Origin of the sequence: Paenibacillus sp. MER 180, from assembly GCF_023713665.1 — a bacterium.
Lineage (GTDB): Bacteria > Bacillota > Bacilli > Paenibacillales > Paenibacillaceae > Paenibacillus_B > Paenibacillus_B suaedae.
This window is the reverse complement of sequence record NZ_JAMAVT010000017.1, coordinates 57,672-115,342: the sequence shown is the minus strand read 5'-3', so window position 1 is coordinate 115,342 and position 57,671 is coordinate 57,672. Positions and strand designations below refer to the sequence as shown.

The following is a 57,671-nucleotide window of genomic DNA, read 5'->3' as shown; positions in this document are numbered from 1 at the left end:
GGAGAAAGCGGAATGCCGTTATAAAGACAGCCGATCTCTTTTATCATAATTTGAATGGATATGCCATCCGCAATGATATGGTGAATATCAAAAAATAAATAATAGACTGTGGGAGAAGTGCGGATCAACTTAAGCCTGAATAATGGAGCCTGATCCAGGGCAAATGGCTGTGCCAGCGATTTCAATACTTCCTCGAGCTGCTCTTCCTCCACCTCAAGCGTTTCCAGCGAAAACGGAACCGTAGCCAGTACGGTTTGCGAAATATCGTTATTGTCTAGATCTGTCTCAAATATCGTCCGCATAGATTCATGCCGCTGGATAAGCTGCTGTACTGCCTGCTCAAATTTTTGGAGATCCAGTGTCCCCAATATTTTGAAAACAGAAGATAGGTTATAGGCTACACTGTGCGGATTGAACTGCTGAACGACAAACAATCTCCTTTGAGCTGATGATGTTTCATAACAACCTATCGTTTCCATTGAATGAAACCCTCCTGATCATGAATTGCGGCAGGGATGGTCTGATTGATAACGCTTACCACTTCCTCCATATGGCTGTGTAGAAAAAAGTGATCCCCTTTAATCCATACGATTTCGCAGTTGTGAACGGTGTGCCGGTTCCATAACTGGATTTCTTCCCTGTTGATCTTATCGTTCAACCCGGCGAATACGGTTACCGGGCAATTTATCAAGGGCCGTGCCGGATCAAGACGATATGTCTCCAGTATACGGACATCGGCATTTAATATTTTTTTGAACTTTGCGGCCAACTCCGGACGGCGTTTAATCTCCGCTGGGATACGGCCATCCGGAAAAGACAATGGGGCCAGGAGCCTTTGCTTGAGACTGGACCAAGAAAATGTACGCTTCCGATCAGACAAAGGTGCAGGCCGACCGGATAGCAACAAATGGACAGGCGGCGGATACCCTTCCCGGAGCAGCAAATAATATAATTCATACGCTAACACTGCCCCCATGCTGTGCCCGTAAATGGCATAGGGTACTTCCTGTACTTGTGGTACTATCTGTGTCACCGCATCCTTTAACATATCGGCAATGCTGGCCGCATAAGGCTCATCATAACGAGCGCCTCTGCCGGCAAGTTCAACCGGTCGGAGCTCGATATGTGGACTTAGCTGACCTTTCCACTGCCAGTATATTGTAGCCGAGGCGCCTGCATATGGGAGGCAAAATAATATGGTTTTAACGGTCATCACCCCTTCTCGAATAACGGAATGCTTGGCTTGATTAAGGGAACTACCGTTTGTGTAGTCTGCTGCATAGCCACAATGCGCCCCCCATCCATTTTGATAATACGATCCGCTAGATGGAAATAATGATCATCATGCGTAATTGCTATAATACATTTGCCCCGGTCCTTCATGTCCGGCAGCAGGGTATAATAAAAGAAACGGCGGTATTCCGGATCTTGATCCGCAGCCCATTCATCAAATAGACAGATTGGACGATCCTCCAAATACGCAATCAGCAAGGCCAGTCTTTTTTTCTGTCCGGTTGACAGTTTGGTTGTACTGAATGTGCCGTTATGAATAACGATCTTGTCCTGCAAATCCAGCAAGCGGAGATAGTGTTGCATTTCTGCTTCTTTAGCCTGCCAGTCGATGCCATACAAACGGTCGAATAGATGGAAATCGCCGAAGATCGCCGAGTAGTACTCACCTAGCCCACATGAGGAAATCACGCCATCATTCAGTGTCACCTTGCCTGTATCTGGTGTGTACAATCCAGTAAGTAGCTTAGCCAAGGTTGACTTCCCACTGCCGTTACCTCCAGTAATAAAGGTGATGCTGCCACTGTCAAATGGGCAGTTGATGGGTCCGACCGCAAACCCGGTTGGCCCCGATGTGTTATTGCCCGTATAGCTATAGGTCACATCTTCCAGTTGCAATCGAATCGGAACCGTCTGGACGGAAACGTCAGCAGAAGGATGTTGAATTCTCTGTTCCACCTCCCGGATCATTTGTTTAATGCGATCCCAACTGACCTTGCTCTGCGCATACTGGGGAACGCTGTCCAGCAGTTGATTGACGGGACCGGTCATATACAAGAACACAAACACATAATTTCGTAGCATCGACGTATCCATCTGCTTAAAAAGCTCTGGAAATACAAATACTACACACCCGATCACCAGTATGAACAGCAGTTCTCCCAACACAAAAATGTCCGAATAACGCAGTTGATACACATTGCGCTTCTCTTTGTACGTTTCGCAACTGATCTGCATCTCTTCTCTGAATTCCCGGCGTTTGTCAGAATGAAGCGAAAGCTCCTTGAAGCCTTTCAGCAGATCATTGATAAACTTAAAAAAAACATTCTGGAGATCACGCGTTTCCTCCATTAAATGGTTCGCCCGGCTTCCTACATACATATACAATACAGCTAGCACAGCAATGATCACTATGGATAGCAGCAAGGCATACATGTTCATAATCCCAAGATATAGAAAACAGCATAACAAGGTAATCAGATTGGTCGCGCCCGATATCAGGATTCCCATGGAGCGACTGATGGCTTCGGTATCATTATTAAGCGTCGCTTCTACACGTCCTCGTTCAAAGCTGTCCATTTTGGAGAAGCTCGTTTGTAAAAACTTATCAACCAACTCCATCCGCTTGGCATAAATAATTTGATTGGTCAGCTTAATCAACATAGCTCGGATGATTCGCTGTCCGAACACATACATCGCAATCGCCATCGCAAAATAAAACAGGAGCCCATTCATCAGATTATCCGTTCGGTTGAACGATTCATTGATAATAAAAATGACAAACGCATTCCCTAAACCACTGACCAAACCCAGAACAATTGGCGTCAGAAATGACTTCTCCGTGTTTTTTGGAAAAAACAGAGTCAGCAGCGAGTAAGCCATATACAAGGCTCCAGTAATCAGTAGCAGCCACACGGCGGTCATTACCGTCGATGGTAGCCATATTTCAATAAATCCCCAGGTCAGTTTGTACATTAGAATATCAGGAGCCTTGTATATCATCCATGCGAACAGGCAGGCAGCAATTAGATGATATCCTAGCAACCTGTAGGGCTTGGCCCGTTGAAAAGATGGTTTGCGTTTGCCGTTGCCAATGTCACGGAAGACCAGCACCAGATACACAAGTACCGCAGCTCCAATAATAGACAAGGCGATAATTAGGCCGACCGCCACAGAATCCGCTTTTTTGTAGGTATCGGAATGAATTAACGGAGGCTCTTCACCATGCAACTGGCTCAGGATGCCTTGTCCGATCCCTTGCGTATAATCGCTGTTCATATTAGCCATAATGACAACGCCAATGCCTTCTGCCGGACGCATGCCCACAAAGGAAGAAAATGTAGGGTTGTTACCCGAATGCGAAATCTCACCTTCTCCGCTTTGGAAGATATCCCAGCCTACCGCATAGGATGCACCGTTGCTCTCAGGCGGAACCGTGCGATTCGGTAGATGAGATTGATCAATCAGTGAATATTCAAAAGATCCTGAATGTTCGATTCCCATCTGAATTTTAAGCCACAGAGCCATATCCTCGGCATTGCTGACTATATATCCGGCAGGAGCATTGCCCACGAATGGCGGCGGGCTGTATAATTGCGGCCTTGTATAGGCCATTTTATAACCGGAAGCCAATTCCGCGGAGGCTATCGGTTCCTGCACCACAAAAGTATGCTTCATCCCCAGCGGCTCAAAGATATTATCTTTCATATACTCGGCATAGCTTTGCTCACTAACCTGTTCAATGATTAATCCAAGCACATCGTAATTAATGGTCGCATACTCATACGTTTTGCCAGGCGCACGATTCAAGGGCTGGTTCTGCAATAAGCGAACCGTCCTCTCCAATTCACCCGCTCCATAACCCTCCGGCAGATGGCCAATCGTATCAAACGGTATGCCGCTCGTATGATGCAGCAGTTGCTCTATCGTTATTACGGCCGGTTGATTATGATACACAGGTTGAAACCAGGGCAGATACTTGCTCACCGGATCATCCAGATGCAAGCGATTTTCCTTCGCCAGTTTTAACACTGCCAGGCCAGTAAACGCCTTGCTGTTTGAACCAATTTCAAACAGGGTGGACGGACTGATGGCAGTGCCGTCAGACACGTCCTTGAACCCGTAACCCCGCTGCAATATGATCTGATCTCCACTGACTATCGTGACAGACATGCCCGGAATTTCCGCATGTTCCATTTGCTCCTGTACCCATGATTCAATTTGCTCCAGATAGCGGGGCGTCATGTCCTTTCCTGCATTCGCATAGGACATGACCGGTGCAGACAGCGCCAGCCAGCACGCCAATATACATATCCACAGTACTCTCCAGCATTTATACGGGGAATTCAAGCTTAATCCCGCCCCCTCTAATCCATAAGTAGAGCATTTCTCTGTTTACGAGCGCTCAGTACGTAGCACTTCGGAAGCTTCACTTCCTGATCCTTTAAATGATCATACAGCGCTGAAATATCGTGATCGTACTCGTCAAAAGACTGAATCATCAGTCCATTGCTCAGTGTACAGCTCATAATGTGCGACAGAGTAGGATCGAATACATAATATGGCGCGCCTTCATAGGTCTCTTTGTTGATATAATCCAAGCCTTCGTTATATACGCGCGGTTCATCAATGAAATACGAGAACTTCATTTCCAGAGGATGTTCCTTATCATTCTCATCTAACATGAACAGCACCGGATGAATATCGTAGATCAGTACATTTCCACCGTCTTTTAAAAGCCGCTGCACCATCTGGAAAAACAGCGATAAATCAGGAAACCAAATCAATGAGCCGGCTGAAATATAAATAAGATCAAATGTTCCGCTATACTGTTCCGGGATTTCGTACACATCGGTCTGCATAAATTCACATTCAATCCCAGCATCTATTGCCAGCTTACGAGCTTCATCGATCGCTAGATCACTAATATCAAATCCTATACAGAAGGCCGCCCCCAGATTTTTAAGGGATAACGTTTCCGTGCCGTCATTGCAGCAGAGATGAGCAACAGACTTGCCTTCAAGACCGTACGCCTTCAACTTGGCGGTTATCGTCTCATCCAGCACCGAATATCCTTTCTGGCGGAATAGCTTCTTTCGCTCCTCCTTTCCCTTATGATGGCGGGCAGCCACCTGATTCCATGAGCGCCGGTTGGCTTCGGTATAATCCTTGATTTCCACAGTGTCTAACTCCTTATTATTTGAATTTTTAGCGTTTGGTTCTTTCACGCCTCTCCACCTTTTTGAAGCTTACAGATGCCGGATTTTCAAGGGTGGGCATGGTCTGCTTTTTCTGCAGAATCCATTGTGCCAGACTGCGGACAGTAGCCATTTCAAACAACTCGCGCAAGGTTGGAACATAACCGCAAGCAGCGCCTATTCTAGCGACAACTGCGGTCGCCTTGAGAGAATGACCGCCCAATTCAAAGAAATTATCATTGACGCTGATTTCATCCAGTTGCAGAACATCTTGCCAGATGGCCAGAACAAGTGCTTCTTCTTCATTTTGAGGCGGTATGATTTCCCGGATGCGTTCATCTGTATTTTGAATTTCAGATAAGCGTGCCTTGTCTATTTTACCGGTAGAGGTCAACGGCATGTTGGCCACAAAAATAATCTCCTGCGGAACCATATAACCAGGGAGTCTGCTCCGAAGCCAAGCGGACAACTCCTGCCGGTTCGTCAAGGAAATTCCCGTCTGGAACTTCTCCTCACCGGATTCCGGATGTGGAAAATGCTGCACCCATACACTCGGATCATAATAGATTCCATTTTTCTGTTCCAAGTCAATCATGACAGGCTGTAACGTGATTGGCGTGATATAACTGCCGCTTTTCGGAAACTCGATGCCGGTCCATAGCTGCCAATCTCTAATACTGCCTGTGATCGTCTGTGATTGTTCTGCAATGCTTAGAACTTGTCCGCCTGCCCGGATATGGGTTCGCAGCCAAGGATCTAACGGCAGGCCATCTGATCTGGTCAACGCACAGTACTCTGTAAATGACTGTTCGGGATAGTTCGTTTTGCCTGTTGGTCGAACAGGTACGATAATATGCTCCAACTGGTGAGCGTCAGCCACATATTTGAAAGCTTCCAGCAGCAGCCCGGCTAGTCCATTGCCCCGTTGCTGTTCATTTACCACCCCGGCCAATATCAGTAGCGTATTGGGAGAGGGATAGGAACCGGCGGTTTCCACACTTTTCAGCAGACCCTCATCCCAGCCTTGCGGAAGATGCTCCGGTGAGCCGTCCCAATACATTGGAACGGTATTGCCGACAGCGGCAATCTCTCCATCTTCTTGTAGCAAGGCAAATTGATAATCGATGAAATTGGCAAACAGTTTAGGCCAGTGTTCCAGCATTACACTATCCCCGATAAAATAATCAGGCCATGACTGCCGATGCAGTGCATTCATCCCCGCGGCCAACTGCGGCATTTGCGCCAAATTAAACCATTTTAAACGTCGTGTATTGCTAAAGGGCTGATACTTGTTTGTAATTTCCACATAGGCGACCAAACCATCCATTCCTTTGTCATGGCGGTGGATAACGGCTGCGCTGGCGATATCACGGTGCTGCATAAGTACCGTTTCAACTTCCTCCAGCTCCACCCGGTTTCCTCTCACCTTCACCTGCTGATCCAGCCGGCCGATGTAGCGAATGATGCCTTCTTCTGTATATTTGACGAGGTCGCCTGACTTGTATAGCTTCGAGTCAGACGTATCAGAGAACGGATCGTTCACAAAACTGTCTGCCGTGCGTTCAGGATCATGTAAATAACCACGTGCCAGTCCTGGTGAGCTGATGTATAGTTCACCAGGCACGCCTGCTGGCACAATATTCATCATTCGATCAAGCACATATACCATTACATTGCCCAGCGGCGAGCCAATCGGCACAATCTCTCCTTCAAATTCCAGCCTGCAATCAAATGTTGTTGCATCTACCGTGACTTCTGTCGGTCCATAATGGTTGTACAATCCGCAATCGAATTCCTCCCGGAACAAATCGCGAAGCTTGCGTGTAAGCGGCGCTCCGCCACTAATCACAAACCGGAGTTCAGGCCATTGTGTAAATACCCCGTTTCTGCGGGCGTTGATGAATTCCTCCAGCATCAGCGGTACAAACTGCAAGAATGCAACTCCCTGCTCCTCCGCAAGCTTCCCTAGCGCAGCCGGATCTTTGGCTTCATCAGGATGTGGGATGAAAATGCGCGCTCCGCAGGTGAGCGGCCAAAATATCTCCAGCAACGAAGCATCAAATGAATACGAGGTGTGGAACAGCGCCGTATCATTAACCTGCAACGAATAATGCTGCGCCAGCCCGGCAAACAAATGCACGATGCCCTGATGCTCGATCTCAATTCCTTTGGGCTTCCCGGTTGTACCCGAGGTAAATAATACATAGGCCAGTGTGGAACGGTCCGCCTCTACACCCGGATTAATGGTCGACTGTGCATGCAACTGCGCCTCCAACTTGTTGAGATCAAGCAAGGTTACCGGGTGTACAGATTGCACCAACCATGAACCGGTTCCCGTGATCAGTACAGAAATATCTGCGGCCTGTATGATCTCCAATTGCCGTGCTTCCGGGAGTTCCGGATGGATAGGCACATAAGCGGCGCCTGCTTTCCAAACGGCAAGCAGCGAAACAATCAAATCAGCCGAACGTTCAAACCTAACTCCGATTTTTTGCTCCCGCCGCACACCGGCAGTCAGCAGCAAATGCGCCAACTGATTCGCTTTTTCATTCATTTGTTTATACGTCATTGTCTGATTATGATCGAAGATGGCGATCTCGTTCGGTGTCAATTCCACCTGACGTTCAATCACTTGATGCACACAGGATTGGGCTTCATAGCTGTGTGGCTTGCGATTACGTAGGTTGGCGATAATCGTTTCGGACTGTTTGTCCAGCCACTCATAGGCATAAAGCGAGCCGTCAGGGGAATCAATCACCTGTTGCGTTAGCAAGATAAACTGCTCGGCAATCCGCTCTGCCGTCGTTCTTTTAAACAGATCCGTATTATAGTTCAAATTAAGTTCAATCCCGTGACCCAGTTCATCAAAAGCAAAGGTCAGATCAAAACGAGAACTGGTTTCCATGAAATCATACACTCGCGGATTGTAGTCGAGCCCAACAAATTTCAGGTTTTTCAGTAAATTTTGTTTATTGTTTTGCAAGCCGTACATAACCGAAAACAGCTTAGAACGCGAAAGATCATTTTCCGTCTGGATTTGCTCAATGACGAAGTTACTCGGATATAGATGATTATCATAGGCCTCGATTGCCGTCTGCCTGCTCTGGGAAACCAATTCAGTAAACGTCATATTCGGTTCTATTCGGCATTCCAACAGAATCGCCGTGGCAAACAGCCCTAGCATTCGTTCTAGCTTCACATCGTCACGGTTCACAATAGGAGAACCGACTGCGAAATGATCCTGATTGCTCAAACGGTGCATTTGTAAATTCAATACCGACAATAGGAACATATATAATGTAATCCCTTGCTGCTGACAGTAAGTGGCGATCCGCTTTTGCAAGTCCGGTTGAATCGTCTTCAGCACAGTGCCACCGTTGAACGTCACTATCGAAGGGCGCGGATAATCAGTCGGCAGGTCTAATGCTGGCGGCACGACAGCGAATTTATCCAGCCAATACTGCCGTTTGGCTTCCAGGTATCCAGATTGAATTGAAGTGTTCATCCATTCGGCATAATCCGTATATTCAATCTCCAGCTCAGGCAACTGCGCAGTACGATGTTCTAATTGCGAATTATACAGTTCACTGAATTCGTCAATCAGATTCATGGACGATGTCTCATCCCAGATAATATGATGCGCTACGAACATCATCAGAAACTCTTTGTCCGCATATTCGATCAACTTGACCGAAAACAGCGGCCCTTGGGCAAAATCAAAACTTTGATTGTTATGCTGTTCCGCCATCCGGTAGACATCTTGCATAATTTCATCCGGCTCTATATGTGTTCGATTCTCATATACGCTGTCCAGTCGGAAGTCCTGCTCCGATTTCACAACTTGAACCGTTGCGCCTTCATGATTGGCAAAATGAGTACGAAGCACGGAATGCCGTTCAATCAGTCTCTGCCATGCCCACTCAAAAGCTGGAAGATTCATATCACCATAAAACATCAAATCAAAGCTTACATTATAAAACGGGTTGTCCGGCTCCAGTTCATGCAAATACCACTCCGGCAGTTGAACAGGAGCAAGCGCGTATGCGCTTTTGGCCGGAAAACGGCGCAACGGATTATTGTCCGCAGCCTCTCTCGTTGGAGAATGGCCAGTTGTTTTGGCCGCTTTTTCCTGATCAATGACTGCCGCCAGTTCATGCAATACCGGGGTCGTGAAAATTTGCTGGAGTGCCATACTGATACCAAACTGCTTCCGAATCCGGTTTACCAGTTTGACTGCACTGATGGAATGCCCCCCCAGATGAAAGAAATGATCCTGTGCATCCACTTGCTTTAATTCCAGGATCTCTGCCCATAAGAGGGAGAGTTCCCGCTCTGTCGGGGTAGACCATGTTGCCGGTTTGGATGGTGCGGATGCGATATACTCGTTCGCCCATGACTGCAATGTTTTGCGGTCAATTTTCTCGCTGGTCAGTAGCGGCATTTGCTCAATGCTGATTAACTGCGCTGGAACCATATAATAGGGCAGCTTCTCCTGCAAATAAGTCCGCAATTGTTCCGGCTCCAAACGCTCCTTGCTTGTATAAAAGGTAACCAGCATCGAGTCTCCATTTCCTTGCTTTCTCGCAATCACCGCCGCTTCGTCTATCCCTGGATGACGGTTGATTACCGCCTCTACCTCACCAAGCTCAATACGGAAACCGCGTACCTTGACCTGATGATCGATCCGGCTGGAAAATTCCAGATTGCCATTCGGCAACCAACATCCCAAATCACCTGTCCGATAAACAATGCGCTCATGTTCGTGGTTGGCAAACGGATTGGCAATGAACTTGCTGCGGGTCAGCTCGGCATTATGCCAGTAACCGGCTCCAACGCCAATTCCGGAAATCCATATTTCACCCTTTACCCCTACCGGGACTGGCTTATGAAATTGGTCCACCACATACAGACGCATGTTAGGAAGTGGTTTGCCTACAGGAATGCGCTTATGTGTCAAGTCAGATTCATCCTGAACATCACTGCGCATCGTATACTGGGTTACATCATCCGAACATTCCGTAGGTCCATAGGCATTAATCAACGGTATATCCGGGAGCATGGTAAACCAGCTTTTGACCAGTTTGCCAGGCAGCTCTTCCCCGTTGGCAATCATCCAGCGCAAGGAGGGCAAGGAACGTTCGGAAGCAGGCATACTTTCCATCGTATCCAAGAAAGCAAACAGCAATGAAGGAACGGTCTCGATAACTGTAATCTGATGATTCTTTATATGCTGCAACAATAACGCTTGATCCCGACCCGCCTCAAAGGAAACAATGGATGTCTGTCCGCCGACCAGCAGCGCAACAAGCGATTGCCAGATAGAGACATCGAAACTGATCGAAGCATTTTGTGCTACAATATCGCGTTCACTCAGTTGCAGGCTATAAATTTTGGCGTACAGATGATTGATCATGCCATTATGGCGTACGAGTGCACCTTTGGGCGTACCGGTTGAACCGGAAGTGTAGATCATATAAGCAAGCCGTTCGGCTGAAGGATCGTCCTCCCCGTCAGTTACCGGGAATTCAGCCAGACACTCGCTGGTGATCAGCTTATGTTGCTGCGGCCATAATGGCCCTTCCCCTATCGGCATATCCACACACAGCACAGAAAGGCTTGCAACCGTATCCAGTCTGCTCACGCGTTCCAGCAGTTGATTCTGAGTAATCAGAAGCTGTGCAGCGCAGTCCTGTAAGATATAAGTTGCGCGTTCATCCGGCACATTCGGATCAATCGGCACATAGGCTGCACCACTCTTGAGAATTGCCAGCAGCGAGGTCAGCCAGTCAAGATTGCGCTCACACATAACAGCAACAAATTGCCCTGACTTTATACCGCGGCTGCGTAAAAAATGCGCCAAACGGTTCGCACGCTCATTTAATTCTCTATACGATAATTGCTCTCCGTCGTAAGAGGCCGCAATATGATTCGGCGTACGTACAACCTGCTGTTCAAACAGTATAGGAAATGGCGTATGTACCGGGAAATCAACAGACACCTGATTGAAATCTTCCATCACCTGTGTGCGCTCAGCCTCCGACAGCATATCCATTTCGCTAACAAGTATCGTTGGATTTTGGATGGCCTGCTGGACCAGTTGTAAAAAATTACAGCTTAACCGTTCCATTGAAGACGATTCAAACAGGTGGGTGGCATATTGAATATAGCCTTCGATCTGCCCTTCCTTTTGATAAAGCTCAAATATAAAATCAAATACGGAATAACGGATAGGTTGAAGCGAATGTTCAAATGACAAAAACAATCCTGGCGATATTTCGCGTACAGCTTTGCTGTCTGCATGCAGTGTATGCATTTCAAACACAACATCATATACGGGATGATGGCTATTATTGCGATCCGCCCCCAGATCATGGACGATCATATCGAACGGATATGCCTGATTTTCCTGAATATTTAGCACATTTTCTTTGATTCGTTTGACAAATACGCTGAAAGGCTCTTCTCCGTTTATCTGATTACGCACCGGTAGTGTATTGATGAAGCTGCCGATCATTCCGTTCAAATCGGGATGAAATCGGCCTGATAAAGAAGTCCCGACAATGATGTCCTGATTCCGTGTATATTTGGCGAGCAACACATTCATAATTCCTAATAAAAACATGTACAGACTCACATCCAACTGCTCACATGTTTTTTTGAGCGGCACAAACAATTCCTCGCCAATAACCAGCGGTACGGCCGCTCCGGTATAGGTTCGTTCCGCTGGACGTTGATAGTCCAGCGGGAAGTTCAGATCGAGCAGTTCCCCAGCCAAATAGTCAGCCCAGAATTGACGCTGGTCCGCCAATTCACCGCCCGTCAGCATACCGTTATGCCAATGAGCATAGTCGCTGTACTGAATATCAAGCTCTGGTAGTACAGGCGGAACCTGGGTAACATGCGCCTTGTAAATCACCATCAGTTCGGACAGTATAATGTCGATCGATAGCCCATCGACGATGCTGTGATGAGCGACGATCATGCAGATATGTTTGTCCGCGGATAACTTATACAAGGTGAACCGAATCAACGGGGCCTGCTGCAAATCGAACGGTGTATTCAATTCCTCCTGTATTCTATGCTCCAGCCGCTCACGCGAATCATCAGCCGAAATATCATAGATCGCAACCGGAATTTGAATATCGTGAAAAACGAGCTGCAGCGGCGAGCCGTCCTGGTCCCGATAACTGGTACGAAGGGCAGCATGCCGTTTCGCCAGATCCTGTACTGTCTGTTTAAACAGCCCCACCTCCAGTGGGCCGACCAGTGTAAATACAGTAGACACATGGGACATTGCGCGAGCTGATGGATCATCGGAAAAATCAAGCTTGTCCAGGAACCAAAATCGTTTTTGCGTATGTGATAATTCATATTGATTAGTTGTCGATTGAGTAGAAATATTCATCGCAAAACTTCCTTTCATGCAGTTTCTTATTCCTGATTCATCGGAACAGCTTTCGGAATGGAAGACCGAATTTTGGATGCCGGCTTAGCATCTTGGAGTTGTTCATGGATAAATCTACTTAATGACCGAATCGTATCATAGCGGAATAGCGTGTTCGCATCTAGCTGCAGCTGATAGATTTGCGACAACTGCACAGTAATATCAATTCCAAGAATCGAATCGCCACCGATGGAGAAATAATTCTCGTTCACATCTGGAGCCTGCTCCATCTCCAACATCTCGGTCCAGACACGCGCAACCGTAGACTCAATACTCTCTAGGCTGATATCCGCTATGGATGGTTTGGCAGATGAGGCATTCACCCTTTTCCTAAGATCGGGCTCCAGTTTGAAATACGCCTGCTTGTCCAGCGCCTGCAAATCCTGCTCATCCAATCCAGTCACCATTAAATGACTGGACCGCGCACCGGTAATCGTCCAAAATGCCCCAATCCCCTGCTTGCGGTCATAACCCAGAATAAGTGGAGATAAACGGGCAATTTCATGAATATGGGAGGACTGCAGCTCTTCGTTCTTGCTTCCCATCCCGGTAAATTGCCATCCTCCCCACTGAATAGAAATAAACTGCCGGCCAAGCTGTCTTTGTTGCAACGCATATTGATCCATAAAATGATTAGCACTAGTATAGGGTCCCAGATTTTTCTCTGACAATATAGCGTCTACAGAGGAGAAGGTCATAAAAAAATCAACCATATGTTCACGCAGCAGCATATCCAGAAGTACCGTCCCATAGACTTTAGCTTCATATACATCCTGATAATCTTCCATACTTGCCTCTTGCAGCGAAACCCGCTTCCCTAGTATACCTGCTGCATGAATAACCCCGTCGACGTTGCCGTATTGGGTGGAGATTCGCTCAACGGTTGACTCCAACTCACTGCGTTCTGCAATATTAACCGCAAAATACTGTACATCAGCGCCTAGCTCCGCCAGGGCACGAATATCGGCAAGCTGACGCTGGCTCATATTCTCTTCGCGGGTACGTCCCAGCAGCACGAAAGTGGCACGATATTTGCTTGCGATCGCACGGCATATTTCTGTCGCTATGCCTCCGGTTCCGCCTGTAACCAAGTAGACACCATCATTGCGAAACAACTCCCGCTTTGTCTTGGAAGGAACAGATTCGTTCAAATACCGAACATAACGAGTGGCATGCCGGTAGGCCACTTCTTTCGTTTCATCATGCCAGCATACTTCGTTATAAATATGCTGTAATGAGACATCCTTCGCCCACTCCGACGCTTCCAGGTCAATGCAACGCGACTCCAGTAACGGATATTCATGATTGGCGCTGCGATTTAGAGATACGATAAAACTTTGCAGCGGGTCAACAATGGCGTCTTCAGATGCAACCTTGTCCGCATTTCTAGTAATATGGAACAACCGCGCCGGTGTGGCAGCCGTATGCAGCGCAAGCTGCCTCGTCAAATACCATGCAGGTGCGAGAATCCCGTCAACCACCGCAGACAACTGCTTCCTGTCGGTAACCATTCGATCCTGCAACGGTTGACTGGATGAGATATGAATGCATGTATTTACAATTTGGCCGTTGTCTCTTAATTGCTTCAATACGTCGGCGATTTGATCTTCTTCATTTATATTCACTTCATAGACCTGCCGCTCTAACTGACGATATTGAGGGCCGTAATACATTTGTACAACATCCATGCCCTCACCGCGGAATTTATTCGCCAGTTGTTCCTGCCAGTCAGAGTGTTCGCCAACTATCAGCAAGACGCCCTGTAATAAATGCTTGCGCTCACGCTGAAGCTGAGTCGGTTTCCAATACAGCCGATGCAGCAGTTCACTGGTTACGGCACCTGTTTCCTGTTGTTCTTGATGACGAACTTCAAGCGCTTTGCGCTTTGTCGTGTTCATATCGAACCAGTATGATTTGCGTTCGAATGGATAGACAGGCAAGGAAACAACATTGCCCGTCTGAATTGGTGTCAAATCAAGGTTCCAGCCTGCTTTGTACAGATGTGACAGTACCGTCAGCAACTGGTGATCCCCCTGTGTGAAACCGAACACATCTGCTTCCCATTGCTGGGGAGGGATGGATGAACCCTCGGCGGATTGGGATGCTGTGTCAAGAAGCTGATGAATGGGTATTGCGCCTGCAGTCAGCAGGATGCCTCTATGTGCAAACCATTGCTGTTCATTTATATTCGTATTGTATTGTGCTAAGCTCGTTTGCAACGCGGCATCTGTAACATTTGCCAGTGTCCCTTTATTCTGCATAACATTAGAGACCGCTGCTCCAATGCCGATTCCACTCAGCTCATAGTTCAGTCCTGTTGCCTGCAATAGACTGACGATAGCGTACAGAAACGAAGCATAGATCGCTCTGGCCCGAAGCTGCGGGTCATCACTTGAAGCAGCAATATACTCATCGTATTGCGCTCGTTGCTCACGGTTTATCCAGCCTGTCAGGACTAATTGATCGTAAAGCCGCTCCGCACCCGGAATATAATCTTGCAGCCACAGACTGGCCCTTGCCTCTGTTTGTCCATGGCGGGCGTGAATTTCAGCAGCCTGTTCCAGCCGTTCGATGAGTTCCTTTCGAGTATGAGCGACCACAGCGAACCGATAATTATCCTGACTGCGCCGGCAGTTCAACGTATAGCTTATATCCGCAAGGGCAGCTTGATGATTATGCATAAGATGCTGCCGCAGTCCGTCTATCTTTCGTTGTACAATTGCAGGAGTTGAACCTGATAAGGTGAACAGATATGGGATCTGCTGCACTTGATCCGGATCAGGCCCATTCTGTGAACCGTCCAACACCGATTGAGGTTCGAATTTCTCCAGAATTATATGCACATTCGTACCACTCAGCCCAAATGAACTCACACCGGCACGAAGCGGCTCTCCAGCGACTGGCTGCCAAGAACTTAATGTACCGTTTACAAGGACAGGTGTCTGTTCAAATGGAATTAACGAATTTAGCGGTGTGGCATGGAGTGAAGCTGGCAACTCATTATGCTGCAAACTCAGCGCCGTCTTGACTAGTCCAGCCAATCCCGCCGCGCTGTCAAGGTGGCCTACATTGGACTTGAGCGAACCGAGTCGGATGAACTGCTTACGATCCGTATACTGCATAAATGCTTTTTGAATTCCTTTGATTTCAATCGGATCGCCCAACCGGGTTCCTGTTCCGTGCGCTTCGATATAAGAGATCGTTGTTGGATCAATATTAGCGTTGCTCCAAGCTTTTAATAAGGTTTCAGCCTGGGCATCAGGACTTGGGGCAGTGATGCCGTTCGATCTTGCACCGTCTTGAGTAATAGCGCTGCCTTTAATAACTGCATATACACGATCGTTATGACGTACCGCTTGCTCCAATGGCTTCAGAAGAATACATACGCTGCCCTCTCCACCGATTGTTCCGTCCGCCTGTTCGCTGAATGCCCGACAGCACTCGCTAGGTGAAACAATATTAGATTCCATAGCAAGTTCACGCTCAATCGGCTCAATATCCAGATGGATGCCGCCGGCAAGTGCCAGCTCACACTCTCCGTTTCGTAAAGCCTGTACTGCTGTATGCACCGCTGTCAACGAAGACGAACAAGCCGTTTCAATCACCATGGAAGGGCCATTGAAACCGAAATGGTACGATAATCTTCCCGCCAGATTAGCAGGCAAATTGCTTGACATTAACTCATCTATTTTTAGATCCAGGTGTTGATAATACGTCGGAATTATTCCTGCCATAAAAACACCAACCGGACGATTATGCAGTTCTTCACGTGTATAACCGGCATCTTCTAGCGTATGGTAGGCCGTTTCCAACATGATACGTTGGTTAGGGTCCATTGATTTGGCCAGTTTTGGTGAAATACCGAAAAACTGCGGGTCAAATTCATCGATCCCTTCAAGATAACCGTAGCGCAAATAATTTTTATCCCTATAACCGGTAGGGTCCAGCAATTTTCTGGATGAGGGAATTTCCCTGATGGTCGTTTGACCGTTCACTAGCATATCCCAGAATTGGTCCGGACCATCTATTTCAGGCAGGTGGATTCCGATACCAATGATGGCAATATCCTGCCCGGCCTTCGAAGTTTCCTTACCCTCGCCCGGTTGCACAGATTGTTCCAAACGATCTTTATTCTCGGGTACCGAAAGAATGTCATCAGCTGGCTGCATAATATAATCTGCCAGTTGGGCAACAGTGTTGTAGGAAAACAGATCACTGATTTCTAGTTTTATTTCAGGCTGTTCTTTTTTTAGCAGGTTGTACAGCCGCATAATCTGAATTGAATTTCCGCCAAGTTCAAAAAAGTTGGACTGAATCCCAACATGGGAGAGGTTCAGCACATTCTTCCAGATGTCAACCAGCTTCTGATCCAATTCATGACGCGGTTCGCTGTAGTCTTCACCCGTGCGAACAATTTCAGTGTTTTCCAATGCTTTGCGATTAATTTTACCGTTCGGTGATAACGGATAGGCTTCACTGTATTGGTAAAAGGAGGGGATCATATAACTCGGCAGCTTATCCGCTAAGAACTGCCGCAATTCCGCTGTTGATGGCTCTGTTCGAGATTTAAGAAAAGCGCATAATACAGGGTTATTCAGAGCTTTTCCCTGCAGCACGACTACTGCATCCTGAATTTGCGGGTGCTGTAGCAATGCTTCTTCAATTTCCCCGATCTCTACCCGATAACCGCGGATTTTAACCTGATTATCCACACGACCGAGGTACTGTAAATTGCCGTCTTTTTGCCACTGGCCCACATCACCGGTTTTGTACATTTTATCTCCAGGAATATCGCTGAACGGATTCGGAATGAAGCGCTCAGCTGTGAGTTCCGGCTGGCCCAAATATCCGCGCGACAGCCCTGTGCCGCTAACACAAATTTCACCGGGAATGCCGATCGGGCACAGGCGGTTGTTCCGGTCCACTATATATATTTTTAGATTAGAACGCGGTTTGCCTATCAATGAAATCTCATGCTCAGAATTACCGTCAAAATGATAGGTGCTTGTTTCTACCGTTGTCTCCGCAGGGCCGTAACCGTTAATAATTTTCCCGGTAGGATTCAATATCTCGCGACATTTGCGAACCAGACTGATCGGCACATATTCGCTGCCCAGAGACAATGAGGTCAGATCAGGCAATACAGGGCGCTCGCTCCGTTCTTCTGCTTGCTCCACCAACATATTCATCAGCACTGGTATTTCATCAATACTGTTAATCCGGTGTTTCTGCAAATAGTCCAAATACTGGTCGGCATTCTTGCGTACGTCCGGATGAAGCAAGTGCAGTGTTCCACCTGAAACAAGCGGCGAGAAAATCTGCTGAATGGAACTGTCAAATGCGTAGGAATTGGACAACAGCACCTGATAGCCTGGGGTATGATCATATTCTTCTAGCGTCCATAATATAAATTCAGTGAAAGAACGCTGATCAATCATTACACCTTTAGGCGTACCAGTTGAACCAGATGTATAAATGACATACGCCAGTGGAAAATCAACGCCCCCATGATCTGCTGCAACTGATTGACCGGCGGCAGTATTCTCAACTAGCCGGCAGTCGCCCTGCTCCAGCACTACTGTAGTCCTAACCATCGCAGCAGCAACCCCCTGGTACTGCTCCATGGTTACAATAATGCTAACCTTGCTACTTTCGACAATATAACGAATACGTTCCTCCGGATAACTTGGATCAATCGGCAAATAAGCACTCCCCGAACCAAGCACTCCCATAATGGCGGTAATCAAATCAGTCGACCAGTCCATCAGCAAAGCGATAATCCTGCCCTCGCCTGCTCCCCGATCACGCAAAAAACCAGCCAGCCGCTCTGCCTGTTGGGCCAGCTCACAATAAGTCAGCCTGCTTTCTTGAAAGACCACAGCTGTATATTCGGGCGTGGCTTGAGACTGCTCAACAAAAAATTGATATACGGTTTTGTCCTGCTTCAGGTCCATTCGGTCCGTCTGGTTGAACTCCACCAGCAGTTGTTGTTTCTCAACTTCCGTCAATAGCTCCACTCCAGCAACCGGCAGTTCAGCCTGATTCATGAATTGTTGCAATATCGAAATAAAATGCTCTCCCATCTTGTGTACGATCCATTGTTCGAACAGATCAGAATGATATTCCAGCTTCAGCATCGGCCTTCCAGCCAGCAGGAAGGATACGGTCAAATCGTAATGATTAACCTCGTATTCTTCATATCCGATAATGTTGAAGCTGCTAAAAGAGCCCTGCAGCAATTGCATATCCAGAGGGTAGTTTTCAAATACCAGAATATGGTTAAACAACGTCTCCGTGCCTTTCATCCGGGAAATACTTTGAATATCGCTTAGAGGTAGATTTTCGGACTTTTTATAGTGAATTAGCTTATTATGTATGTGTCGAATATAATCAATTATCGACAAATCACCAGCTTCACTTACAATGACAGGAATGGTATTGATGAACAAACCTATCATCCGCTCCACCTGAGGAAGTACATCCGGGCGGCCTGAAACGGTCAGGCCATACACGACCTCATTACTGTCGTTGTACCGTTGCAAGAGAAGTGCCCAAGCAGCATTCATTATAGAACTGGCCGATACGCTATACGCTCTCGAGAATTCCTCTACTTGAGGAAAAATGCTATGAAGATCGATTTCTACCTTATGAATGTCGCCACCCTGTGTTCTCGTCTGCTGCGCATACGGCAGTTTCGTATACGAGCTTAAAGATTCCAATTCGGTCTGCCAAAATTGGCGAGCCTGCTCATGATCATATTGTTGCAGCCATTTGATGTACGCCATATAGGCAGGCTTACTGCTGCGGCTTACATGTTGATCATGTAGTAGCAATTCATAGGTTTGCAGCCATTCACTCAAAAACAGTCCCAATGACCAGCCATCCAGTATAATGTGATGAAATTGCAATAGAATGGTATAGCTATTCGCATCTTTCTTGCACAATACAGTCCTCAGCAGCGGACCTTTTGTGAGATCGAAGCCGTTATTCTGCTCACGACGTCCAATTTCACTCAACCTGGTTTCTGTATCGGCCGGAGACAAGGTGGACAGATCCTCTTGGCTCAGGATCAACTTTTGCTGCTTTAATACGATTTGAACAGGCTGACTTAGATTCTCCCAGCGAATGACAGAGCGAAGACAGTCATTATCCACTGCCATCCAATTCAGCGCCTTCTGCAATATTTCTGCATCCAGTTCACCGGTAATATGCAATGCCACTTGACTCAAATAGAGCGGCGCCTCTGGTTCTTTTAAACAATGAAACAAAATGCCTTCCTGTGTAGGCGACAGCGCAATAATATCTTCAATGTTCTGATTGTTTACCTTTTGGGCCATACTGACCTCCCGTATGTTTGCGTGATTAAATAATTGCTGAATGGGCAAAAACGTCTTCGATCTTGCTTAGATAGCGAATAATATTGTCCACACGGTCATGAATCAGTGTAATACGGAACCAAATTTCATCAGGCCGTTGCAAAATACCAAATACATTGCCGGGAAGAATGCCACAGTTCGCTTCATAAAACAGCTTCTTGAAGAATTCATCATCATTGTCAAACCGATAGTCGGGATTCACTTTAATGAAGAATACATTGCCAATCTGTTGATTGGTATAATCCACAAATACTTTCGATCCTTTCACATATTCGGTCACACGTCGAAGCGCATCGGCCTGTATATTATCCGAAAGCTGAATGCGGGATTGATATTTCGCAAACAGCTTAAGCTCCTGCATTTTTTTAAACAATAGATGTTCATCCACATTCTGACTCCAGCCGAATAATCCCTGGTCAAATAATTTCATATCCTCCAGCGCCGGTTCTTCTCCGGTAATCAGCTTATATTTGAAATACAGATTGAGCGCAAAATAGACCAACGAGTGGGTATTCATGCTATTTTCCATCGATGAAATAAAATATTTGTATTTCTCGTCAATCCGCGGATCACCAAACCAGTATCCCGTACGGAAACCGGAATAAAACGGTGTATCTTTGGAACAACCATATACTTTAATCACGTAATCAAGCTTATCCGTCAGATTAAAAATTTCTGTAAAGCCTCGGCTTTTAGGGAAGATCAAGTCCTGGTAGATATTATCTACCACCAAGAAAATCTCATTGGCCTGGCATAATTCTACGATCTGCTGCAACTCCCTTACATTCTCGCCCTCATAGGTAGATTGGGCAGGATTGTTAGGGTAGGTGATGATTACCGCGACTGTAGAAGGTGTAATCGCATTACGAATCTCGCAACTGGTGGGCAGATAATTATTCTCTCGTTGTGTATATACGTATTTAGAGGTTGCCTTGTCGTTCAGATTCGACAGTTGGGCTGCATAGACCGTATAGTTGGGCAAAATCAGAATCACTTCCGGATGCTCCAGCCCTTTTTCAACCTGTTTCAATTTCAAAATTGAATTAATAACACCGTTCATCACATTGGTGCAGCCGTTCCCGCAGCCTATACCGGCTTGCTCTACCAGCCTGTGGCTAATATCCGCCCGCTGGGGGGCATTCTGTAACAGTCTTGCCAGCTCCAGTCTACGGATCAACGCATTCATCTCGGTATAACCGTCAGGAGATGTGTATCCCGGCTCTATCTGATGCAAAGCAGAAATTTCGTCCATGGTGAAGATTTCTGGAAAGAGATGAACATTAAAGTTCATATTATCCAATATGTTCATTGATTCACGTCTATCAAACAAAATACTCCAATACTGAATCAAGCGTTGGTACATTTCCAGATTCTCAAATTTTTCCTTGTAGTACGAATTGTTTGACATGGAAGTATTCCTTTCTATTTACAAATTTAATCAGTCTATAAACAAAGAATCCAGCTCTGCTTGGTCCAGCCCGATCGTCTCAAAATCAGAGGGCGTATATGTTGCGGACTGCCGGGCTGTGCAGTGTGTGATAATGGCAATCAACTGGTCATGCCAGGCATGAATTAGCTGGTTCATCGCTTCCGTAGTAAAGTGTTCTTTTGCGTAAGTCACCGAAAGGCGAAGCTGGCCTCCAATCGTCATCGCATTAACATCCAGTCGGACCGAAAAGGCATTGAACAGCCCATTATTAGGACCGGTTTGTTCTTCCGCCAGTGCAAACAGACCAGGAGCGGACAAGGCAACAAAATCACCAAGATAATTAAATCGGATCATCTGCCCGATTGGTGATTCGAACATTGAAAGAATGGATGAAGGCTGTAAATGCCGACTTATCAAATAATCGAAACCTTTATTCGGCACATTGCGTAGCTGTTCCTTGACTAGTTTGATCTGCTGCTCTAGATCAGCGGCAGGCAGTTCAATCCGAACTGGGAAAATGCTTGTGAACCAGCCTACCGTTCGAGATACATCCACAGCCTCGCTAAACCTCTCTCTTCCATGTCCCTCCAGCTCCAGCAGTATGCAAGAACCAGTATCCAGTTGTTGCACTGCCTGTGCTAGTGCGATAATTAGCAGATCAACTGGTTCCGTGTGATACGCGGAATTGGCGCGAAGCAGCCATTGACTCGTCCAATCTGCGCTTAACTGTTTGGTCACGGTAGCTGTGTGGCGATTTTCCACCGCTCGGACGTTCGGTGCGTTTCCTCCACTCCAGTCATCAAATATTTCGGCCCAGTAAGATATGCTTGTGGAAGTCAACGAAGCAGCATAGTGTTCCAATTCCTCTGTCCATTGCTGGTAGGATGATGTTTTAGCTGGCAGTACAGCTTCACGACCGTCTTTCTTTGCCGTTAAGATGGTAATCAAGTCCTCCAGTAAGATACGCCAAGAAACACCATCAACTACTAGGTGATGTGCTGTTAGCAGCAACCTTGCGCCTTGACTCCCGAGTTCAAAAAAAATCGCCTTGAACAGCAGATCAGACTGCAAGTCAAATGACGATTTTAATGTACTGCCCGCCGCCTCGATCCTTTCCAGCTGCTGATCATACGACAAGGACGACAAATCCAGTTGTTGCACCTGAAAAGGAAGATCCAGATGAACAGGATTATAAAAAAGAACACGATCATCATTCAGATTTAATCTCAAACTGTCATGCTGAACAATTAGCGCTTGCAGGCCCGATTCTATCATTTCCAATGTAACCGTGGCATCCAGCGACAATAGTACCGATTGATGATAATAATCCTGCTGAGTCAATTGCTGATCAAAAAACCATTCGTGTATGGGAGAACGCTTCAAGACCCCCTCCGCTATTCGATGACGATCTTCCTGGTCTGCGCCTCTATCTTTGACAAGGTAAGCCACCATATCGCCGATTCGCGAATATGTCAGAATATCGTTGACCTTTAGGACATATCCTGCTGTTTTCATTCTGGAAGATAGCTGAATCGCCTTAATGGAATCGCCACCTAATTGAAAAAACTCGTGCTCCAATCGTACAACCGGAATATTCAAAAGCTGTTGCAGCGTGACGGTTAACAACTGTTGTTCCACTGAATACAGATGCTCGTCCTTGTTTGACTCCACAGATACTTCTTGCTCCATTATCGGCACTGGTAATTTGGAAAAATCGATTTTACCATTAATCGTTAACGGGATTTCGTTCACTTCAATTAGCTGTGGAATCATATACAACGGCAACTTGGCGGCAAGTTTTGTTTTGATCATTGCCAGTTCTACAGGCGTTTTCATTACCAGATAGGCGCAAAGCTTACTTCGTTGGTCACTCTTACCTGCATTTACAGTCTGTTGATCCGTATACTCCGCATCGTTCATCCGGTATCCCAGCACGGCTGCATTGGAAATTTCATCAATTTCCAATAATGCCGTTTCGATTTCACCTATTTCAATACGGTACCCATTCAATTTGACCTGACGGTCTTTGCGGCCCATGTATTCCAGATGATTGCGCTCCGTAAAACGAACCAAATCGCCTGTCCGATACATCTTTTGCTGCGAATGAAACGGATTTGGTACAAAGGCTGCTTCCGACAATCGCTCCCGGTTCCAGTAACCTCTTGCCACTCCTTCACCTGATATGAACAATTCTCCAATGCAGCCTGTCGGTACAGGCTGCAAATGCTCATCCAGCACATACAACTGCACATTAGCCGCCGGCTTGCCGATCGGTACAGAAACATCAGTATCCTCTAGGGGGTCATATTTATGAATCATACAGCCTACCGTAGCTTCCGTCGGACCGTATTCATTATAAATATGAATATTTGCACCGAAGCAATCATTTATTTCCTTGGCGATTGAGGTGTTCAGATTCTCACCGCCTACGATCAGGGTGCGTATAGAGCTCTGTGTATACGATTGCTCACGTAGTAAGGACAAATGCGCAGGCGTCAGTTTCAGTACAGTAACCTTGTTATCTCGCAAGATATCATACAATACAAAACCATGGTCTGATTCACTATAAATTCTCAGCTCATGCCCACCTATTAACGGTGTAAAGATAGACGTAACCGTCAAATCAAATGACAATGAAGAATATAAAGCGAAGACTTCCGGTGTTTGCCGCACGTAAACCTTATGAGCCCACCAGATGTAATTCGTCAGATTGCTGTGTTCGATCATAACGCCCTTCGGCTTGCCGGTTGAACCGGAAGTATAAATCATATAAGCAAGTTCACTCGGACCTGCCGACGGTCCGGTAATTGTCCAAACTGCTGCGTCATCTTCATCCTGTTGCTCCGGCCAAAGAATAGTCCCGCTGTAATCCACATCTGCTGGCAGTTCCCGATTCAGTACCAAACAGTTTATGGTGCTATCTTGCAAAATATCATTAATTCGACGGCTTGGATATGCATGATCGATAGGCACATAGGCAGCTCCGACTTTCAAAATAGCCAGCACTCCGGCCACCAGCTCCATCGAATGCGTTCCGTACACACCCACCTTGTGCCCGGAACCTATGCCGAGCTGCCGCAAGCGAACACTTAGTCGCAGAACCTGCCGATGCAGTTCCTGATAGTTCCATGTCTTGGTATACATACTGATAGCTATGCGTTCCGGCGTTAATTGCACTTGTTGTTCAAACAGCTCCACAACATTGTGGTTTGCGGGATACGATTGCGTTGTATCGTTAAATTCAACCAACAACCTATACCGCTCGTCTTCCGATAAAAGAGAAATTTGCTGAATCATCAGTTGCGGATGATTCATGATTTGCGTAGCGATCCTCATTATTCTATCAAACATTAGATCTATATCCTGTTTGCTGAATATGGCGCATCGATAATCAAATTCCAGCATCAACTCTCCTTCTGCCCATTCCTTTATCACCAACTGCAATGGAAGCTGTTGATAGCCCGAATGCAATTGTATGACCTCGAATGGCTGATCAAGTAATTGATTGCTCGGTACAAATGGATAATAATTGACCGACAGTTGGAACAAGGATTCGTAGCCTCTTTTCTTCAACTGTAAATCCTGCATCAACAAGTCGAACGGATACTTCTGGTGAACATAACCGGTGCGAATTTCGCGCTTGACAGCGGATAACAGCTCCAACACCGCAGCCTCCGGTTGAATATGGAACGGTACGGGCATTGTGCTTGTATACATGCCAATAGTTTGTTTATCTGCTGGACCGGAACGGTTGTATACAGGCAAACCTATCGTTACATCTGTCTGACCATACATTTTGAATATGTAGAGGTTCATTAATAGAACAAAATAATCGTTCAGTGAACAGTTATATTTTTGTGTCCAATCATGTATGGACGAAGTGATTTCCCTGTCCAGCGCATAGGATGCCCGCTGCGCTTCAAGTCGGTCGGAGCCCATATGAAAAACAGGCTCAGGAATCGTCTGAAACTTTTCGTACCAATAAGCACGGTCCTTCGCAAAACGAGGAGATTGTGCATATTTCTGTTCTTGATTTATCAACTGTAAATACGTTTGATCTTCCTGTATCGCATCATCCTCGCCGCGAAATAACCGCTCATAATGGTTGCAAATCTCTGCCGTCAGGAGTGGAAGCGACCAGCCGTCAAAAATCAAATGATGTATCTTGGCAAAAATACCGTAATGTTTCTCATCTAGCCGGTACACTTCAAATCGATAAAGGGGTTGTTGTCCATCTAGCGAAAGCGGCAGACGAAGTTGATTTTGCAACCATTGATCCAACACTTGTTGTGGGTTGGCTTTTGTGCTAAAATCCGTAAACTGCAGCCTGTGCTTACCATCCTTGGATACGGTCTGCATGGGGTCGTCATCTTCCTCTGAGATGACTAACCGAAATACCTGATTGCCAGCGATGACCGACCGAATCGACTGCATCAACATATCCGCGTCTATCTGTCCATAGATATTTGCGATACCACAAATATGATGAATATTAGTATTGGGATATAGTTTTTCGGTATACCAGATTCTCTTCTGAGGATGACTTAGCGGATAATGATAATCAGCATAATGAGGTATGATCACGAATTTTCAAACCTTTCCTTATCAGAATAGGCGCGAGTTCCTGCCGGTTAACTTCTAGAATATAACGTCTGGAATGTTTTTTTGGTCAGTATCTCTCATCAAGATTTTCTCTTCTCCCCTTCGCACCTCGTACCCCCAAAAATTTCTTGTCGGTTGTTTGAAAGATATGGTCCCACAAGGTAATGAAAAAAGAGTAGTTGCACTTATATAGATCATGATGCTTTAAATGGTAGGCGCCGATCGACAGCCATCGGGTGATGATACCCCTTATCCTTGGATTGTGATCGACTACCTTGCCAGCCAAAAACACTTCATAAACATAATGAAATCCTAACAATATGCCCCCTGGAACCGGGTCGATGAAGACGAGGACAATTAAGGGTAACGTCAGAGTAAGCCAAATATCCAGCGAAGCCTTAAAACTTCCGAACCAGAAGAAATAATTTGAAAACTCGGGCCAATTCGAATCCCCATATTTGACACGATGATGTACGATATGAATTTTATATAAGAAATTTTTCTTATGGGGAATATGTGCTAGCCGATGTACGCTGTACGAGTACAGCGTCCAAAGGAAGAAGTATGCAATAACTTTTACAATCACTAACACCATTGTCATCATCCTCCATTTTTTATGGATAGCTTCAAAAGACAAAATCATCGAGAAGCCCTGGGAATAATACACAAATCTCGCTTGAGAATTTCGATGCTTGATGGAAAAACTGGAAGCTGCAGATAGGGGACTTGGTTCAGAGCAGAACCCTTTTCCTGGTTAACAATATTTATCTTCTTTGACAATGCTACTTGTGCATGATGATGGACGAAGTATATGCTCCTGTATTGATAGTCCTACGCATTGACTCTTTCAACTGCAGATCGTTCTTTTACAATCTAATCTCCCGGCATAAGCCATTTTTTGTGATAGAGGAAGTATGCAGTCTGCTGCTAAACTTTTGCCATCGTGCCTGTCCCAATAGTTCCGATTGATTGAGAAGTTATATGGCTCACCCTCCATTCCTATGCTTATAATATCCTTCTCATTTAGATATAACGTGTTCAATCTCCTTCTCACTAGTCAATTTCCAATCCGGGTTGTAGATAGTGCTTGTATATCGATCTCCACGATCCGGGAAAACTGTAACTACATTGATTTCGCGGTCGGGTAAATTTTGTGTGAAGTACTTTAAGATAGCTGACATTACAGACCCCGAAGACCCCCCTGCCAAAATAAAATATTCCTTTAGCAAACGCTGGCACATATTAACCGTCTCCAACTCACTAACCATTACATGATCATCAATTTTTGCCTTATTAAGTATCAATGGGTACTTGCTAGATCCAATTCCCGGAATACTCCTTTTTTTAGGTTGTGACCCGAAAATTACCGAACCATAAATATCAACAGCTATAATTCGCGATTCAGGGAAATACTCTTTAATACGGTTAGAAACCCCAGTTATCGTCCCCCCTGAACTCACCCCCATGAATACATAATCAATCTTTTTTACAGACTCTATTAGTTCACTAGCCAGTGTATGATAATAAGCCTCGGCATTTAGCGGGTTCTCATACTGGTTGATCCAATAAGAGTTGGGGATATTTTCTACCAACTCTTTTACTTTTTTGATCCGATTTAGAAGATATCCCCCATACTCATCTGGTTCCGTGATTTTGAATACTTTATCGCTTAACGCAGAGATCAACATCTCATTGTCAGGCATTGTATTTTTATCAATCACACAATAAAACTTTAATCCTAACCAACGACAAGCCGCCGAAAGAGCAAGTCCAAAATTACCAGAAGAAGACTCAATGATAACTGTGTCTTTGTTTATAGTTCCACATTCTATCAATTTTTCAAGGATATAGGAAGCCGCTCGATCTTTCACACTTCCCGTTGGATTAAACATCTCCAGCTTTGCGAATATATTGAGTTGCTTAAGTTCTGACATCGTAAGTTTTAATAAGGGTGTATTTCCTACAAGATTTAAAATATTATTTTGAATCAAGGCTAGTTCCCCTTTCTAGAGATACTTGAACTGATCACAAATAAACTTGGATATATGTTAACAGTTTGAGTCATAAACATACCCAACATTTTGTATGGATAATTCCAACGAATTATCCAAAACACGGTGATTCCCCACCTTTCATTAGCCTGAAGCTGCTTTATTTCAGCAGAAAGCACCTTTATACAGTTCCATAAAATGCGACACCGCAACAATGTCGGATATGCGTTCAAAATCCCATTGACCGGCCCCGTCATGTACAGAAATACAAAGACATATGTTTAAATCGTGGAAGAAAGTAAGTTTGGAAACATATCCGGAAATAAAAAGGCTACAGCCCCTATGACGACGGTGAATAGCAACTCGCCTACCACATTAACATCGGCAAACCGTGACTGAAATGGAAATAAGTAGCGCATAAAGATTAAGCATCCCAAGATAAACAAAACAACATATCAATGTCACCAAAGAAATAATGCCTGAAATGATTACATTGATCGATCCGCTAACTACTTCAGTATCATTATTCAAGACGGCATGTAGTCCGCCTTCCTCCATGTTCTCCAACTTTTGATGGGCAAATTCAATATTTCCCCTATCAGATCCGCTCTTTTTTCATAGACCATATTGCTAGTTAATGTAACAAGCTTGGTAGTTGTATAACGTTGACCATAGCATACATCAAAATTCCGAGCCCAAAATAAAAAAAGAAGACCGTTCGTCAGATTGTCTTCTCTACCAAATGCCTCCCTCGTAATATCTGAAGATCTGTGAAAATAGTCCATTAACGCAAAAAAACCAGGATTAAACTGTTAGTTCATGACCAACAATCGATGCCTAGTTCTACTTCTAAATGAATTATTAAGTTTCAACTCTTTTCTCTTATACATTAAGCATCAAAGCTCAAAAATCGCCAACGAGCATAGCTTCGCCCGTTCGCGCGAATTCACTCGCACTACATATTACATAGTTTGCAATTAAACACTTAACGTGCCTTAACAACGATTAAGTATTTTACTTCAAAAGTTAAGTCCTATCTCTGACATGGTCTATCTAATCTAATTAAAAATACATAACAAAAAATAACATAATATCCCTCATAAGTCAACTACCAATAAAAATGGGATATTCAATAATATCATGAACGAATAGTGTCTTTGTCTTTCACGATCACTATTAGAAAATCTCGAGTTAATAGATGAGAAACATGATGCCAGCCACTTCTCAGAGTTAGCTCAATAAATCTTAGCCATTGTAGTACTCGTCTACAAATCTATCATCAATTATTACCGAATTTTTCTTTACCCCTTCTACTTCAAATCCCATCTTCTTATATAATTTTATTCCATTATCATTATGCGTCATAACTGTTAGTTCCACTCGCGTAATATTGGTTGCTAATCTCCACTTCTCCATAGCTTTAAATAAATCAGTTCCAATTCCTTTACCAGTAAAATCATTTGATATTCCAATAACGATATACGCTCTATGTTTTATTCTCTTTGCGTGTCCTCCAATTACCGTTAAATGTCCGACTATTCTATCGTTGTACTCTGCAACAAAGATATTTGAATTATCAGATTCAAGAAACGACGTAATCACCTTTAATTGTTGATTTTCATCCACTTCTCTTTCGTTAGGCTCAAATAACATATATTTCGTTTCTTTATCTAATTGTTTATGCAAAACAACTAATTGACTTGCATCTTTTTGAGTTACTTCCCTTATGATCATCTTTTTATTACTCCTTTTCTCAAATGTCTTTCGACTGGTTTCATATAACGCTCTTGTATTCACGACGTCGAGAGGCTTAAGGTATGAAAAGATAGGTGAGGCCATCCGATCGAACCGGCTGCGCGAAGCGCAGTTGCCTCGCAGATGTGTCCACCTGATCCCGAGTGCCGAGTGGCCCGAAGCGTGAATATATGTTGTTGTACGCAGTTCCTAACTTTCCTGATAAGCTTTCAACTGTTCTTTGCCTTTATCGTCTTTAGTTAATATGTTATATATTTTTTCTTGATCCCATGTTGATATTGCATAGTCCTTACCACTCTTCAAATATATCTTTAGTTTGTTTCGCATTATGTACATCGTTTTTTTCTTCTCAACTTTTTTGATATCTGTTCTTCTTATTTCAAAGGATTCTTGGATCATAGTCACTTTGTATGAATTAAATTTGATACTTTCTTCCGTTATCTGTAACTTCCCTACGGCTTGTTCCATACTGCTAATAATGTAGTTGACCTGCCCTTCGTATACTGTAAATTGAGCGTTATGCTTCAAAATAATCATTCCTTACTATTTTTTGTCGTTTTTTATAGTCTTTCATTAGGAATTGCGTATAGCGTCGCCCTTATTCAAGTCCTTATTTGGAATTGTAACCCATTGCCTTTCTTATTTCATTACTTCTTATAAATAGACTTTGTTAAACTGTGTTGTTAATTTTTTTATTGAAGTAACGGACAGCATAGTTGCATGGAATGCATGATTACCGCGTGCAAAAAGATAGTAAAAAACAATTGACATTGGAGTCTACTCCAATGTTATTTTGAATGTATGGAAAAACAATATTCTATAAAAGAGGTTTCACGGATACTTGGTATCCCGAAGGATACGCTCCGGTATTATGACGGTATTGGAATCGTATCGCCGTCTCGGGGAAACAATTCTTATCGCAGGTATTCTAGGGACGACATCGTCGATTTGATGAATATTCAAATCATGCAGTATGCGGACTTTTCTCTAGAAGAAATCAAGGGGAAGTTTCAGTTCCACAGAATGCAGAGTGTAGATCCTGCTTATTGCCAGGATGTCGCTGAATTCCTTGATGCCAAGAAAGCAGAAACACGCAATAAAATCGCACATCTTGAAAAGGTCAGTCAGTTGCTCGACGTAGCAGTTAACACGCTAAGGGACTTTAATCATGAAAGTGACGAGCGGCTGGCAATGTTCGTTCGGGAGATTTACAGGGATCTTCACAAGAAAGAACCTGAAATAACTAAGGAGGATTGTGATGGGCATCAGAATTAAGAATTATTATTGTTTGATTGCCGGCGTTCTTGCAATACTTTTTGCTGTTACGCACGCATGGAACGGGCAATCCGCTGTACTGCTGACGCTCTTAGTGAATAATATAGCCTTGGATACACGGATAATATTTACGTATGTCTGGCACATTATCACCGCTGAGAATCTGGTTTTCGGCATCGTATTCATTATCCTGTCTTTTCAAAGCGAGAAATCTAAGATCCGGTTTGCTGCGTGGATGATCGTGTCACTTCTGCTCATCCGGCTGATGGTCATTCTCGGAGTAACCGCATCTTATGATGTTTCGGCACTTACGAATACGTTAATCGATTCGATTGCTATCTTAATCTACGCCGCTTTCATTATACTGGGCACAAGAATAAAGAAAAAGAGTAAGGAGGTCAATCAACACAAACCAGTAAAAGTTTGAAGCACTAAACTATGTTTCACTGCCAGTGATTTGCAATATGCTAACGGGAAACTAGTTCAGAATAAACCGCCTAATGTGGCGGTTTATCTTTTAGTCGCAAATCAACAATCAAGGATAACAGAGCCTATAAATAAAAAATTCTAGACATCGCAAAATCCAAATAAACTAAGATAATTTAAGTAAAGCTGCTCGAGTCGTACGATTAGCACGATCTCGGCCGGACGCGACTGCGGTTGGGTGAATGGATGTTTCGCCTGGATCCGCCTCTCTGACTTATCACCTGGCGACCAAGGGGCAAAAGCCCCGAAGCGTGAACACATTGCTATAGGATGTCAGCGCTTTCTCTGAATAATCATTCAATTAAATGTGAAGTGCAATTACTTATATCAATAAGGAATCTTTTTTTAGTTACAGGCAGCTCTTCAGTTGTTATTAATTCATATTGATTCGGACTATCCGTCGAGTTCATCAATGTCCATGCCCAGTCATCATCAGTGCTAATTCCGATTCCGTGTATTTTTATATCGATTAATTTTACGGGAATATATAATTCTTCACCGGTTTCAATATTTCGTATGTATATTCTTTCATGAGAATTCTTTTGAAATAAATTAACTAAGTCAGTATTATATTCATACTTGCCGTCTGATGTAATCCTTTTAGGATCACTAAAAATTCTGTCGTGTAACCATCCTGACGTATGAACTACTCTAATTACTAACAGCGATAGCGTAATGATAACTAGCAATAATATCCAAAGTGGCATGATGTTATTTTTGTTAGAAGGTGACCAGCCCACCAAAAGTAATGTTGTAGATAGAATAAACAACAATAACAAAGGAACCCATAGGGATACTAAATAGGTTGTTGCGATCAGATCTAATGATCGGTTAAAGAAAGCAGTTGATCCTAGAATAAACCAAATAATTGGAACTATACTTAGGATGGTAATACTAATCCATGCTATTTTACTGATCTTACCCAAGAATGATTCCCCTCCTGAAGCATTATTCTGTTCCTTATTATTGCGCTAGTTTCATCTAACGACTCGTGGATTAACGACGGATACCCACCTTAGATTACAAAATCGATCTTGAAATTGAATATAATCCTACATTCTTTGAATTAAAATCTACTTCTCTTTCAAATGTCATTCCATTCTTTTGGGCTACTTGTATAGAAGGTATATTCCCTAATTGAATAATTGAAACTAATCGTTTCTTATAAAGTTTATTAAATCCATATTCCTTCCATGCCATTGCTGCCTCAGTTGCAAAACCCTGTCCCCAATATTCTTGATCTATCCAGTAACCTATCTCTATTTCTTGTTTTCCTTCTATTGTTTGTGGTACTAAACCAGCATGACCAACTGGTTCTCCACTATTCTTATTGACAGCAACCATTAACCCTATATCATCAACAGAATCATACCAACTCATAAATCTGTTTAATCGTTCTTTAGTTTCATTTGCATTCCATGTAATTCCAGTACCTATGTATTTCATAATCTCTTTATTACTTGTCATCTTTAGTAAAAATTCCAAATCATCAATCGTATACTTACGGAACCATAATCTTTGAGTCTCTACCATAAATAATCACCTCAATATAAAGAATGGATTTTCTGGTTTATGTAAAATCCTTCAGCTATTTCGACTAACGTCTCTTGTATTCACGACCCGAGAACCTTAAGGCTCCGGATGAGTCGGCCGAGACGCGGTTAGGTTCGCAGGGTTGTCCTCCTGAATCAGCTCCTTAGAAATTCCTCAGGCGGACCCGCAGCGTGAATACTGTGTTATCGGAAGTTACCTGCTTCGTTGAATTACTTTCAAGTCAGGTCAATTATTTTTTCTTACAAACTATATTACCGCCTTCTTGTAAAAGTATTAAGAAACCATTGTTCACTAGTTCTACCCTGAGTTGTTCTTCTGTCAAGTGTCTTCTCTTAGGTTTCCACCATTCATTATTAATCATAATAGTTTCATTGTATTGATCATGCGATAGAACCCGGTCATATACAATTCCAGTTTCTTTACAATAGTAACTTGTTTCACTGTAGGAGCGTGATTCATTAAATATGGCCGTTGAGATTATATAAAATCCAGATTTCCTCAATCCCGACTTAATTATTGAATAAAGCTTTAATCTATCACCATCGGTAACAATACTTTGTAAACAATAGTTATCTAAAATAAGATCGTATTCCATTTCGAGTCGTTCCATCTCTAGTAAATCTTCATTCTTGTAGTTAATCTTTAAGTTGCGTTTTAGAGCTATAGACTTAGCAAGTTCAATTGCCGTTGGTGAAATATCAATAGCATCTACAATAAATCCTTTATCAGCCAAAAAACAGGCTCCCGCGCCAGTCCCGCAACCATATTCAAACACTTTTGACTCCGTAGAAGTAACTTTGATAAAATCTAATGCTCTTTCTAAGAATGGTTTCATCATAAAATTATCAAAATTATATTGAACAGGATCATGATATTGATCCCATGCAAGTAAGTTGTCTCTCTTTATTTCCTGATAAGTTTCTTCATGCTCTTCAAAATAGTATTTCTTCATAGTTATTTCCCCTTATCAAATATTTTCAGGTAATTTCCGATAACGTCTTTTTTGCGAAATTCGCAAATACCTCATATTCAATGATATCCACGAACTTCGCGAACACATACAAAGATGTAGATATCCGCGAACCCCCAAGCAACTTGGTTCGAGAACACTTAATCACTTACCTCTTGCCCCCCTCATTTCACTCATAATCCGATCCAGTGGGCTCATAATGCGTCTAACTCGACCTTTACTAACATGTGTATAATGCTCCGTGGTTCGCGGACTGTGATGGCCAAGAAGGCTCTTGAATGTATCGTAGATCCGTACCGGCTTCCAGTAAGTACGTTGCAAAAGAATGGAGAATCGTATGGACGGTAACTGGTTTTCGAATCACAGCCCTGGCCTTCCCCCTCCTCAAAAACCTTCTGTACCGTTTGCCCCGTCAAATGCCTCTTCTTTTCCTGACCAGGAAACAACCAATTCTCCTGCTTTTCATGGTGGATATATTTCCGAGTAATTTTCCACGCCGACTCTGATAACACACTAATCTCGTTGTCTTTGTGCTTTTCCATATTTATACTCATCTTACTCGCTCTCCCCTAGTATACCGACGTTGTGTAATATTGGAAATATCAACTTGCATAGAAAAAGACACCCCCTCCACCATTTAGGTAGACAGAAGTGTCTCCGATACTTTCAGTAAACAGAACGATAACCTATTCTCATCAAAATGTGTAAATGTGTCCTTATTAGGTGGACTGATAGACTTTATTTGTCTTGAAGAGAACCGTATCATCATGCAGATGGTTACCTGTTCATCACTCGGTATGCAGCGGTCATCAAGACAATAAGTCGTAGATTTCTCTTACATAAGTCGTAATCGCTCTATCATAATCCGGATACGGGTATCCGTGATGTTCAGCCACAGCCTTCGAGTATTTTCGGAATAGCTCGCAGCACGTAAATAAAGATTTCCACATGCTTGGGTAGCTGCTCTCAGCATAAGATGCGAGTAACGTATCCCAATCTTCAGGTGGCAAGTAACGATCTATAAACTTATAGTTTTTCCCCACGCTAAAGGTATAACCTCGTTCTGCGCCAATGAGCCAAGCCATCATTCTCAGCAAATTAGGCCGGGCGACTTCGTGCAGATGATCAATGGCGAACAGGATTTCTTTGCGCGCCAACCCCTTTACGACGTAGGTCGATACCATCCAGAATTCATTGCAGCAATCATCGAATTCTCTTGCGCTCGGCTTCTTAATCCAGTATTGGCGGTCGTCTGGCACAACTCCGTCAGGAACAAGAGTATCCTTATCAAGCAGCACCTCAACCAAGCCGTCACTATCGGCAAAATAAGCCTCGACCTCGTTCATCGGGATCAATGTCAGGTCTAATTTGTTGCCGTCCTCGAACAAGATGAGATAGGAGAACCAATTACCAAGTTCGGGCGGAAACAACTCCATGTCCTCTGGCTTTTGCATCATTAAGCGAGCCCCGAAGACGTCCAACCACTGATCGTCTGCTTTGAAGGAATCGAGATTGGTCACAAAATAAGAAATATCGTAATCCTGGTATGTATCAGGGATTATATTTTTGTTCGTGCGCGAGCCCTCCAAGGTCACTAATCGGATACGATCATCCTGCTTGGCAAACTCAATAAACAAGTCCATCATTTCTCGTTCGGTTCTCAATAGGTTCGATTCTCCCTTCTCATGCAGCCTTAATAGCGTTTTAACCCATTACTTCTCATTTGGCCATCTATCCTTTACTATAAAAATAGAAAGTTGTAACCAGAAAACTTGAATAAACAGAAGTAGCATGAGAGTTGACACAATTGGAGGAGATAGCGATGACGTGTGAAAACAGGCAATTTCCAAACAGCATCTTTAATATTGATCGTACTTATACCGCACATCTGATGAAGGCGATCGAAGCGGCTCAGGCGAAGGCGGATGAGTTGGGTCTGGATCTCAGCAATTGTTCCATAGACTGTCGGGAGGAGCGTCTGGCACAACAGTCCGATTCCCGCATCCTCTCGTTCTGGTTCTATTCGGAGGATCTAGTAGACTGGATGGAAGGGTTCAGCGATCACTTTTATGATTTTTCAGTTGCGATTGACCCCGATACAGGACAAGTCATCCAGAGCCTTGGACCGAGCCGCCGATCTGCTTACAAGAAGGTTAGCTCCCAGGATTTTTCGAATAATCGTACTCGCGCTCCAAAATAGAGAATAAATAGGAATCATGATGCATCCCTTTGCTCCATAAATGCTCCCTCAAATGCCCCTCCTGCTTCATGCCGATTCTTCTCATGACATTTGCGGAGGCAATGTTAGCAGGACGGCAAGTGGCATAAATGCGATGCATATGTAATGTTTCAAATCCTAACCTGAGCAAAGCATACGCAGCTTCTGTCGCATATCCATTCCCATGAAAATCAGGATTGAAGCAATACCCGATTTCGGCATTACTTCCCTGCGGGTATATACTACAGCCGCCAATGAATGTATTCGTATCCTTCAATATAACGCCGAACTCATAATGGCTTCGCTCGGCAGCTTGCTGCTGCTCGAGCTGTTCCTCCATATATGCTTTCGTATCCGCTTCAGAATTCGGGCCCCAGAGCATATATTTCGTTACTTCTGGATTGGAGGCATAGGCGTGTACGTCCATCCAATCGTCTCTCTGCAGATCACGGATAAGCAATCGTGGCGATTCCAACTTCATGAGGCATCTTCCTTTATGATTATTTAGTGGGCAGCTCTAAGTTAACTTACCGTGTCATCTGAATGTCCTCATATTTCTGAAATGTCTTATTCTGATCGTCCCGCGCATACAGCCGGATCTCATGAACGTCAAAGGTTTGTCTATCCTGAAAATGTGGAAATAGTGTTCGCTCCATTTCTTCGAGAATCTCTTCCGACAAACTTTCTTTTTTGGCAACCGTTAAATGAGGGATATACAAATTCAATTCGAAGCAACGCTTCGTTTGTTCTTCAGTCGGCTCAAAAACGGCGACAAGCTTTCGATGTAATTCAGTTAATTCGGGAGAGTCAGCCCCTATATATAACACGTCCTTGTCACCGAAATAGCGGAGCTCGCCAACGTATACGGAAAACGAACGAAATCCTTCTATTATTCTCTTACATTCGGACATCCAATTCACAGGCATTATCGTTCCTGTCCCGTACGAAAGTTTAACTGTAATATGCGGTTCGACCCCAGAGTAATGGTATTGATTGCGCACCGACATCAATTTTTCATAAATGCTCAAAGGTGGAACAATTCCGAAAAAATACTTCATAGCATTCTCTCCATTCATCCTGATAACTAGCACGCAAAATAGCTGTCACCCGCTACTAATTGACTCTCCCATCGATCCCGACGCCATCCATTCGCTGACATTGCGGTTAGGAGGTATCGTCAATCTGCCATCCAGCGAAAAAAAAGATGTAACACGATCTGAGGTCTCATGCGTTACGATCCTTCAAGAACCAGTTGGTAAATGACTTCGTCGTCTTGATTATGCTCCTGTTGGTTCACAAAGCCAATGCTTTCATAAAGCCAATGCTTTCATAAAGCCGCTGAGCCAGCTTGTTGTCCTGCTCAACCGTTAGGGAAATAAGCTTACACGAAGGATGAGTCTCACAAATGAATTCAATGATCCTTCTCATTGCCTGCTTGCCGTAGCCTTTACCCTGATAGGACTTATCGATTTGAAAGCCGCCAATCCAGTAATTATCTGCGCTATTCGGTGTATAGCTGATGTAGAAAAATCCGATCGTAATCTCTTCATCACATACAAGAAAGGGATCCAGCGCCTCATCCCAAGGCTTGATATATGCATACGTCAGCGCTTCATAAATAGAAGGTACGAATGGCACTTGCTCCTCATGAATCTTAATTTGAATAGCAGTCTCCCAATTATCCCGCGTAACAGGATGGATAGATAGTTTTTTCGTTGATCTCCTCATGCTAGTCTAGTTATCATGTACGTTATGTATCTCGTTCCTATTCATTTTCTTTTGTTTATGCCCTATTTACTTGAGCCAGCATCGTGATGGACGTTCCCACCTCACCTACTGCCTTGAACCCGAATCGCTGATACAATTTCACGGCTGCCGCATTGTCTGGATCTACGCTTAAGGATACGCGATCAATTCCCTGCTCGCTCAATCCAGCAAACAATTTCTTCATTAAAGCGCTTCCTAATCCTTGTCCGCGATAAGCCGGTAAAATCGCCATTCCCAGTTCCGGCACTTCACTGCTTACAAATCCGTACCCTCGTTTATCCTCACTAAAGTATCTCACCGTGATAGAGCCAATGGATTCGCCTTCGGCATTTTCAGCGATATAACCCAGATCGCCTTCCCTGCCCCAATCTTCTACATATTTCGAAATGGAAGGTTCGTTAATAATATCGCGGCTAAAGGATTCCTTGCCTTCCGGTACATACAAAGATTCATATAGCGTTATCCATAAAAAAGAGATGTCTTGTTCCCTTATTGGTCTAATCGTATATTTCATTCTAATCCCCCCTCTTATATCTATTAATAGAATTCTTTCTAATCGCTTACGAGCCATGTCTTTGCATCTTCAGGATCTTCGTAGAAGGACATATTCAGTCTGATTCCCGACTTTTTTATTCTTCTTTTCAATCTCCACATATTGAATCTTGTTAACCCTACTATCGACAGCTTATCAATGCGTGCATGTAAATTCGTAATATGCGCGATAAATTGCTGCAGCACTTGTTCCGTAATCGTGGTCTTATAAAAATCCACCCATATCTTCAATCTCCTGTTGGTGTGAAGGATAAATTCCTCTTCTTGCTTCATTAGTTCGAACAGCTTTTCTGTATTCGAATAATGGCTTCCGTACTTCAGGCAATGGATTTCCCCACCCTTGTAATAGTAAGGAAACATTGATCCGCCAGGAGATTTCATACTGAATCACTTCCCTCTCTGATCTAAGAGTTGTTCGAACGAAAATCCTGTATTACCTTCTTCACAAATACTTCTTTTCCTGCGGTGTAAGCGAGTTCGTCGTTGTTGTATAACGCTGCGTGGGTCTTCTTTAGCTCGACATATTCTTGTCCAAGATTCGGATTGGCTCTTAATTGGTCTCTGAATATAAGTAGCGCATTCCATTTCTCGCTATTATGAACAACGACGTGCAGAAAGTGAGTCTTAACCAGATTTTCGAGGCTTGAAAATTTGGCATACACGACTTCGTCCTCAAGCTTTACCTGTAGTCTGTAATATTGATGCTCCCTCAAGCGTTTATCATTAAATGTTGATATGTCCCCAAGATCGTTTACGCCGACTGCCATATCCACGATCGGTTTCGCCTGAATTCCGGTGCCGTACTTCCCACCCCCTTAACAATAACGCGACCCGGACTTAGATAAGATTATCTCAAGTCGGGTCGCGCGTCGCTATGTCATATTCCACTATTATACAATAACTTCATCCACTCTTAGAAGCTTTCTTCGATAAACTTCCGTTTGCGTCCGGTCAATAGATATAGCACCGGAACGAAGATAAGCGTCAACAACGTTGATGTCGTTAAACCACCGATAACCGTGATGGCCAGTCCACCGGAAATCAAGCTTGTCGTCGAATGCGACAGGGCCAGCGGCATCAGCGCCAAAATGGTGGCAAAGGCTGTCATCAGTATCGGTCTCAGACGCGTCGCACACGCTTCGACGATCGCTTCCTGCAGCTCCATGCCAGACTTCGCATTCCGTTCAACGCGATCCAGCATGACGACCGCATTCGTGACGACAATGCCGACGAGCATAAGCACACCGATCATTGAGCTCATGGACAACGTCTGTCCTGTAATGAGCAAGGCGCCGAACGAGCCAATTGGAACGAACAGCAGTGAAGACAGAATAATCAATGGCGTCCGCAACCCGCCAAATGTTACGCTCATCACGAGGAAGACGAGGCCGATCGCTCCGACCATGGCAAGCAGTATGCTTTGGAAGCCGTCGTTGATCATCGACAATCCACCGCCATAATTCACTTCCACATTTTCCGGAAGCGTCAGGCTGTCAATGTCCTTCTGCACTTCCTTCGTGATCATGGCAGTATTCGTGCCCTTGATTGTTCCGCTTACCTTCGCATACGTTTTTCCGTTATCGTGGCTGATGGATACAGGTGCGGTAATTTCGTGAATATCGGCGATATCGCTTAATTTCTTCATTCCGGCTACCGACGGAATTGTCACATTCTCTAACTGATCCTTCGACGTAATTTGATCCTTGTAAGAGAGCGTCAAGTCCCATTCCTTATTGTCCAACGTGTACGTTCCCACATTGGTCGGTTTCAATTGCTCACTAACGACCTGCATGATCTGGAAGTAGGAAATGCCGGCATCTTTGCCTGCTTGATTGATCGACAGCTCCCACTTCGGAACGACTCCGTTCAAGTTGTTCGTAATATTTTTCAAATCGTCCCGCTGCTTCATCAGCATCTCCACTTGATGTGCCGCTTTGGACAGCGCCGCTGCATCGGAAGAATACAAGCTGACATCGATATTATTGCCGGAAGGCGGGCCTTGCGCTTGCGATTCCTTGATCATGACTTCCGTATTCGGTACGATCGCGTTAACGGAATTCGTAATTTCTTTCGTCGCTTTATCGATCAATTCGTCCGTAGCCGTTCCTTCTTGAAGCGTGACGGTGTAAGTCGCTTTATTGGCTGACGAAGCGCCTAGAAGCATCTGGCCCCCGCTTCCCCCCATACCAATCGACAACTGATAATTCTCTACCTCGTCTACCGCCTCCAAATACTTGTCGACTTGCTTGCTGACTTTGTCCATTTGCTCCAGTCCCACTTTGGCTGGCATGCTGACTTCAATTTGAATCGCTGGTGCAGCACCTGTCGGCAAGAAAGAGATTCCAAGCAGCGGGATTGTTGCCAATGATCCAAGGAGCAGAACAATGGACGCGACAATTACGATGGCCTTATGATGAAGCGCGCCGCGCAGCAAGCGTTCGTAACCGCGAACAACGATGCTTTCCTTCGTATGCGGCTTCACTTTGTTGAAAAACTTCGCGCCGAGCACGGGGATAAGCATCATGGAAACGAGCAGCGATACGAGAATCGCGATGCATACCGCAATCGAGAATGGACGGAAAAACTCGCCGACGATGCCGTTGACGAAGGCCAGCGGAAGGAACACGACCACCATCGCCAACGTGGAAGATCCAACGGCGCTGATCACTTCCTTCGTAGCCTTATAGGCAAGCTCCTTGCCGCCCATTGCAGTGCCCTTCTCTTGGCGCCATCTGTAAATATTCTCGATCACGACAATGCTGTCGTCAACGATGCGCCCAACCGATACCGCAATGCCGCCTAGCGTCATGATATTCAGGGTATACCCCATCTGATCCAATAGCGCAATCGTCGCAAAAATCGAGATCGGCAGCGAAAGAATCGAAATGAGCGTTGCCCGTACATTTCGCAGGAAGAGGAAGATAATCAGGACGCAGAACAGTGCCCCGAACAGACCTTCACGAACCAAGCCGGACACTGATTCCTTAATGTCCGCACCTTGATCGTTAATAACATGGATGTCCATGCCTGCCTTGCTCTCATGGTCAGCTAACACGTCCTTTACGGCGTCGGCAACATCTGCCGTGTTCGCGTCTTGAGATTTCATGACCTGAATGACGTAACTTTCTTTGTCATTAAAGCGCGAGATCTGATCCTGCTTCGATACGGTCTTTACTTCGGCGATGTCCGATAGTTTTACGGATGGAAGCAAAGATGTCGAAGAAGCAGACAGTTGTTGTCCCGTTTTGCCTGCTTGACCCGATTGAGTTTGCTTTGGCATCTTGCCTTGATTCATTGGGCTCGGTGCTTGCGCGCTTTGACCGCCGCTTGCCTGCAGTTTCATATTCTCGATTTGCTGAACCGCATTGACTTTGCCAACAAGCCGAATTGGAATCGTATTGTCTTGCTGATTGACGGAGCCGAGAGGAACCGCATAGTTCTGCGCTTGCAGCGCGCTCTGAATCGCACTCAGCGAAATGCCGTATGCGCTTGCCTTCTCTTTGTTAACGACAATGTTCAGATGCTTCGAGGTTGTCCCTTGCAGCTCGACCGAGCTCACGCCCTCTAACTTTTGCAGCTTCGGAACAATTTCCGTTTCCAGCTGCTGTTGCAGCCCTTCGGGATCATTTTTCGATGAGAAAATCGCTGCGGTATATATCGGCATTTCATTGGCAGCCAGTCGTTTAACAGCCACGTTCGCCTTTTCAGGCAGGTTTACCTTCGAGACTGCCGATTCGACATCCGCAGCAATCTTGTCCATGTCTTTGCCGAATGGATATTGAAGGAAAATGGCTGCCGTATTTTCAGACGTCGTACTCGTTAACGTGTCATACCCCTCCAGCCCCTTCAAGCTGTCCTCGATCGGAGTCGTGACATCCGTTTCGATTTCCTCTGTCGATGCCCCAGGGTAAATTGCCTGCACGAACACCGCCGGAAAGCTGACGTCCGGGTACGTTTGCTGCTTAATCGTCGTGGTTGAATAAAGTCCAAGGGAGGTCACCAAAATGCATAAAATAATAACCGCCACTCCATTTTTCAAGCTAAGCTTGCTCAAATAACTCATGCGAAGTCTCCTTTCTAATACGAAAGGAGTATATCATCCGAATTTGTCCCGAATGTGTTCTCAGCTTTACAATTGTTCGAAGGACAGCGGCAGCTTCACCGTCATAGCGGTTCCCTCGTTGAGAGCTCCGCCAACCGTGATGTCACCGTGATGCAGATCTACGATGCGCTTGACGATCGACAGCCCGAGACCGTTTCCTTTGACCGCTGTGTCCCTGGATTTATCCGTTTTATGAAAAGGTACAAAAATGAATTTCCGCTCTTCCTCCGCGATTCCGATTCCGCTGTCCGCTATGCGAACGATCGCCCATTGGCCGGAACGTTGAAGCGAGAGCTGAATACGTCCTCCCTTAGGCGTGAATTTAACGGCATTGTTCAGCAGATTCGTCCATACCTGATTGAGCAAATCTTCATCCGCTTCGATCATCACTTCTTCTTCCAGCTCGAGTTCGATCACAAGCGATTTCGCCATCCACTGCGGTTCACTCGCGATCACCGTGCTCCGAAGCTGCTCGTCCAAGCGGAACTTCCGCGGAACTACGGCCGGATGCTCGGATTGAAGAGAAGACAACCGCAGCAGGTTCTGACCCATGCGGGACAGGCGCTCGCTCTCTTCCTCGATGATCGTCAAATAATGCATGCGCTGCTCCTCGTTCAGCTTCTTGCTCTTGAGGGCTTTGGTGAAGCCGGATATGGACATGAGCGGCGATTGAATCTCGTGGGACACATTGCTGACGAACTCGCTCCGCATCTGATCCAGTGCGGCGAGCTGCTTGGTCATGTCATTGAAGCTGCTCGTCAGCTGCCCGACCTCGTCTTTGCTTTTCGATTGGATCGTTACATTGAAATTGCCGGCAGCAACCTTGCGAGTTCCTTCCGTTAAGACGCGCAAAGGCCTGACGATATAACGCGCCGCAATCAAGATGAGTACACTGCCGATAACTAGGGCAATGATCAGCACTGTGCGGGTAACCACTTGGAAGGTTTTGATCATCTCTTGGAAGCGAGGCGAGAGGAACAACGCATAAGAACGAGAATCGATCTGAAAAGGGAGCCCGATCAATAGATGCTCCTCCTCCCGCCCACTCTCATTGACGTGAATTGTTCCCCGATAAACACCGCCGTTCAATACGGACTGCAGCTTTGAAGCATCGACGCTTCCAATATTTTTATTCTCATAGATCAACTGCTTGGATGTATCGAAGATACCGATGTTCAAGTTCGACAGATTGGCAGCCTGCTTCATATACTCCTCCGCTTCTCCCTTCGGAGAACTCTGAAGCATTCGAATTACCTTGCCTCCATAGGCAATGATCTCATTTTCGATCGACCCTTTGATCTGCTTCGTATATATCGTCGTCGATACCGAGAGGGCAGCGATAAGACTCACGATAACAATCCCGATGAACACTAACGCGACTCGGAAATAAAGCGACTTAATCACGCGCCACCTCCAGTCGGTAGCCAAGTCCGCGCAGGGTGACGATGCGGAAAGATTCGTGATCGGCGAAGCGCTCACGGATTTTTTTCACGTGCGTATCGACCGTCCTTTCGTCTCCTTCATAGTCCATGCCCCAAATTAGATCGATCAATTGCCTGCGCGTAAACAGTTGTCCGGAATGACTCGCTAGTTGATAGAGCAGCTCGAATTCCTTGCGCGGGAGCGTGATTGTCTCCTGATTCGAGCGATCGAAAATCTGGTACCCGAGCTTATCAAGCATTAGATCACCCAGTTCTATCTGCTGGGAGGACGCAATGCGATAACGCTTGAACAGCGCTTTTACCCGCAGCACCATCTCGAGCGGATCGAACGGTTTCGTCAAATAGTCGTCCGTCCCCAGATGAAACCCTTTGATTTTATGATCCTGCTCGCCTTTGGCGGTAATCATCAATATCGGAAACTCCCCGTGTTCGCGCAGCTTGCGGCATAACTCCCATCCATCCAACTTGGGCATCATAATATCGAGAATGACCATATCGAACGGGCTTCCTTCGGCAACGTATTTCCACGCATCCTCGCCATTAGACATTTCGATAATTTCGAACCCTTCGTCAGTCAAATACAAGTTCACCAGCTCCCGGATATGAGCGTCATCATCTACCAGCAATATTTTCGTCACCGTGTTATCTCCTTCTAGGCTGTTTGTTACTTTTCTTTGTAACTTGTCCAACCTATAAAGTCAAATGCATGAATGGCTAATTCTTTCGATTCGGAAATTCTCATCAGTTTCACTTTTTTTATATTCTTGAGCCCATAAAAAAAAGCGCAGCATTGAAATCATGTGCGCTAATGAACTTGCATGATAAAACATTCATGATAGAACATGCATGGTGGTATATGCATTTCCGGCTCAGTATTGTCTGGCGAGCGTACGTTTTAAGGTACGATTCAAGATATCAGTTACTTGCACAGTCTGATCGTTAATAAAGAAATGCCCGCCTGGAAGCATATGTACGGTGCAATCGGCCGAGCAGTGCTGCTTCCAAGCATGCAAATCCGGCAAAGAGATTGCATCCTCTTCCCCGCTTAATACAGAAATGTTGCAGGAAAGTTTGCCTGGACGCTCTTCATATTGATACAAGTCTACAAGTCTGAAATCCGTCCTCAATACGGGAAGGAACATCATTAAAAGCTCTTTATTTTCAAGCAGCTCTTTGGGCGTTCCCCCTAATCGATAAATCTCATCCAAAAACTCATCGTCCGGGAGCTCGTAATATTTTGTCCGTCTGCTTTCGATATGCGGCGCTCTGCGTCCTGAAAAAAAGATATGCTCGGGCAAGGGTCGCTTCAGCTCCGATATTTTGTGCGCGAGATCATAAGCAATCCAGCTTCCCATACTGTGCCCGAATATCGAGTAGGGGCCGTCATCAAGCTGACTTTTGATCTTGTGATATACGTCTTCGATCATGTCCTCGAAGCTGTCATAGAACGGGGTTCCAAAATACTTGCCTCTGCCAGCCAATTCTACGGGAATCAGTTCAATGCCCTCTGCCATATGGGCTTTCCACTTGTTATAAATCATGGCAGACGCCCCTGCATACGGGAAACAAAATAATTTCATCTCTGGCTTCATCTTTACCTCCTAAAATATATAGCTTTATATCTATAAAAGCATTGATAACGCTTGGAGTTACGGTCGTGCTGGCACTGACATGCCCGTTCGCACCATTCGCAACAGCTCTTGTTCATGGTCTGGATGACAAGCGATAAGGTATGGCTCTGAATTCATCCCAGTAAATGTTTCCCCATTAAAATCAATGACGGATCCGCCCGCTTCCTTAACCATCAGAATGCCTGAATACAAGTCATCTCCTTCAGATTTATACAGAACGATTCCATCCAAATCTCCCTTGGCAAGCATGCACCATTGCAAGGTTGGAGCCCATAGGCGCATCATTCGCTTGCATCTCGTGTCAATATAATGGCGCAAGCCAACTGCGGTAGGATCCTGCTGTACCTTATGCCCTTGAATCCAGCCAATATTCCCTTTGTGCAAGCTAGGACAGCTCTTTACTTGCATTCGCTGGTCATTGCAATAGGCTCCATTCCCAACGGCTGCGTGAAATAGTCGATCCGTCATCGGCTCATACACCACGCCCACAACCGGTTCTTGTTGATACATAACGGTGATGGAGCAGGAGAAGAGCGGCATACCAATTGCAAAATTATTTGTTCCGTCCAGCGGATCTACAAGCCACTGCCAATCGCTGCTGACTCCAATAATTCCTGCTTCCTCACTATGGATTTGATGATCAGGGAAGTTAGCTTGTATCTCCTTCACAATGATCGCTTCCGCTAATAGATCAGCCTCTGTAACGACATCTCCATGCTCATCTTTCATTTCCACGTGTGCGACTTTATCGAACAATTGCTTAATCGCCTGTCCAGCTTGTCGAGCCGCCTTGTTTGCTACTTCTCTAGCATCCTGAATGACAAGTTGATTCACGATATAACCTCCCCCCGTAAGTAGGATGAATAACTACATGACCACTACTATATTCCCGACTAGATGTGCATAGTTGATCACTAACTATCTCGATTCATCTTCCATATCTTGTATACAGTTTACTAGGTTCGAGTTAACTAGGCAATTCATAGATACATCATATACAACATAATCATTTCGTAAATCTGAAGGTTTCATTCCTTACCCTGAGACAACCACACAGAAAAAAGACTCCCATCTATAGAGCAAGAGTTCATGTTCCTCAGTCTCTAATCAGGAAGTCTTTGTGTACACAAGCTATTATATGATTAAGCTGCTAATTGCGAATCCCATGCCAATGTATAGGAAACACAATAATACGCCAACTGCAGTATTCCGATTCTGCAACTGCTCAGCTACACTCATCTTCGGGGTAACGAGATCAAACAGCAAATACGTTGCGATCAAACAGATGTATCCAACGCCAAACCATAGTGCCATATGGATAATGGATGAGTTCGTAAAAGCCGACACACCGAGCACAATTGCCGTGCCCATGAACTTGCCGCCCATCGCAAGCCCTACAGCAACATTGCCTTTCTTCAATTCTTCGAAATCATTAAATGGCGTCAGCACGCTGAACACATACATGCCGATAAATTGCAACGCCATGATCGTGAGAATACTGATCAAAATATTCACAAATATCATTCTGCCCACCCCCGGAATTTGGCCATCGCTAAATCATAGTCCACAAAATCATGGACTTCCTCCAGCAGCACGTTGACCTTTTTCTTGTTTTTGAACTTCTGATAACGCACGTCATCAATTGGCTGCTTCACCGTATGTCCGGATGGAAGTGTAATCACGGCGAATTGACGGTGTTTACCCTGGTACTCGGTTTTGTACACACCCACTAGTTCAACCTCGGCCTTCAAGTTGAGCTTCAGCTCCATCAAATCTCTCTCGGCAGCTTCCTTGGATGAGTACGATTTAATCGGTTCCCATGAAGACAAATTAATATCGTTCCCCTTCTCGTTAATAGGGAGCATATTAGCTGTCATATACTTGAGTGTCCATACTTGATCACCAGTCGCATAATTGTTATCATTCGGCAGCAGTTGATTATCCGGCAGGATTGTCATATCTCCTCCGATGATGTCTCCTACCTTAGCGCTCTCAATCTTATAATCCCAAGGTACCGTTGCTGTATCTATGGAATTGTCGTTTCCTTCAGCTCCGAGATTAATGATGTACACGAAGAAAATAATTAGACAGGCAAATATCCCTAGCACAAGCAGATTGTTGATCATTCGTTTCTTTTTTTGCTGCTGAACACGAATGTCGTGATTTCGACTCCCGCTATTTCGATTCAGGCTCATTATTTTTTCACTCCAATCGCTATGAAATGGCTGTTATTCCCGGTAATAAGCCCGCCAACTCTGCCAAGTATCCCGCATGGCACCCCGTTGATGACGAACACACCCGTTAATAAATGAAAGGAGCCGTGATGCAAATCCACTTGTGCCATTTCGGCACGTTTTTGATAGACTCTGCTGAAGAATCGACTTGTATCAAATCCATCCTTATCTTCGGTTTCTACATTTCCTTGCGAATCGAATAGCCGTACAGAACCACCTTCGCGGCCGAACATCGACTTGGATACATAGCTTCCGTCAAAGACAGCTTTGTTGTATGTTGGCAGCATGTAATGCGCAATTACTGCATGCTCTTCCTTCGTGAACATTTCTGAGCCTAGTTCATGAATCGCCCAGATAACCGCCTGCAGTCCCTTCGATTGCAAAATGATCGCATGTGGTGAGTTCAGTATCGTTGTATACCCATTTTCAATGGAATAAGCAAGTGCTTCTCCACCTTCGTCAATGGCCATCCATTCCTTCGGGTACAGCGCAAACAGACTGCGTATCGTCTGCTCTTCTACCTTCAGATCCCCTTGATCCACCCATAAATCCAGGCAATCGATGCAGCGTATCGGCAGCTCCGAATGCTTAACGAGCATGTCAATCGTACCCGAATCTTCTGCATGCTCCCCGTAACCTACACATGCAGCATATTCAGGCGGATTACTCGCCCAAGCTTCCTTCACTCGCTTCGACATTTCGCTATTCGGTGTCTCAAGTCCGTACTGCTTGCACATCCACGGTGTGGCCACTGCTGCTTCCACGTAACCGGTTGGGGTATCTGCATTTAACTCCAACAGCTTAATCGCTCCATTATGATCAATAGCAAAGTCAAACCGAGCATAATGACTCAGCTTGCCTATTTTATTAGGCTCAATCTGCTCCAAGCCGTCCCATAGTACTTCCGGAATCGATAGGAGTTCATAGAGGTCTCTGCGCCCGATAATAAAACGGGCAGCCTTGTCAAAGATGCTCCACAGCTTCGCCGACACCACATGCAGCTCCTGGCTCATGCCCGCATTGATTGCAATGACCTGATCTACCCAATATTGTTCCTCTTCGATATTCGCCCAGTTGAATCCGAGCTCTGCCAATTGCGCGACACGTTCTGCTCGATTCGGATGCGGCTGACCAATGACTTCAAATCCCATTATCCGCCGAACCACCCTCCGCTTTTGGAACCGCCTGACGAACTAAAGCTGCTTGATTTACCGCCGATTCCTCCAGGCGACGAGGAACTTGATTTACTTGATCCAACCGAAGATCTGCGAATAATGGAACCCGAGCCGTTCGAAGTAGTAGGTCGAACCCTCGAATTCACGACAGGGCGATTCTGGAAACTATCAGAGGAGAACGATTTCGCACGATAAGGTGAATTCGTCCGCGTATCATACACGCTTCCGCCTGAAGACCAACTCGTAGAGGAATACGCGCTTCCTCGATTGAAGATCATGTGATAGAGCAGCATGTCATCCCAGCCAAAACCTCCGTGATGGACGTAGGTCGTATGAGATGACCCTCCTCCTGACGAGCTGCCTCCTCCGGATGATCCGCTGCCAGTGCTCCCGCCAACACTACTGCCTTCTGATTGTTTCTCCTCAGGTACTGGAATGTTCCAGTCCATATTGGCATCGAAATACTGCTTCACTTCCTCTGTCGACCATTCAACCAGCTTCGCCTGATCAGACGGAGCTGCACTCTGTTGACCCATCGCAGACGAACTCATAAGCAGATTGGCGGCGAGCGCAACGCCCAGGGATGTGCTTAATACCTTGAGCGGCTTTGCCGAAGTCGCACAGGATTCAGTCGTCTCTGGACTTGTCGTCTTCTGCTCCTGTTCATTTCGTTCCATTAATCCTTCCCTGCTTTCCGGTATATTTTCAAGGCTTTCGAACTGACTCGACGAGCAATTCAAAATTGCCGGTGTTCACATTCAGCCGGCCCTCCAGCATCTCATATTCCGCATCATTCACGAGCAAATAATTCGCATGTTCAAGCAGCTGCACCATACTGGTAGTCCATGCACGCTCGTCTATTTTCACCAGTTCTCCTGAAGACGTTTTTTCAAGAATAAGGATATTTGATTGCATGACACATTTCTCCCATCTTAAATGATGAAATAATCCACATTAGCTTACCTAGTATATCATTTTAGCGTACGAATTGTAGACATGAACCTCCATTCCTGCATGAAAAAAACCGCTCCAAAGTAAATGGGTACTACAGTCCATTTCACTTTAGAACGGTTGAATTGATGTTTCGTGAGTAGAAATGTTATCTAGCACTTCGTGTTACTATATCGAATATCTCTATCCTTTCTGACCCGATCCTGGTATCAACAATCAATAACTTGCGTAAGGCTAAGCCCAAGAATCAATGGGACATTATGAAGTAATCGCTATCCTCATTCCCCTACTCCTCTACTCTTCTAATTTCTCCCTTCTTCCTGCAACCCCTCTCCCAATCTTCCAGCCGCCAATCTTCTGCTGCTCATGCCATAGGCGATAGTACGTGCCTTCATGCGCAATCAATTCTTCATGTATGCCTTGCTCCGCAACCCGACCCTGCTCCAGCACAACGATGTTATCCGCTCCGCGGATCGTCTTCAGGCGGTGAGCGATGACGAGCACCGTCTTGCGCTGCGTCAGCTTCTTAATCGCGCGCTGCAAATGCATCTCGTTCTCCGGATCCAGCGAGGCCGTCGCTTCATCCAGAATGATGATTGGTGCGTCCTTGAGAATGGCTCTAGCGATCGCAATTCGCTGCTTTTCTCCTCCTGACAGCATTGCCCCGCCTTCTCCAGCAATCGTAGCGTAACCGCGCGGAAGCTTCATAATGAAGTCATGGCAATAAGCCTCCTTAGCTGCCTTCACCACTTCCTCATCCGATGCATCCAGCTTGCCCATTCGAATATTGCCTGCAATCGTTTCATTGAAGAGATATGGCTGCTGCTGCACCGTACTAATTCGGCTTAATAGCTCCTCACTTCTTATCGCACGCACATCTACGCCGCCGATTTTTACAGTTCCCTTCGTCACATCCCAATAACGTGACACCAAGCCCGCTAATGTAGACTTGCCTGCACCGGAAGGCCCAACGATAGCGGTCAGGCTATTTTCAGGGATATGCAAATGAATATCCTGTAACACCTCAGCATCCCCGTGACTGAACGATACATGATCAAATTCAATCCCGTATGTCTGCGGAAGCTGGGGCTGTGCAGGCTCTACCAATGGCTCCTCTTCAAAAATATCCCTTATCCGTTCCCCAGCAGAAGTCATATAGCGAATTTGAATCAGTGAAGCGCCTGCCACACGAAGCGGCTGATAGAACTTCATGCTGACAACCAGAAAAATAAGCAGCACAGAGACATCGATAACCCCGCCTTCCAGCAAGTAGCAGCCCACCATAAGCAGCAGGATAAACCCAAGTTCCAGCACAATGGAGAACAGCATGACAACAGGCGAAGTCATTGCCTCCACTCGTATACTATCATCTCGCAGTCGTGCCATGGCTTGCTCCAATCTCCTAAATCGCTGACCTGTTTGATTGTGAGCCTTCATCAGTCGAATCGTCTGTACATATTCCAATAGACGCGAGTTTACAGCCACTGCTGCTGATTGCCGCTGCTTGCTGCGCTTTGCCATCACTCGCTGCGACCAGAATAATAATGGCAAGGCGAAGGGCACGGATACAAATACAGCGAGCGCTAATCGCCAATCGACAAGCAGCAGGAACAGTGCGCTTACGATGGGCAGTGTAATCGCCCCAATGAATTGATTGAACAGATGTGTCAAGATCATTTCTACTTCGTCCACATTTGCCAAGAGCGTGTGACTAATATCCCCTTGATCCTTCCGTGAAAAGTACCCCATCGGGAGCTTGCGCAAATGTTCGCCCAGGCGCAGCCGCACATCCTTCATGATCAATGCACCTGTACGCTGTGCATCGATCTGTCCCATACTCGCAAATATCGCTTGGACGCAAAATAACAGCAGCAGAATCGCCAGCCACCAGCCAATTTCCAAGGCCGTAGGCGTACCGTTGAACAAGGATATCAATACCACGAATAGCAGCCCCATTGGCGCGGCATTTGCGACCATTTCCACGATGGTGAAAAGTGTTGCTCGAGTGAATAAGGCTCCCGAACGACCGGTTATGAAGCGTATTGTGTCAAACATAGGCCCCGTCCTTTCCTTCCAGCGACCAATCGTCTGCTTCGCGATGCGCCATCCACATGCCGGCATACAGCGGATTGTGCGCAAGCAGTTCGTCATGCGTTCCCATGCCGGATAGGTGACCATCCTCCAACACGACGATGCAATCGGCATCTGTTATCGAAGACAGTCGATGTGCAATCACGATGACTGTCCGTTGATGCATCAGTCTGCTTAGCGCGTCCTGAATTTTCGCTTCATTTTCCGCATCTGCGAATGCAAAGGCTTCGTCTAAGATAAGAATCGGAGCATCCTTCAGAATGGCACGTGCGATTGCAATGCGCTGTCGTTCTCCGCCGCTGATGTGCACGCCGCCCTCTCCAATCAACGTATTGTAGCCGTTTGGCAGCGCCATAATGAACTCATGCGCCTGCGCAGCTTGAGCGGCAGATATCAGCTCATCGTCCTGAGCTTCCACTTTTCCCATGCGCAAATTAGCTGCTACTGTATCACTCACGACGGGAACATCCTGGAACACAAACGACATCATATCCATCAATTGCTCTGGTGGGATTGAGCGAATATCAATCCCGCCAATCTGAATCGCTCCACTTGAAACCTCGTAGAAACGCGCGATTAATTGAGCTGCTGTTGACTTGCCCGCTCCTGAAGGCCCAACGAGTGCAGTCACCTTACCATGCTCTGCCGTAAAATGAATGTCGTGTAACACTTGCCGGTTCTCATACGCAAACGTGACATTTTGAAAGGAAATATCGAATCGGGATGGCATGTTCCCCGTGCAGACGGTCATGGAAGATGACAGCTCTTCTTCTGCTAACAGCTGTTGAATACGCCGAACCCCTTCCATGTTATTCTGCATCATATGAGCCAAGGTAGAAATCTGGCGCAGCGGTGCAGTTAATCCGACACCGAGCAGCAGAAACAATACAAGCACAGGGAAGGTTACACTTCCTTGACCGTACAACCAAGCTCCCAGCGGCATAATAAACAGCAATCCCGATTCCAATAGAAGCAGGAACAGCGTATACAGCGGCGTTTTTTTACGGGCAATCTCGCCCCATAAGGCCGCATAGCTTTCAACAGAGTTGCGATAGCGGGCGAAGGAATGTACGGTTTGATTAAACGATTTAATGACAGGCATCGCATGGACAAACTCAACAATTGCGCCGTTCATCGTTTCCGATAAATGATGCATTTGTTTCATATCCTCTGAGCGTCTTCCACGCAAAAATATAATGCCCTGAACCGCATAAGCTGCTGGAATCGGCAGCAAGGCGGCGATCGCAAGCCTCCAGTCCACACTGAATAAGTATGCTATCGTTAACAATGGTGCCACAAGGGAAGCCGTCAAATCCGGAAGATGGTGAGCGATGAAAGACTCAATTCGCTCCACATCATCGGCTACGATTTTTTTTACACGTCCTGAGTGTTGTTCACTGAAAAAGCCAAGCGGCAGTTTGCCCAGCTTATCGATCAAGCACACACGCAAATCATAGAGCACATGAAATGCTGCGGTATGCGCTAGCATCGTCGAAGCCCCCATCAAAATGAAGCGCAGCAATATCGAAATAAAGGCCATAAGAATGAGCCAACGTATGTCGTGCCATTCCACAGTCGAGCGCAGCAAGAGATCCGTGATGCGGAACACAAGCACGTACGGAACCAAAGCAAATACAGCGCCTGCCGCGGAGCAGATACAGGAGGCGATTAATTTGACGCGCTGCTTCTGTACCAGCCGCAGCATAAACGGCAATGGTGTCGTTGCCATGATGCAGCATCTCCCTTCCTTATTCCAAACGGTCAATCTAAAACGAACAGCGAATAACTGGAACTATGTACCCCGCTATCTTACTGATCCTTTTTCCCCATAGCTTGCATGATCTCTTCGATCCCGTCGATCTTCGCCAATGCCATTGGCCCAGGCAGTGAAGGGTCTGCAAGCTCATACACCCGGTTGTTCTTGACGGCATTCATGCTGCTCCACACCTTGCTGTTCTTCATCGCTTCCCTAACACCGCCTTGGACCGGATTCTGCCAGTTGTTGATGACGAACAAGTGATCCGGGTTCAAGGCAGCAAGGCTTTCGAGCGTTATCTGTCCGTTCGCCTCTGCAGCTTCTACTGGCTTCAAGCCAAGTCCCTTGTAGAAGGGATCAAATCGACCATCATTCCACATGACAAACATCTCTTTGCCGCTATACATCGTAAATAGAACGGACTCATTCTGGCGGAACGCCAGCTTTTCCTTATACTCCGCGCTCTTGCGATCGAATTCCGCGAGCACCTGCTCAGCCTTCTCCTCCTCGCCAATGACTTCCGCAATTTGCTTCAGCGTTTCTCTCCATTCTCCAGCCTGCGGGAAAATAACCGTTGGGGCGATCTGCGACAATCGCTCATACTGCTCCTTCATATCATCTGCCGCGATGATTAAATCCGGCTGAACTGCCAGCAGCTTCTCGAGATTGGCTTCCATCCCCAAGTCCTGAATTCCTTTGCCTGCAATTCGCTTGCTCAAGCTGGGGAAATTCCGCTCAATAATCTCAATCCCTTGACCGGCAATCGGATAGGTGTCCAATACGGCCATATAATCGACAAAGGATATATAAGGCGTTGCGATCTTAAGCGGCTTCGCTTCCACGATCGTCTTGCCGGACAAATGTGTAATCGTTCGCGGGTACGCTGCCGCTGATGCTGCTTTATTGCCCGCAGCTGTCTGCTGTACCACTTCTTTCTCTTTGTCTGCATTTTCCTTGGCATCATTGGCATCATGATTGCCGCATCCTGCAATCAGCAGCAGACATGCACATAACATTACCGTGAATCGTTTCATTGTTTTCATCTTCTCTACTTCCCCTTTGCGAGTTTTAAACTGATCAATGACAATATTGAGAACCATTATCAATAGAATCATGTTACTACCAGCCGTTTCTTCCTGACCACCAGTAGAGGGAGTAGTTTGGCGGTTGTACGGATAAACAAACAATAAAAAACCGCTCCTAGGTGGAGCGGTAAGTATGGAACGATCAGTATGGAGCGGTAGCAAGTCGAGAGCGAATCATTCAAATACGACGAACTTGTTGCTCTTTTCTCTAATAGCTGCTAGAAGTTATCTAGATAAACGACTTATATCGAAGCTGGTATCGCTTGTAAGTCAATGCAGGATTATAGCTGTAAATAAAGACGATACAGCATTCGTGCGGCTTCCCCGCGTGTAACCGCCTCGCGTGCTTTAATCTGTTTATCGGCGGGAACATCGATCAAGCGCTGCTTCACCGCCAAGGACATCGTTGGCTTAGCCCACTTGGATACCGTTTCTTTATCTACAAATCGATTTAAGTACTCCTCCGGATTCGAAGGATAATAATAATGCTTCCTCTCATGCAGGAATCTTGCGCCAATAGCGGTCATTTCTTGGCGTTCTATCGTACGATCAGGCTTAAAGGTGCCGTCAGGATAACCTTCAACGATATGATTTTTTTCGGAAGAAGCGATAAATGGATAATGCCATTGCGGCGGCTCCACGTCCGAGAAGCTTTCCTTTGCCGTTTCATCCATAGCGTTAAACACTTTGACCAGCATCGTCGTGAACTCTGCACGGGTTAGCAGAGAATCGGGCATAAAATTGCCGTTTCCTTTTCCAGAAACGATTCCTTTGGAGCCTAGAAACTGAACCGCTTGCGTCAACTCTGGATCTCTGCCGTTCATATCCGGGAATGATTTTGAATTCTCTTCTACAAGATAGGTTCCAGAACGATTGATTTCCGCTTCCATGCCGTTTTTGGACGGATTATACTTCCCACCGATCGGCTCCCTAGCCTTCCCATTCACATAGAACACACTTGTATTTGTCGCATCGATTTGGCTAGTAGGCAGAATGAGCTGAATATTACTTGGTATGCCCGAAAGCTCCTGCCCTTGCTCATTTTGAAATTGTACACGATATCCGCCGTTACTCTCTTTTACCAGGTGAATGACGATAACCGGTTGCGAATGGAACAGGCGCTCTGCGGTTGCAACATTGAATACGAGTTTCGCATCCCCTGTATGAACGGTAATATAGTCAATATCCTTTCGGCCGACTAAGCCTTCCTTATTAAGTTTGAACATATATTCATTTTGTGCAGGCAAAGACAGTATTTCCGCGTTCACGATCAGCTCTCTCGCAGGAACAATCTTATTTTCTGACAGCGCCTGCTGTACCAGTGACTTCTCCTTTGACACATTGCTGGCTAAGCGTGCAATCAGCTCGGATGTTAACACGAACTGGCCGTTAACTGGGGTCAGCTTCTCGCTGCTTGCAGCTGTGATCACAAGCTCTCCCGCTTGCGTCAGCCCTTCCACCATAACCGGATTCTGCTTGTCAGCGTCAGGAATAGAGCGAATGGCAGTGAAATACGTATCGGACACCATGTTGCCGCCCACGACATTCAGTACTAAATAAGTCGTCTCATTCGGTACACCAGGTCTGCTTATGGTAGCGCGCACAATGGTTTGTCCCGAGTTGATCGCTTTTATAACCGGTACGCCATTCACATTAGCCAAGGTTCCGATGCTCGAATTTTCAATGGTGTACGTGATCTGAGTTCCAGGAACCACATTGCTCGCGACTATGGGCTGTTGTTCGCCAGGCTGCAGCATCGTTATAAATGGATAAAGGCTGATTTCAGGCGATGTTCGTTTTTCTGGCTGAACTACTGCCTCAGGACGATTACCAATTGGTTTTTCTTTAATTCCGGGACGCTCGCCAGTTGATTTTTCTACTGTGCCGGAACCCTCACCAATTAGTTTCTCTGCTATGTCAGAGCGAATGCCCGCCGTGCCTTTCGTGAACACAACAAGCTTTGGCAAGGAAGCATTATAATCATCCCACGCCCACAATGTCTGGTCCTTTTTGAACGCATAATACCATGTAGAATATTTGTCCCGGTGCTTAAGGTATATGGTAGCGATATCCGTAAGCCCGGGGAATACTTTATCGTCGTTGTACACGGACCAAAGCTGATCATTCGTTTGCAAAGAATACATGGTGTCAATAAATTGATCTAGCAACATCATGCGCGACATCATGCTAAACTCAACCATAGCCCGAGCGCCTGTTGCTTGGTGTATTTGCTTGGGGATCGCTTCAGGCTTATACGCTGGCCAAGACCAGACCGTGCCATCTTGCTTGAATGCAAAGTTTTCATAACTGCTTATCTGTATATTAACGATATTGACAAGTCCTTTAATCTGTTCGGGACCTTTGTTTTCCGATATATAATCCGGAAGGTACGAACTTGTGCGCCATCTCCACACCGAACCGTCTTTTTTAACCGCGTATGCGAAACCGTGTGCAGATTTTATGGATACGACATCATCAAGCAGCTTAGATTGAATGGGAATTGACGAGGCATTGCCCATCTCGCTTCCCCAACTCCACACCGAACCGTCTGATTTTAATACGAACAAGGTCTTGAAGT

39 protein-coding genes (2 of these 39 cut by a window edge) are annotated in these 57,671 nt (G+C 45.5%); 3 read left to right on the top strand and 36 right to left on the bottom strand.

What is annotated here, in order from left to right; all coding sequences use genetic code 11:
* The 12 genes from M3661_RS23595 to M3661_RS23540 all read right to left on the bottom strand — a co-directional run.
* Window positions 1-479 carry the beginning of an amino acid adenylation domain-containing protein gene (locus M3661_RS23595; RefSeq protein ID WP_251489155.1) on the bottom strand. It extends 4,000 nt beyond the left edge of the window, so the window shows 479 of its 4,479 coding nt (coding positions 1-479); its start codon is at window positions 477-479; its stop codon lies beyond the left edge, outside the window.
* The gene (locus tag M3661_RS23590; protein WP_251489153.1) at window positions 467-1,213 is read right to left on the bottom strand and encodes a thioesterase II family protein; all 747 of its coding nucleotides are present in this window, start codon (window positions 1,211-1,213) and stop codon (window positions 467-469) included. The genes M3661_RS23595 and M3661_RS23590 overlap by 13 nt, the downstream gene beginning before the upstream one ends.
* Window positions 1,213-4,359, bottom strand: coding sequence for a cyclic peptide export ABC transporter (locus M3661_RS23585; protein WP_251489151.1), 3,147 nt, complete (start codon window positions 4,357-4,359; stop codon window positions 1,213-1,215). The genes M3661_RS23590 and M3661_RS23585 overlap by 1 nt, the downstream gene beginning before the upstream one ends.
* 17 nt (window positions 4,360-4,376) lie before the next feature.
* Window positions 4,377-5,237: a class I SAM-dependent methyltransferase gene (locus tag M3661_RS23580; RefSeq protein ID WP_251489149.1), complete on the bottom strand. Its 861-nt coding sequence runs from the start codon at window positions 5,235-5,237 to the stop codon at window positions 4,377-4,379.
* Complete coding sequence (locus M3661_RS23575; RefSeq protein WP_251489147.1) at window positions 5,218-12,612, bottom strand: non-ribosomal peptide synthetase; 7,395 nt, start codon at window positions 12,610-12,612, stop codon at window positions 5,218-5,220. The genes M3661_RS23580 and M3661_RS23575 overlap by 20 nt, the downstream gene beginning before the upstream one ends.
* Before the next feature lie 26 nt (window positions 12,613-12,638).
* Window positions 12,639-19,988 (bottom strand): non-ribosomal peptide synthetase, encoded by a 7,350-nt coding sequence (locus tag M3661_RS23570; protein WP_251489145.1) that lies wholly within the window; start codon window positions 19,986-19,988, stop codon window positions 12,639-12,641.
* Window positions 19,989-20,013: 25 nt separating this feature from the next.
* Complete coding sequence (locus tag M3661_RS23565; protein ID WP_251489143.1) at window positions 20,014-21,390, bottom strand: aminotransferase class I/II-fold pyridoxal phosphate-dependent enzyme; 1,377 nt, start codon at window positions 21,388-21,390, stop codon at window positions 20,014-20,016.
* 75 nt (window positions 21,391-21,465) lie between these two features.
* Window positions 21,466-26,040, bottom strand: coding sequence for a non-ribosomal peptide synthetase (locus M3661_RS23560; protein ID WP_251489141.1), 4,575 nt, complete (start codon window positions 26,038-26,040; stop codon window positions 21,466-21,468).
* Between the two features lie 85 nt (window positions 26,041-26,125).
* Window positions 26,126-26,653 carry a sterol desaturase family protein gene (locus M3661_RS23555; protein WP_251489138.1) on the bottom strand — a complete coding sequence of 176 codons (528 nt, stop codon included), beginning with the start codon at window positions 26,651-26,653 and terminating at the stop codon, window positions 26,126-26,128.
* A gap of 424 nt (window positions 26,654-27,077) precedes the next feature.
* Complete coding sequence (gene sbnA, locus M3661_RS23550) at window positions 27,078-28,049, bottom strand: 2,3-diaminopropionate biosynthesis protein SbnA (RefSeq protein WP_251489136.1); 972 nt, start codon at window positions 28,047-28,049, stop codon at window positions 27,078-27,080.
* 1,245 nt (window positions 28,050-29,294) lie between these two features.
* Window positions 29,295-29,783 (bottom strand): GNAT family N-acetyltransferase, encoded by a 489-nt coding sequence (locus tag M3661_RS23545; protein ID WP_251489133.1) that lies wholly within the window; start codon window positions 29,781-29,783, stop codon window positions 29,295-29,297.
* Window positions 29,784-29,993: 210 nt separating this feature from the next.
* A complete protein-coding gene (locus tag M3661_RS23540) occupies window positions 29,994-30,332 on the bottom strand; it encodes a PH domain-containing protein (protein WP_251489130.1) in 339 nt (112 codons plus the stop codon).
* A 273-nt stretch (window positions 30,333-30,605) separates the two neighbouring features.
* On the opposite strand from M3661_RS23540, the gene M3661_RS23535 reads away from it, so the two are divergent.
* Window positions 30,606-31,079: a MerR family transcriptional regulator gene (locus tag M3661_RS23535; protein WP_251489128.1), complete on the top strand. Its 474-nt coding sequence runs from the start codon at window positions 30,606-30,608 to the stop codon at window positions 31,077-31,079.
* The gene (locus tag M3661_RS23530) at window positions 31,063-31,506 is read left to right on the top strand and encodes a hypothetical protein (RefSeq protein ID WP_251489125.1); all 444 of its coding nucleotides are present in this window, start codon (window positions 31,063-31,065) and stop codon (window positions 31,504-31,506) included. The genes M3661_RS23535 and M3661_RS23530 overlap by 17 nt, the downstream gene beginning before the upstream one ends.
* 352 nt (window positions 31,507-31,858) lie before the next feature.
* On the opposite strand, the gene M3661_RS23525 is transcribed toward M3661_RS23530, so the two are convergent.
* From M3661_RS23525 to ant(6), 4 genes are all read right to left on the bottom strand, one after another.
* Window positions 31,859-32,491: a hypothetical protein gene (locus M3661_RS23525; protein WP_065292930.1), complete on the bottom strand. Its 633-nt coding sequence runs from the start codon at window positions 32,489-32,491 to the stop codon at window positions 31,859-31,861.
* Between the two features lie 94 nt (window positions 32,492-32,585).
* Window positions 32,586-33,098: a GNAT family N-acetyltransferase gene (locus M3661_RS23520; RefSeq protein WP_251489123.1), complete on the bottom strand. Its 513-nt coding sequence runs from the start codon at window positions 33,096-33,098 to the stop codon at window positions 32,586-32,588.
* 250 nt (window positions 33,099-33,348) lie between these two features.
* Complete coding sequence (locus tag M3661_RS23515) at window positions 33,349-34,071, bottom strand: class I SAM-dependent methyltransferase (RefSeq protein ID WP_065292927.1); 723 nt, start codon at window positions 34,069-34,071, stop codon at window positions 33,349-33,351.
* A gap of 827 nt (window positions 34,072-34,898) precedes the next feature.
* Window positions 34,899-35,753, bottom strand: a complete 855-nt coding sequence (gene ant(6), locus M3661_RS23510; RefSeq protein WP_251489121.1) for an aminoglycoside 6-adenylyltransferase — start codon at window positions 35,751-35,753, stop codon at window positions 34,899-34,901.
* Window positions 35,754-35,911: 158 nt separating this feature from the next.
* Here ant(6) and M3661_RS23505 point away from each other — a divergent pair, with 158 nt between their 5' ends.
* The gene (locus M3661_RS23505) at window positions 35,912-36,289 is read left to right on the top strand and encodes a hypothetical protein (protein WP_251489120.1); all 378 of its coding nucleotides are present in this window, start codon (window positions 35,912-35,914) and stop codon (window positions 36,287-36,289) included.
* Here M3661_RS23505 and M3661_RS23500 read toward each other — a convergent pair.
* The 20 genes from M3661_RS23500 to M3661_RS23405 all read right to left on the bottom strand — a co-directional run.
* Window positions 36,243-36,788, bottom strand: coding sequence for a GNAT family N-acetyltransferase (locus M3661_RS23500; RefSeq protein ID WP_065292923.1), 546 nt, complete (start codon window positions 36,786-36,788; stop codon window positions 36,243-36,245). The genes M3661_RS23505 and M3661_RS23500 overlap by 47 nt on opposite strands.
* Window positions 36,789-36,834: 46 nt before the next feature.
* Window positions 36,835-37,365, bottom strand: a complete 531-nt coding sequence (locus M3661_RS23495) for a 2'-5' RNA ligase family protein (RefSeq protein WP_065292922.1) — start codon at window positions 37,363-37,365, stop codon at window positions 36,835-36,837.
* Between the two features lie 235 nt (window positions 37,366-37,600).
* The gene (locus M3661_RS23490; RefSeq protein ID WP_251489119.1) at window positions 37,601-38,035 is read right to left on the bottom strand and encodes a GNAT family N-acetyltransferase; all 435 of its coding nucleotides are present in this window, start codon (window positions 38,033-38,035) and stop codon (window positions 37,601-37,603) included.
* Window positions 38,036-38,090: 55 nt separating this feature from the next.
* The gene (locus M3661_RS23485) at window positions 38,091-38,588 is read right to left on the bottom strand and encodes a GNAT family N-acetyltransferase (protein ID WP_065292921.1); all 498 of its coding nucleotides are present in this window, start codon (window positions 38,586-38,588) and stop codon (window positions 38,091-38,093) included.
* A gap of 38 nt (window positions 38,589-38,626) precedes the next feature.
* Complete coding sequence (locus M3661_RS23480; protein WP_065292920.1) at window positions 38,627-39,007, bottom strand: hypothetical protein; 381 nt, start codon at window positions 39,005-39,007, stop codon at window positions 38,627-38,629.
* A gap of 23 nt (window positions 39,008-39,030) precedes the next feature.
* Complete coding sequence (locus tag M3661_RS23475) at window positions 39,031-39,417, bottom strand: GrpB family protein (RefSeq protein ID WP_302621957.1); 387 nt, start codon at window positions 39,415-39,417, stop codon at window positions 39,031-39,033.
* A gap of 122 nt (window positions 39,418-39,539) precedes the next feature.
* Window positions 39,540-42,689 carry an efflux RND transporter permease subunit gene (locus tag M3661_RS23470; protein ID WP_251489118.1) on the bottom strand — a complete coding sequence of 1,050 codons (3,150 nt, stop codon included), beginning with the start codon at window positions 42,687-42,689 and terminating at the stop codon, window positions 39,540-39,542.
* Between the two features lie 66 nt (window positions 42,690-42,755).
* Complete coding sequence (locus tag M3661_RS23465; protein ID WP_251489117.1) at window positions 42,756-44,132, bottom strand: sensor histidine kinase; 1,377 nt, start codon at window positions 44,130-44,132, stop codon at window positions 42,756-42,758.
* Window positions 44,125-44,808 (bottom strand): response regulator transcription factor, encoded by a 684-nt coding sequence (locus M3661_RS23460; protein WP_251489116.1) that lies wholly within the window; start codon window positions 44,806-44,808, stop codon window positions 44,125-44,127. Before M3661_RS23460 ends, M3661_RS23465 begins: the two co-directional genes overlap by 8 nt.
* Before the next feature lie 231 nt (window positions 44,809-45,039).
* Window positions 45,040-45,762 (bottom strand): thioesterase II family protein, encoded by a 723-nt coding sequence (locus M3661_RS23455; protein ID WP_251489115.1) that lies wholly within the window; start codon window positions 45,760-45,762, stop codon window positions 45,040-45,042.
* A 57-nt stretch (window positions 45,763-45,819) separates the two neighbouring features.
* Complete coding sequence (locus M3661_RS23450) at window positions 45,820-46,635, bottom strand: inositol monophosphatase family protein (RefSeq protein ID WP_251489114.1); 816 nt, start codon at window positions 46,633-46,635, stop codon at window positions 45,820-45,822.
* A gap of 300 nt (window positions 46,636-46,935) precedes the next feature.
* On the bottom strand, window positions 46,936-47,325 hold the full coding sequence (locus M3661_RS23445) for a DUF350 domain-containing protein (protein WP_142543756.1): 390 nt from the start codon (window positions 47,323-47,325) through the stop codon (window positions 46,936-46,938).
* Window positions 47,322-47,996, bottom strand: a complete 675-nt coding sequence (locus tag M3661_RS23440) for a hypothetical protein (protein ID WP_251489113.1) — start codon at window positions 47,994-47,996, stop codon at window positions 47,322-47,324. The genes M3661_RS23445 and M3661_RS23440 overlap by 4 nt, the downstream gene beginning before the upstream one ends.
* Complete coding sequence (locus M3661_RS23435; protein ID WP_251489112.1) at window positions 47,996-49,186, bottom strand: glutathionylspermidine synthase family protein; 1,191 nt, start codon at window positions 49,184-49,186, stop codon at window positions 47,996-47,998. The genes M3661_RS23440 and M3661_RS23435 overlap by 1 nt, the downstream gene beginning before the upstream one ends.
* Window positions 49,186-49,887, bottom strand: coding sequence for a hypothetical protein (locus M3661_RS23430; RefSeq protein WP_251489111.1), 702 nt, complete (start codon window positions 49,885-49,887; stop codon window positions 49,186-49,188). The genes M3661_RS23435 and M3661_RS23430 overlap by 1 nt, the downstream gene beginning before the upstream one ends.
* Window positions 49,888-49,915: 28 nt before the next feature.
* Window positions 49,916-50,125, bottom strand: coding sequence for a hypothetical protein (locus M3661_RS23425; RefSeq protein WP_028532274.1), 210 nt, complete (start codon window positions 50,123-50,125; stop codon window positions 49,916-49,918).
* Window positions 50,126-50,455: 330 nt separating this feature from the next.
* Complete coding sequence (locus tag M3661_RS23420; protein ID WP_251489110.1) at window positions 50,456-52,216, bottom strand: ABC transporter ATP-binding protein; 1,761 nt, start codon at window positions 52,214-52,216, stop codon at window positions 50,456-50,458.
* Window positions 52,209-53,981 carry an ABC transporter ATP-binding protein gene (locus M3661_RS23415; RefSeq protein WP_251489109.1) on the bottom strand — a complete coding sequence of 591 codons (1,773 nt, stop codon included), beginning with the start codon at window positions 53,979-53,981 and terminating at the stop codon, window positions 52,209-52,211. The genes M3661_RS23420 and M3661_RS23415 overlap by 8 nt, the downstream gene beginning before the upstream one ends.
* 80 nt (window positions 53,982-54,061) lie before the next feature.
* Complete coding sequence (locus M3661_RS23410; RefSeq protein WP_065292936.1) at window positions 54,062-55,051, bottom strand: ABC transporter substrate-binding protein; 990 nt, start codon at window positions 55,049-55,051, stop codon at window positions 54,062-54,064.
* 323 nt (window positions 55,052-55,374) lie between these two features.
* Window positions 55,375-57,671, bottom strand: the 3' portion of a protein-coding gene (locus M3661_RS23405) for an S-layer homology domain-containing protein (RefSeq protein WP_251489107.1). It continues 487 nt past the right edge of the window; only the last 2,297 of its 2,784 coding nucleotides appear in the window; the start codon falls outside the window, past its right edge; it ends in the stop codon at window positions 55,375-55,377.

Bases quoted from the DNA above. Each gene is read 5' to 3' on its own strand.
- M3661_RS23435 (WP_251489112.1), bottom strand. From the start codon at position 49,186: ATGGGATTTGAAGTCATTGGTCAGCCGCATCCGAATCGAGCAGAACGT.
- M3661_RS23490 (WP_251489119.1), bottom strand. From the start codon at position 38,035: ATGAGGAGATCAACGAAAAAACTATCTATCCATCCTGTTACGCGGGAT.
- M3661_RS23530 (WP_251489125.1), top strand. From the start codon at position 31,063: ATGGGCATCAGAATTAAGAATTATTATTGTTTGATTGCCGGCGTTCTT.
- M3661_RS23565 (WP_251489143.1), bottom strand. From the start codon at position 21,390: ATGTACCAACGCTTGATTCAGTATTGGAGTATTTTGTTTGATAGACGT.
- M3661_RS23440 (WP_251489113.1), bottom strand. From the start codon at position 47,996: ATGAGCCTGAATCGAAATAGCGGGAGTCGAAATCACGACATTCGTGTT.
- M3661_RS23430 (WP_251489111.1), bottom strand. From the start codon at position 49,887: ATGGAACGAAATGAACAGGAGCAGAAGACGACAAGTCCAGAGACGACT.
- M3661_RS23575 (WP_251489147.1), bottom strand. From the start codon at position 12,612: ATGAATATTTCTACTCAATCGACAACTAATCAATATGAATTATCACAT.
- M3661_RS23410 (WP_065292936.1), bottom strand. From the start codon at position 55,051: ATGAAAACAATGAAACGATTCACGGTAATGTTATGTGCATGTCTGCTG.
- M3661_RS23545 (WP_251489133.1), bottom strand. From the start codon at position 29,783: ATGATCATAAGGGAAGTAACTCAAAAAGATGCAAGTCAATTAGTTGTT.
- M3661_RS23500 (WP_065292923.1), bottom strand. From the start codon at position 36,788: ATGAAGTTGGAATCGCCACGATTGCTTATCCGTGATCTGCAGAGAGAC.
- M3661_RS23570 (WP_251489145.1), bottom strand. From the start codon at position 19,988: ATGGCCCAAAAGGTAAACAATCAGAACATTGAAGATATTATTGCGCTG.
- M3661_RS23415 (WP_251489109.1), bottom strand. From the start codon at position 53,981: ATGGCAACGACACCATTGCCGTTTATGCTGCGGCTGGTACAGAAGCAG.
- M3661_RS23425 (WP_028532274.1), bottom strand. From the start codon at position 50,125: ATGCAATCAAATATCCTTATTCTTGAAAAAACGTCTTCAGGAGAACTG.
- M3661_RS23485 (WP_065292921.1), bottom strand. From the start codon at position 38,588: ATGAAATATACGATTAGACCAATAAGGGAACAAGACATCTCTTTTTTA.
- M3661_RS23555 (WP_251489138.1), bottom strand. From the start codon at position 26,653: ATGGTGTTAGTGATTGTAAAAGTTATTGCATACTTCTTCCTTTGGACG.
- M3661_RS23445 (WP_142543756.1), bottom strand. From the start codon at position 47,325: ATGATATTTGTGAATATTTTGATCAGTATTCTCACGATCATGGCGTTG.
- M3661_RS23455 (WP_251489115.1), bottom strand. From the start codon at position 45,762: ATGAAGCCAGAGATGAAATTATTTTGTTTCCCGTATGCAGGGGCGTCT.
- M3661_RS23480 (WP_065292920.1), bottom strand. From the start codon at position 39,007: ATGAAATCTCCTGGCGGATCAATGTTTCCTTACTATTACAAGGGTGGG.
- M3661_RS23420 (WP_251489110.1), bottom strand. From the start codon at position 52,216: ATGTTTGACACAATACGCTTCATAACCGGTCGTTCGGGAGCCTTATTC.
- M3661_RS23470 (WP_251489118.1), bottom strand. From the start codon at position 42,689: ATGAGTTATTTGAGCAAGCTTAGCTTGAAAAATGGAGTGGCGGTTATT.
- M3661_RS23590 (WP_251489153.1), bottom strand. From the start codon at position 1,213: ATGACCGTTAAAACCATATTATTTTGCCTCCCATATGCAGGCGCCTCG.
- M3661_RS23535 (WP_251489128.1), top strand. From the start codon at position 30,606: ATGGAAAAACAATATTCTATAAAAGAGGTTTCACGGATACTTGGTATC.
- M3661_RS23520 (WP_251489123.1), bottom strand. From the start codon at position 33,098: ATGGTAGAGACTCAAAGATTATGGTTCCGTAAGTATACGATTGATGAT.
- M3661_RS23505 (WP_251489120.1), top strand. From the start codon at position 35,912: ATGACGTGTGAAAACAGGCAATTTCCAAACAGCATCTTTAATATTGAT.
- M3661_RS23515 (WP_065292927.1), bottom strand. From the start codon at position 34,071: ATGAAGAAATACTATTTTGAAGAGCATGAAGAAACTTATCAGGAAATA.
- M3661_RS23495 (WP_065292922.1), bottom strand. From the start codon at position 37,365: ATGAAGTATTTTTTCGGAATTGTTCCACCTTTGAGCATTTATGAAAAA.